Raw genomic sequence first — 57,671 nt, forward strand, 5'->3', positions numbered from 1 at the left:
TATCGTAAATAGCAGAAGAGTGATAATCTTCATTCTGGAAATTTATTTCATATTAGCCATAAATTTGTTCTTCCTTTTTATTTTGCCTTAGATTCCTGAAAAGCATATACAATGACTTTGTCACACAGCGAAAAGGGACAATGAATTGAGGACAAACGCTTAAAAAAGAACTTCCGCCTGCGCCTTGCTATGGCGAACGGAGAAACTCGCCGTCGGAATCATTCTCCGGATTCCAGTTTAGGGCCCCTTAACCCCAAACTGGAATGGAGAAACCGTAGCGGTAGTCTCCAAAGTTATACTTTCGGCCCGGCCCCGCCAAATAGACGGGATTTCGCGGCATTGATTGCTGTTGCTATGGCGCTCAACATTTCATAACCAAAGGGGTAATAATCAGTAGCTGCCATGAATACGGGGTCGAAGTACTCTGCTTCATCATCGGCATCCGTGTCTTTGTAGTATTTGCGGTCATTGAGCACGGCCATGACATTGCCCACTCGCCTTCGCAGAGGCTATGGCGAGCGGAGAGTGGTTGGATATCTCGTACCGTTTCCAGCCTATGCAGAGCTTTTCCTGGTCGCTGAAGTAGGGCGTGTCGTTGAGGTCGTTGCCGTTATGCCAAGTCACATCGGGCTCTACTGACCCCAGGCGGCTACTGCCGTATAGATACTGCTCCGACCAGGTCACCGTATCGCTGTCTTGGTGGTATACTGCCAGTGCTCTGTCAAGTATGAAAAGCGGAGTAAGGTGTCAGCAGGCTTTTGTCCAGATCAAGAAACGCCCGGAGCCTGGTAGCCTTAGCTACCAAGGCGAGGACGTGACGCAGAACTGGGCAAAAAGATGCCACAGATTACCCGTCGTTTGATACTTGACAGAGCACTAGAACATTGCCCTGTGCATCTCTTACGTACCAAGTATTTCTTGTTATAGAGTTGTCCCGGTCATGAAACTGTTTCCACACCCGGTTTTGGTCAGGCCCGTAACCAAATGTGTATCTTATTTTTTTAGTTGGATAATTAACAGTCTTAACCTTTCCGTAAGCATTCCACCCGATCCTTGCTACCGCTAACGAGTCATCAGCAATATTCCCTGCTCCGTCGTACGCATACTTTGATGTTGACCCAGTGTCAAAGTCCCCTGTGAACGCCCCACTGCTTACGTTATCGGTAACCTCAAAAATCAAGTTATTATTTGGCAGGTAATCGTACTCTATGTCATCCATCAAAGCGCTGGAGGAGGATTTTCTATACAGCCTCAATATGTTCCCGTTCGCATCATAGTTTATAGTATCTACTCTGTAGGTACTCATGGGGCTCGTCCCACTTTGCCATGCATAGGTTCCTAAGGTAATATTATCCCAGCTTTCCATCCTCTTGAGCCGGTGTAACTGGTCATAACGGTAGGCTTGCCCCCACGGTTCTCCCAATTGGCGGAAGGACACGCCTTTGAAGCCCCCTGGCTGGAAGTACAACTGAAAAGATAGCACAGGACAATTGCTGTTTTGCTTTTTTGTACCTTCCACCCTGACACAACAAAACAGCGAATCCTATGAAAATAATAGCGCTTGACGGTAGAACGCTTAACCCCGGAGACCTGAGTTGGGAAGGGCTAAGCAACTTCGGCGAGTACGAAATCCACGACTTTACGCCCAAAGAACAGGTGGTGGAACGGGGACGGCCGGCGGATATCCTCCTCGTCAATAAAGTGGTGTTGGGGAAAAACGAGCTGGCGCAACTCCCCAATTTGAAGTGTATTTGCGTCACCGCTACCGGTTACAATAACGTCGATTTACAAGCCGCCCGGGAACGCGGTATTCCGGTATGCAATGCGGTGGGGTACAGTACGGATTCCGTTGCGCAGCACGTTTTTGCGCTCCTGCTGGCGCTAACGAATAAGGTGTACCAACACCACATCAGCGTGCAGGCCGGCGAATGGCAGCGCAGCGATGATTTTGCCTATACCTTGCACACCTTACCTGAACTGGCTGGAAAAATCTTTGGCATTTACGGCTTCGGGCGCATCGGGCAACGGGTGGCAGACCTGGCGCAGGCTTTCGGTATGAAAATCCTGGCGACCCACAAACACCCCGAGCGGGATGCCCGCCCCGGCGTGGAGTTTGTCAGCCTGGAGGAATTGTTCGAACGAAGTGATGTCATCTCTCTGCATGCCCCTCTTTCTGAGGCCAATCGTGAGATTGTGAATGCCCAACTGATGCAGCGCATGAAATCCACGGCCTACCTCATCAATACCGGCCGGGGCGGACTGTTACAGGAAGCAGACCTGAAGCTTGCCCTCCAGGAGGGGCAACTGGCAGGAGCTGCACTGGATGTGCTCAGTACGGAACCTCCAAAGGAAGGCAATGTGCTCATCAGCGCCCCGAACTGCATCCTCACGCCCCACCTGGCCTGGGCCTCGCTGGAAGCCCGGCAGCGCCTCATGGACATCACCCTGAACAACATCAGGGGCTTTCAGGCAGGGGCTCCGCAAAATGTGGTCAACTAATCGTCCCAATACAAAGCGCCGGCCACATGGCGGTAGGCAAGTGCGCGGATTTGCCTTAAATTTGCCCTATGAACCTTCGTAAGCCACCCATTTCCTGGGGTATTGCCATCCTGATCGCGATCGGGCTGGGCTTGCTGTGGAGCCTTAGAGACTACCTATTTCTGCTTTACCTGCGGGAAAATTATCAGTTTGAGTGGCCCCGGCTGTGGCTGCATGTCGCCAACTACTCTACCTGGGGCATCCTTTTTCCGCTCGTGCACCACTGGATCAGGCGCACTCAGGAGCATCAGGATCGCTACCGCCTGATTGGCAGCATTCTGCTGATCGGGTTCGGGCTTTCTGTCCTGCACGAACTGGTATCCAACATTCTGTTCTTTGGGATGCTGCATTTTACCGGCAAGGAGCTGATTTCGGCGGATACATTCCGGCATATTTTCCGTGCCCTTCCTGCTGCCCTGATTTCACGTATGGTGGAGTTTGGCATCATTTACACCATTTACTCGGCGATCAACTTTCAGCGGAAGCTGCGCGATCAGCGGATTGCCATGGCAGAAATACAGTCGCAGCTCTCGGGCGCACAACTCAATGCCCTCCGCCTGCAACTACAGCCCCACTTTCTGTTCAATACCCTGAATACCATTTCCGCCCTCATGGAATTTGATAAAAAGGAAGCCCAGCGGATCGTCTCCCGCCTGGGCAGCCTCCTGAGAGTCGTCCTTGACCAGGAAAAAAGCAACCTCATCTCCTTGCGGGAAGAGCTGGAGTTCATTCAAAACTACCTCAAAATAGAGCAGACCCGCTTTCAGGACCGGCTGGAAGTTGAATTCGATATAGAAGAGCAGGCACAACAGGTACAGGTACCGAGCTTGATTCTGCAACCGCTCGTCGAAAACGCCATCAAACATGGGTTTGCCAGTCAAAGCGGAGATGGGAAAATCACTATTGCCGGTCGGATCGCCGATGGACAGCAGCTCCTTTTGGAGGTTCGTGACAATGGAAAAGGCAGTACCGCCGAACAGTCAGCCTTGCTCAAAAAAGGCATTGGGCTTCAGAATGTCCGGGAGCGCCTGTCCCTGCTCTACGGGGAGCGGGCCGGCTTCGGGTTGCAATCTGCTCCCGTCGAAGGCTTTGTGGTCACCCTGGCCATTCCCACACAAAAACCAACGCTATGAAAGTCATCCGTGCACTTGTCGTAGACGATGAGCCCCTGGCCCGGGCGCGGATTGTCAAACTGCTGGAGCGGGCCGAAGGCGTACTCTGCATTGGAGAATGCAAAAATGGCCGGGAAGCACTGAGGCAAATCCGGGATTACCAACCGGACCTCGTTTTTCTCGATATAGAAATGCCTGACCTGAATGGGTTTGACGTCCTGAAGCAGGAAGCGCTCAAGCCCCTGCCTTTCATCATTTTTGTCACAGCCTATGATCAGTATGCACTCAAGGCTTTTGATGTGCACGCGGTGGATTATCTGCTCAAGCCCTACGATGATGACCGCTTCGAACAGGCCCTTGCACACGCCCGGGAGCAGATACAGACCAGAGAAAATGCTGAGCTGCACCAGAAGATGGTATATCTGCTAAAACAGCACGAAGCACAACAAATACCCGGGCTGCAGTTTCTGGAAGTCAAGGATAAAGGCCGGACACTGGAGATCAATGTGCTGGACGTACAGTATTTTGAAGCCGATGGCAACTACCTGATTGCGCATACCGCCCCCCGCAGGCACCTCATCCGGCAGACCTTACAATCCGTAGCGGATGCCCTGCCTGTAGGTCAATTCCTCCGTATACACCGTTCCCTCCTGGTCAATACCAATGCTATTGAGCGGGTGCAGTACGAGGGTAACAATCAGTACACGCTGCACCTGCGCAACGGTGAGGCACTGGCATCCAGCCGGGGTTATAAGACCGAAATCCATCAGTATTTGGAAGCCCGGGGCGAAGACGCTTAACCATTCACCACAATTCCCACCACTGATCACAAATCCCTTGCAGACAGCAGATTAGCCCCCTATCTTTGAAACATCAAAGAAGTTACCCGATTTTAAAAATTATGATGATGTGGCAATGGCGGCCCAGTCTTTTATGGCTGGGCCGCTTTTTTTCATCTTTGTCAGTATCCCCCTGCATCCCTCCCGAAATCTCCCTACCTTTGCAGCATGCTTACACAAGGGGAAACCATCCGGGTAAAAACCTGGAACGAACTGCAAGACATACTTTACCATGACTCCTGGAATGACCAGTTGCAGCGCTTCCGCTCGGGCTATGTGTACCGGGGCATGGAGGATATCAATTTCGAGCTGACTTCCACCCTCAACCGGTTGGGAGAATCGCACCTGGAAAAGCACCTGTTGCGCAATTTCCGGAAGTACTCTCACAAGCAAATCCGCTCAGAGTATACCTCCGTCTGGAACTGGCTGGCGCTGGCTCAGCACCACGGCCTGCCCACCCGCCTGCTCGACTGGACTTACTCGCCCTATGTTGCCTTGCATTTCACTACCAATGACTTTAACCGCTACGACCGGGACGGCGTCATCTGGGCGGTCAACTATGTAGATTCGAAGTTACATCTGCCCGATCAGCTCGCGCTCATCATAGAAGAGGAAGGGTCTCATATCTTTACCGCTGAGATGCTGGAGCGTGCCGTGGACAGCCTGTCCAAGCTCGGAAATCTGAAAAATGACGATTTCGCCGTTTTCTTCGAGCCTCCATCAATCGATGACCGGATTGTGAATCAATATGCCGTCTTTTCCATGATGTCGGACCCCAACACCTTGCTCAGTGACTGGCTGATCGGACGCAAGGTGCGCTACTTTAAGATCATTATCCCGGCAGAGCTCAAGTGGGAAATCCGGGATAAGCTCGACCAGTCCAACATCAACGAACGGGTGCTGTTCCCTGGTCTTGACGGGCTGGCCACCTGGCTCAAGCGCCACTATCGGGATGTAAGGCTGGAACCTTCGCCCAGGAAGATTTCGGAACCTCAGGATGAACGGCCATCTGAAGGGTCTTAGAACCGGTCGGCCCGGGCCATTTTCCAATCCATCTGCCAGTCTGCAGGGATCATATGCTCATCCCGCAGGCAGCCTTCGGGTATTTCCGGGTATAAATCACTGTACCGCCTTACCTCATGCATGCTGATCCGGCGATAAATATGATGGCGGGTAATCTGATCCGGGTGTTCCAGCCCGGCAGCGCCCAGCAGTTCCACAAAGTTTTTGATGGTTTCCTGCTGAAAGTTAGCCACACGTACTTTTTTATCGCTTACCACCAGACCTTGTACCAATTCCGGGCGTTGGGTAGCCACGCCCGTTGGGCAGTTGTTTTTATTGCACTCCAAGGCCTGAATGCAGCCCAGCGCCAGCATCATAGCACGGGCGCTGTAGCAGGCGTCGGCACCCAGCGCAAAGGCGCGGAACATGTGGAAACCGGTAAGAATCTTTCCGGAGGCAAAAAGCTTAATGTGCTGCTTAATGCCAAATCCATGCAAGATGTCATAGGCAGTGGCCAGGCCTTCCCGAAAGGGCATGCCTACTGAATTGGAAAACTCGGGCGGGGCAGCCCCGGTACCGCCTTCTCCCCCATCCACAGCGATAAAGTCCGGGTAGATATCGGCCTCAATCATGGCTTTGCAGATGGCCATGAACTCCGAACGACTGCCCATGCAAAGCTTGAAGCCCACCGGCTTGCCTTTCGAAAGCTCCCTAAGCTGCCCGATGAACGCCACCAGGCCCTGAGGGGTGGAAAAAGCCTTGTGCCCGGGAGGCGAGAGTACCGAAGTCCCCACTTTCACCCCTCTGATTTTGGCAATTTCTGGTGTGTTCTTCGCTGCCGGCAGAATGCCGCCGTGGCCAGGCTTGGCGCCCTGTGACAATTTCACTTCTATCATTTTCACCTGTGGAGAAGCCGCGCGCTCGGCGAAGGCCTCGGGGGAAAACTGCCCGTCTGGCGTGCGGCAGCCAAAGTATCCGGTACCAAACTGATAGATCAGGTCGCCGTTGTGCTTCTCGTGGTAAGGGCTGATCCCGCCCTCTCCTGTGTTGTGGGCAAAACCACCCATTTCAGCACCACCATTGAGCGCCATGATGGCATTTTTGCTCAGGGAGCCAAAGCTCATGGCAGATACATTCAGAAGGCTGGCGGAATAGGGCTGACGGCAGGCTGCATTCCCAACCGTCACCCTTGGGTCCTTTACGAGGTCGTGGGCATCTTTGGCGGCGATGGAGTGGTTGAGCCATTCGTACCCTTCCCGGTAAAGATCGAGCTGTGTGCCAAAGGGCGTAGTATCGCGTACTTTTTTCGCCCGCTGATAGACCACTGAGCGGTAAATCCGGTTGATGGGGCGCCCGTTGGTGTCAGATTCAATGAAATACTGGTAAAGCTTGGGGCGAAGTTCCTCCAGCACATACCGCCCCCGGCCAAAAACCGGAAAATTGCGCATCACCGTGTGGCGGGTCTGCACCATATCATAAAAGCCGAGCCCAAGGACAGGAGCCAGCAAAATCAACCCCCAAATAAGTGGCGGCCAAAAGAAATAGGCACCCAAAAGCAGCGTACCGAGGGATAAAAATGCAAAGACTAAGAATTCGTTTCTCATGGTTTTTCCAGGTCATTTGTCCAATTCCAAATCAGGCTTCACAGGTGTGGAAGCAGGCTGTAAAAAGGTATAGGCGTGCGCTACAGCACATCAAACCACTTTAAGCGTACTTTCTCCAGTCGGGCGAGCAGGCTAGCCATCCATAGCCCGATAAGGGTCCATCCGATGATAGCCGGATAAAAGACCAGGCGCATGGTGTTGTCCAGATCCTCACCGCCCAGTGCCGGGTTGCCTCCTGCGCCCGGGTGCAGGCTGTCGGTCAGGCGGGGGACCACGTAGATGAGCGGAATGAGGGCGGCAAAGGCGAAAATGTTGTACACCGCTGAAATACGCGCCCGCTTGTCCGGGTCATCAAATACGGCACGAAGGATAAAGTAGGCCAGGTAGATCAAAAGCGCAATGACCGTCATGTTTTGCTTGACATCACCGCTCCAGTAGGCACCCCAGGTGTGTTTGGCCCAGATGGCACCGGTTGCCAGCCCCAGTATGCCAAAGAGGATGCCCACCTTGGTAAATGCCTGCGCATTGCAGTCCTGCCGCAGGTCACTTTGGCGAAGGTAGCGGATGCTAAAGGTCAGGGCACCGATGAAGATAAAGATCATCGCAAACCACAACGCAACGTGGAAGTATGTATTACGGATCGTTTCATACAGGATATTCCGGAAGGGAAAGGTAAAGGTCCAGCGTTCGTTCAGCCCTTCTATGGGTGTATTGGGAAAGGCAGCAGCACCGAGCTCAGGCGCTACACTATCCTGGGTGACAAACACCGCACTGGGCAGGACGGAGGTACCATCCTTTTCATGATCCACCACCAGCGTAAAGTCCTGGACTTTCCGGTCCACCGGAAGGTAGGATGGAATGGCAAAAGTGGCTTCCAACCTGCGATCGTCCAATACCTTAACGGCTTGTGCCCCAAGGGCACGCTCATCATCCATCTTCAGCCAGGCCCGCACCTCCGGGCTTTGGGTGTACATGGAATTGTAGCCTGTGATTTCCAAAACGGCTTCCTGCCCCGTGCGCAAACTGCCCGGAGACACACCGGAAATGCCCGGATTAAGCGGTACAATCATCCCGGCTATGAATACATAACACAAGATGAAGACGCCCAGAATTTTCCACCAGTAGGTTTTCATAATCTCATTTTCGCTTCAGGGCTTGAAATAACTATATTTTGAGGGAATAGGCAACTCTATGTGTCAGGAACAGGTCAGATCAGGGGCGGAATAAGCAGACCAAACCGGCATACCGAAAAAATGGGACGGAATCCATACCCAAACCAAACAGAATAGCAGGGAAAAAATTGAAACCGAATTTTTTACTTAGTGTATAATTTACACTACCTTTAGCCGAGTTAAAAGGACAGTCATGATAGTAGTAGTAGATAGTGGCTCGACCAAAGCCGACTGGAAAATGATCAGCGGCTCGGGGGTACAGAGTATTACCACAATGGGGTTTAACCCTGTTTTTCATTCTGAGGAGGTCATTTTTGATGAACTTCAGAAATCTTTAGTTCCGGAAGTTGCAACGGAGAAAGCCGAAAAGGTTTTTTACTACGGAGCGGGCTGCTGGGACGCCCGGCTGAAAGGCACCGTACAGAAAGCGCTGGACCGGGTCTTTGAGCATGCAGATATTGAAGTGCACCACGACCTCCTGGGCGCAGCCCGTGCGACCTGCGGCCATGATCCGGGCATTTCCTGCATCATCGGCACGGGTTCCAACAGCTGCCTGTACGATGGTAAGGATGTAATTGACAACGTGACCAATCTGGGCTATCTGCTAGGGGACGAGGGTTCTGGCACCCACCTGGGCAAGCGCCTCATCCGGGCCTTTTTTTACCGGGAGATGCCTAAGAAGCTGCACGATGAGCTGGAAGAAAGCCTGAAAGGAGGCAAACAATCCATTCTGGATAACGTGTATAGCGGTGAGCCGCCCAATGTGTACCTTGCTTCGTTTACCAAGTTCATGGGCGATCATCAGGACCACCCTTTCATTCAGCGGATCTTGTTTGATTCCTTTGAGCAGTTTATCGACCGGCATGTACGCAAATATAAAAACCACATGAGCCTGCCTGTGCACTTTATCGGTTCGGTGGCCTACTATTTCAAACAAACACTAAGTGTCATCCTTGATGCACGGGATATGCAGATGGGGAACTTTATTCAGAAGCCGATTGATGAGCTGGTGCGCTTCCACACCGAAGAATAAATGCCTACTTTTGCGGCTTGGTTAATGGTCAAAGCCAGATGGCCTGATATGCAGGGCTCAGCCCTACAGAGCACGGACTGGTATAGAGCAAGAATAAAAATGGAGTCGCATTTGACACAAGGATAAAACTAAACGAATGAGCAAGGAGATCAAACGCATTGCTGTTTTTACTTCCGGTGGCGATGCCCCGGGCATGAATGCTGCCATCAGGGCCGTTGTGCGTAACGCTTCTTTTCACGATATGCACGTCTACGGTATCCGCAGAGGGTATGAAGGGTTGATTGATGGCGACCTGGAGCGACTGGAGCGCCGGGACGTAGGCAATATCCTTCACCGGGGCGGCACAGTGCTTAAAACTGCCCGCAGCCAACGGTTCATGACACCGGAAGGGCGGCGCTCTGCCTATGAGACCCTGCTCGCGCACGATATTGAAGCCTGCATAGCCATCGGAGGCAATGGTACCTTTACGGGGGCTTCTGTCTTTACCGAAGAGTATGATATTCCCTTCATTGGCGTGCCAGGTACGATTGACAACGACCTTTACGGTACGGACATGACCATCGGCTTTGATACCGCCGTGAATACCGCCATCGAAGCGGTGGATAAAATCCGGGATACAGCCGATTCTCACAACCGGTTGTTTTTTGTGGAGGTGATGGGGCGGCACGCCGGCTTCATTGCCCTGAATACCGCTATTGGCAGCGGTGCAGCCAGTGCTCTAATCCCGGAAACGGATACTTCGATTGAGGAACTTGTGGAATTCCTGAAGATGGGCGCCCGCCGCAAGAAGCTCTTTAGTGTAGTCATCGTTGCAGAAGGCAACAAAAACGGAAACGCGAGTGAGATCGCTGCCCAGGTCAAGGAAAAGTTTGATTTTTACGATACCAAAGTGACCATTATTGGCCACCTGCAGCGCGGCGGATCGCCTACTGCGCTTGACCGGGTGCTCTCCAGCCGACTTGGCTTTCATGCTGTGGAAGGGCTGGTGAAAGGGCATAAGAATGTGATGACCGGGCTGGTTAATGGCAAGATCAAGTACACGCCCTTCGCAGAGGCGATCACTAAGTCCAAAAACCTGGACAACGACCTGGTCCGGATGGCGGAGATCCTAGCGCTTTAGTACCAACTCAAACTGCTGTCTGATTTGGGGCAGCCGTTTGAATCCACCCGATAGTCCAAGGGCAAGTGTCGGCACCAAAAAGTGCGGGAAACGCATAACCGCTTCGTGCACCCATTGCAACAGCACAGTATCCCAGGTTGCCACATAGGCATAAGCCCAGGGTCGGGCGATGGTGGTGGACAGCCCCCAAAACACGGCATAAGCCAGTGCGATGCGGGCGACGCGCCCCGGCAGGAAAATCAAGACACTTAAAATGAAATCCAGGGCTGCTGCGACCATCAAAAACTGAGCAGCTTCAACTTCATCCACTCCCAGTATACTCATCACCATAAAGACGAAGTAGCCCGGCCGTGGATAATACCCTGCGGCATACAGCCCGTGGCAGGTAAAGGTCAGCGCAATACAAACTTTAAGGAATAGCAGCAAAGACCGGTTGAACCGCCGCTCCGGCGCAACGGCGACCCAGGCCAGTACGGCCGGTGCCGTAAACTGAAGAGCGTATTCCAGAAACTGCCCCAGGAAGAAAAATTTCTCTTTGCAGTACAGCCCCGCAAGGATCAACAGGCTAAAGCTGCTCATCCACAACACCACCCGACCGGCCCTGCCCCAACGTTGGACGGTAATCGCTACCAACCCAGTCAGCACATAAAATACGCCGGTGCCGAAGACCAGCTGCTGAATCCACCAATCGGTATTAGGGTTGGTGACATAGGCTTGCCAGTCCATACCCAGAACGGTTTGTACGGTACTTTCCATCCAGGCCTGGTCCCAAAGCAGGGTGCGAAAGGGCGCATCCCAGTACAAATGCTGCCAGCCGCGGGCGAAGAGTACACTCGCAGCACTCCATTGTAAAATGCGGAACCAGAGGGTGGAAGACTTTTGCTGCATCCTTTTTTAGCTCTTTAACGTGAAATGGGGCTAAAGGTATTGCTTTTGGGGGTGAAAAATGGGGTAATGAGCAATTGGCTTAATTAGGATTGGCAGAAGCAAGGGCACCGGACCTGGTTCTCGCCCGGCGCACTCTCCGCCCGACGTAGTTTAGAACGTAGTCGGGCCTTTCGCCGGGCGGGCTGAACATAGACACTCGAAAAGCACACCGGGTGAATACCCCTCCAACGGCTTAGCTTAGTGCACCCGGTGAGGCTGTTTCGCCCGGCGCACTCTCCGCCCGACGTAGCCTAAAACGTAGTCGGGCCTTTCGCCGGGCGTGCTGACCAGGAGCAAACCAAAAGCACACCGGGTGAATGCCCCGGCAGCGGCTGGGCATAGTCCACCCGGTGAGGCATAGCCCAAGCCTACTCTCCCCCCTCCACCGAGTCATTCATCAGATAGGCTTTGAGGAAGCCATCGAGGTCGCCGTCCAGGACAGCGTCTGTTTGGCTGGTTTGGTGGCCGGTACGGTGGTCTTTTACCCGGCGGTCATCCAAAACATAGGAGCGGATTTGGGAGCCCCACTCGTTTTTCATCTTCTGGGCTTCCACTTTATCTTTCTCAGCCAGTTGCTTTTGAAGCTCAAGCTCGTAGAGGCGGCTTTTGAGCATCTGCATCGCCTTCTCGCGGTTCATATGCTGGGAGCGCTCCTGCTGGCATTCCGCCACTACACCTGACGGCAGGTGACGTACCCGCACGGCAGATTCCGTCTTGTTGACGTGCTGCCCGCCCGCACCGGAAGCACGGAAGGTGTCCCATTCCAAGTCTGCCGGGTTGATTTCCACCTCAATGCGGTCGTCAATCATGGGGTGCACGAAAACCGACGCAAAGGAGGTCATCCGCTTGCCTTGCGCATTGAAGGGGCTGATACGCACCAGGCGGTGGACGCCATTCTCCCCTTTAAGCCAGCCGTAGGCGAAGTCGCCCTGTATTTCAAGAGAGACGGACTTGATACCAGCTACATCGCCCTCCTGCTTTTTAAGTTCGGAGAGCTTGTAGCCGCTGCGCTCTGCCCACATGACATAAATACGCATCAGCATTTCGGCCCAGTCGTTGGCTTCGGTACCACCCGCACCGGCATTGATTTCCAGGATGGCGTTCAGTTCGTCTTCCTCCTTGTTGAGGGTGGAACGGAACTCGGCATCCTCCAATGCAGCCAATGCTTCATCGTAGCGTTTATCGACCTCTTCTTCAGTGCCCTCTCCTTCCTTGTAGAATTCGTAGAGGACTTCGAGGTCTTCAATTTTGCCCTCCAGCTCATCGTGGAGGCTCAGCCAGTTTTTATGGCTTTTCAGTTCTTTAAGAATCGTTTCGGCCCGCTTTGGATCATCCCAGAAACTGGGGTCCATGGACTGCTGTTCTTTATCTTTGATTTGCATGCGCCGGTTACCGACGTCAAAGATACCTCCCTAAAGCAGCCAGGCGATCCTGCAAGTTTTTCAACTGATCTGCAGTCATACCTTCTGTCGTGGTTTGGAGCAATGTCTGGCACTGCCCACAGTTATAAAAAAGAGACGGCAGCACCCTGTCTTTCCGACACGGTGCCGCCGCGTTGAATTCAATTATTATAGCTATTGTACTTCGCCCAGCTCAACGTAGAACATAAGCTCTGCTCCACCCGGAATCGCAGGGGGAGAACCTGCCTCACCGTAGCCCAGCTCTGCCGGGATGAAAAGCGTGGCCTTCGTTCCGCCTTTAAAAAGGGCAATACCTTCTTCCCAGCCCGGAATGACCCGGCCCTGACCAAGTGGCAAGTCCAGTGCCCGCCCGCGGCTGAAGGAATCATCAAATTTTTGTCCGTTTTCAACCAAGGCACCGTAGTAGTGAACCCCTACCATTTTTCCAGGGGCAGCCTGTGCGCCATCCCCCTCTTCGTGGATGACATACTTCAGCCCAGACCCTGTTTCCTGCAACTGATCACCCAAAGTGCCATTCTTATACCCATCAAGCGTGGATTGCACCAGTGCCTCTATCTCAGGAAGACGCTTCTGCATCTCTTCTGCCTTTTGGCGAGCTTCTTCCATCTTTGCATTCTGCTCAGCAGCATAATCCTCGGCGGACTTAATTTCTGCAATGACCAAATCGTAGTACATCACATCTGTATTCTCAAAGCCTTTGGGCTTCTGTGGCAAAGTATCCAGCGCAATAAGCACAGTAGCGCTGTCACCATCGCCCATCAACTGCAGCACTTCCTCAATAGGATTGGGTGGGCGGTTGGCCGGAGCCTCTTTAGGAATTTGAAGGAAGGGTGGCTTCGGTTGATCACGGCTGCTGTAGACAATGGAGTCGCCATTGCGCATGTAAGCGTGAAAAGTCACATAATCACCGGCAACCGGCTTTTCGCCACCATTATCGGTATGCAGCATGTATTCAAAGCCGCTCGGTGTGGTTTGCACCGTGGGTTCCTGCTGGCAGGATGCCACCGAAAGCCCAACGAGCAAAATAAAAAGCAATTGGATTCGCATAAAATCTTGGTCTGTTGATATAAATGAGTGAATTATTCTAAATAACAGCAGCTGCCAGCTTATCCTTGTACTGTGGCAGCACGCCTTTGAAACGCTTCAAAGTTGTTTCCAGTGGCTGAAAAGAAAACCCGCCGGAAGCGTTTTTGTGCCCGCCGCCCTTGAAATGTTTTTGGGCAATCTCCTGAACGGAAAAATCACCTTTAGACCGCAGGGAGATTTTGACAATCTTTGGCTGCTCCATAATGAAAGCCGCCATCTTCACATTTTTGATCTTGAGCAGGTAGTTCACGATCCCCTCTGTATCGCCTCTTTGAATATCAAAGTCTTCGTAGTCTTGTTTCGTGAGGTAAAAAATCCCGGTGTTGTATTCTGCCAGGATTTCCATCCGGTTGTTCAGGCAATGACCGAGTAGGCGCAAGTGCTTTTCCTTCATACTATTGTTGATAAGGTCCTGCAGCTTGTAATCGTCCACGCCCAGCTCCACCAGCTCCCCAACGATGCGGTAAAGCTTAGCCGATGTGCTGTAACGGAAAGAGCCCGTATCCGTAATAATGCCGGTAAAAAGACACTCCCCGATTTTTACATCCAGATCGGATTCCATCCCCAGAAGATGGATGAAGTCCACAATAAGTTCACAAGTAGAGCTTGCGGTAGTATCCGAAAGCAGGAAATCCGCAAACCCTTCCGGGTAAAGGTGATGGTCAATCATTACCTTGTGGCACTTGGTGGGCTCGATTAGATCGCCCAGCTTGTCAATACGGTCGAGCGCATTGAAGTCGAGGCAAAAAATAATATCCGCTTTCTCCACCAGCTCCTGGGAGTACTCCGGGTCAATATCATAAACCACCATCTTCTCCACTTCCGGCATCCAGGAAAAGTTTTCCGGATATTCAGAAGGCGTGATCATACGGACCGTATGCCCCCCTTTGTTGAGGAAGTGGTAAAGCCCAAGACTAGACCCTATGGCATCTCCGTCAGGATTGCGGTGGGTGGTGATGACTATATTTTTAGGCACATCGAGCAGTGCCTTTAATGCGTTGATGTTCTCCATTATCTTACAGCGTCAGACCGCGAAGTTGGGAAAATTAATGAATTTAACCAAGAATAAAGGAAGGCGGTTGTAAAAGGGGTTGAAAATGAAAGGATTAATCCTGCCAGGGCTCAAAAAATGTTCTGCCACTGCCGAAAAGGCGCGGTCTTGGACCAATGACCAGGCAATGGAGAAAGTTCTGCGCTTTATCCCCCTCAGACTACCCAGCTTTGGGGAGGTTTGCTTACTTTTGCAGCGAATTTCAAAACTGCAAAAAATCTAAACACAATATGGCTGGTAACAAGACCTTCACCATGATCAAGCCCGACGCCGTCAAAGACGGGCACATCGGCGCCATCCTCGCCAAAATCAACGAAGCAGGATTCCGCATTGTAGCAATGAAGCTGACCAAGCTTTCCACTGAGAAAGCCGGCGAATTTTACGAAGTACACAAGGAGCGCCCTTTCTACGGCGAGCTTGTTGAATTCATGTCTTCTGGCCCAATCGTGGCAGCGGTACTGGAAAAGGACAATGCCGTAGAAGACTTCCGCACGCTGATCGGCGCTACCAACCCGGCAGAAGCAGCACCCGGCACCATCCGTGCGCTGTTTGCCAAAAGCATTGGTGAAAACGCCGTACACGGTGCGGACTCCGATGAGAACGCAGCCCGGGAAGCCAGCTTCCACTTTGCGGCTACGGAGATGTTCTAAGGACCGTTTACCGCACATCCTGGCTTTTTGGCCAGACCGGAAAGCCCGCTTTTCTTTGAGAAAGGTGGGCTTTCTAAGATTTACTCTTTTCTTTCTCCAGGCTTTTCCCTACCCTGCGGGAAGAGCTAAGGACAATGCTTAATGCCGGATAAGCCTTCAGGAGCGCGCGAGAGTTGGCGGTACAGTACGGATTGAACCGGGCATAGCCGTCCCGGTCTTCCTCATCCGGCTTCCAGGCAGGGAAGGGATTGATGAGGACACCGTTCAAATCTAAAAATATCACCTTGTCCATCAGGCTTAAAATCAGTCGTTGGCGTCACCCTTTCCGCCCTGAATGTCATGAATGACTTCCTCTATGTTAATCTCAAGGCCGTCAATGATCTTAATGTTTTTAGACCAATCTACTAATGCCCACTCCTTCTTTTGAGTGGCAATGAGGGCCTTCTTTGAATCCGTAAAAATCCAAATGACCTTTTCTACTCCGAAATCCAGTAATTGCTCCGTTTTTTCGTTGTAGTAGGAAAAAGTATCGCTGATCTCAGCAACTTCAGCCTTGGTATCGATTTCAATCACCACCTTTGGAGAGACGCTAATGTATTTATTGCTGGCCTGTGAAACATCAATCTGACCAGGTTCAAACAGGGCAATATCTGCTGCTCTCCAGGTTCCCTTTGACAATTGAATCCCTACCTCATTAGTAAGCACAATATACCTGCCCCCAAGATGCTTATTTATAAACAGGACGAGGTTCGATATAATCAGTGATTGAAGGAAGCTACTACCCGTGGGCCCTGTTTTTTGACCCTTCGGATTTAGAAATTGTTTATACCCTTTATAGTAAATCGGTTGGTCTTCGACCATTTCATAAATCAATGAGGCTGGTATAGTTCCAACTGCTTCTTTCATATATTTCACTCGTTTACGGGATAGCCTTAAAAGCTAAGCTTTTAACAGCGCAGCCAAGGCACCCATTCAAACATAAGGAATTCTCCGGTTAAAGTCCAGCGCCCGTGTGCATAACCAGTTGCACTTTTTGAATAGCCCGGCAGCATTTGCGGTTTGCCTAGTGCCTCGCCCAAAAAGCCTGGATAAGCTGGAGCAGAGCGGGAAGCTCTACCCCAGCTGCTATAGCGCTTAAATGCAGAGGGTTGCTGCGGAAAAATAATGCCGGCAGTTCTGACTCTTTCCAAACTTCGCCCTGTACTTACCGTTCTATCTACAGACCCTTTTCAAGTACAAAAGCCTCCGTCTTTGAACACACCGTATCCGTTGCTCAAAAAACTGCTCAAATGGTTGGGCTATGCCTTGCTTGCCCTGCTGCTGCTTGTAGTCTTGCTATGGGCAGCCCTGCAGTTTCCTGCCGTACAGCAAAAGATAGCGGACAAGGCAACGGATTACCTGGAAGAGCGCATACAAACGCCCTTTGATATTGACAGGATTTACATTGATTTTTTCAATCAGTTGGTTTTGGAAGGGGTATATTTGGAAGACCAGCAGCAGGACACCTTATTATACGCCGGGCGGATTGATGCGCAGCTCAGCATTTTTGCCCCGTTCCAATCCGAAATACAGTTGAGCCAGTTTACGCTGCAGGACGCTGTTGCCCACCTGGAGCGTCGCCCAGACAGCACCTTTAACTTCACCTACCTGCTTGACGCCTTTGGGAGCACCACACCCGACACCACCACCTCCGAGCCTTCTGCCTGGACGTTCGACCTCAAAGCACTCGACCTGGAGAATGTCCGTTTTTCCTGGACCGACAGCCTGAGCCAAATGGCGGTTTACACCCGGATCGGCACACTGGAAAGCGCCCTCAGTCAGCTCGACCTCAACCAGCAGAAGGTTGGTATTGATCAATTCCAGCTGCAAAGCTCCTTCGCCTCAGTGGCTATGTGGGGGAGTCCGGGAGAAGCGGCACCTGATGCTCCCCGGGATACCGCTGATAACGCCATCGCCTTCCCCTTTCCTAGCTGGACAATTGATGTAAAAAAAATGGGACTTGACGCTGTGGATATCGCTTACGATGACTTCACGCAGCCTGCCGGGCCGGGCGGGCGCTTCGACCCTGCCCATCTGCACTTTCAAAACCTGGCGCTTGAGGCGACTGAGTTGCGCTGGGATAGCCTGGCGCTGTCCGGTCAAATGAAAAATCTTGCCTTTAAAGAGTGGAATGGGTTTGAATTGCAATCGCTCACTACCAGTTTATTGCTATCAGACAGCAGTGCCGCTCTGACTCAATTGTCTTTTCAGACCCCAAAGAGCGACCTTGCCCCTTCCACCCTGAAATTACAGTACGATCAATTTGGTGACCTTGCCAATTTCACGGAGTCCGTGCACCTGTCCGTCAACCTAGGTACCGGAAAAATAGACCAGGAAGACCTGTATTACTGGAGTGGCCCCCTACCCTTCCTTGCTCCGCGCCCATTGCCGCCCCTGGAACTATCCGGTCAGGTGGATGGCTATGTTTCTGACCTCCGGATCGGGCAGTTACGGCTGAAATGGGGACAGGCGCTGAATGCCCGGCTGAGCGGTGCCATTACTAATGCTACCCTGCCCGACGAATTGGCACTACAGGTTGTGCTACAGTCCATCAATCTTTCTCCTGCGCGGCTCAACCAATATTTGAAAGGGCAGCCCCTGCCAGCCGAAGGCCTTGCGCCACTCGGGCAGCTAAGGCTTACGGGTTTCATCAAAGGCAACACCCGCCAACTAAAGGTCAACCAGTTGGCATTGCGCAGCCAAAGCTTTACCGCAATGTTTGGCCAGCTACAGGCCCGTGAAGTCACCGCTCCGGAGAGTCTGCAATTTACCTTTACCATAGACTCCCTGCGTACCCAGCCCGCCGATTTGCGGGGTTTCCTGAATGACACCATACCCGATCCGCTTGAAGCATTTGGCCACAGCTACTATAACGGGATCATAGCCGGGACACTGACCGACTTTAAGCTGGATGGCACACTGAGGACTGAAGCCGGCACGGCCAACCACGATATCCAACTCCGGTTTACGGAAAACTATGCGAATGCCAGCTACAAGGGGCAACTAAAACTGGACACATTCACAATGGGAAAGATACTCGACAACCCTGAATTGGGCAACCTTTCCCTCGAACTGCGGGGGGAAGGCAGCGGGCTCTCTCCCGACAGCATCAACGCCAATCTTAATGGCAATATCACCCAGCTCGAAGCTTTCGGTTATGCCTACCAGGGGCTGAGCCTCGACGGCCGGATCAATGCCCGGGAATTTGAAGGGCGGCTGGATATCAATGATCCCAATTTAAAATTCCACTTTGAAGGACTCGCGAACCTGACCGACAGCCTGCCTACCTTCCGCTTCAATGCCAGCCTGGATACGCTTAATTTGAAAAAGCTCAACCTCTACCCTACCACACTGCGCATAACCGCCAGCATGAGCACCGAATTGACAGGGAGTCAACTGCATAATTTGGAAGGAACAGCCAGTATCAAAAATTTACGCCTGAGCGACGGGCAGCAGGCCTATACTGCCGAACAGCTTGAACTTACGGCTACGGGCACAGCACAGGAGCAAAGGGCGGTCCGCGTTCGCAGCCCCTTCCTCAATGCAGACATGGAGGGGGACTTCCGCTTATCGGCTCTGATGCCTGCCCTGGCTGAATTTACCGATGGCTACTTCCCGGTTAAAAAATGGGTCAGCCCGGCGGAGCCTTCCGACAGTACACAAGTCGCTCCCGAACTACCGAAGCAGGACTTTGTCTTCACCCTGGAGCTGGACAATCCTGTGCCTCTGACCCGTTTTTTTGTGCCCGACCTGGAACAGCTGGATACAGCCTGGATCCGGTTTGAATTCAGCACCCCGGAGAAGCGCCTTGACCTAAAAGGCGGTATACCTAGCCTGTCCTACGCCGGCATCATCATCGACAGCCTGGCACTGGATGGCCAATCTGCCGATGCGCTCTGGCAATCCCTAAGTATTCAGGCTGTCAGACAGGACACGCAGCTCCTTGTGGGGCGTACTCAACTAAGCACCCGGCTGTACCGCGACAGTATGGACCTCAACCTGCTCATCAAAGGCGGGGACCAGAAAACCCGCCTCCGCCTCAACGCCCTCCTGGAACCCGACTCCAACGCCTACCGTGTGCAAGTGTTGCCAGACTTTATGCTGAACAGCCGGCCCTGGGAGGTGTCTTCCGGCAACTCCGTCGTATTCTCTCCAGAGGCCTTGCAGTCTGCTGACCTCCGTATATCCCGCAATCAGCAAGGCATTGCATTGCAGACCCTTTCGCCGGAAGCTGACCGCGCCCTGCCTCCGCTTCAGGTACGCTTTGAGCAGTTCCGATTAAAGGAAATCAGCAAGTTGGTCGGGCAGGACACCACCCTGCTGAGCGGCCGGCTGAACGCGCAGGCAAAGCTACAGCCCCTGGACACCCTGTTGCAATATGTGGTGGACGCTCAGGTGAGCGACCTGCAACTGAATGGAGCTGCACTCGGACAGATGGAGCTAAGCCTTCAGCCTGATGCCGACCCCAAGCGCCTCAACCTCAGCCTTTTGCTAAAAGACCCCAAAGAACGTTTGAATCTGAAGGGAGCCTACGACCTTGAACAAGGTGCATTTCAGGCAGACCTTAGCGCCGATCAACTCCCCGTTGCGCCATTCGAGTTTTTCACACAGGGTGCCGTCAAAGAACTTCAGGGCGCCATCAGTGCCCGGTTAGAGCTCCGCGGCACCGCCGATGCCCCCCTTGGCACCGGCACGATTACTGCAGATAGCCTCTCCGCCTTTGTCAACTACCTTCAAACCCGGTTCACTGTGCCGAACCATCAGATTGAACTCACGGAGAATAGCATACAACTCGGCAACATGGCGCTTGTGGATGGCAACAATCAATCGGCGCGGCTCAGCGGAGTGATCCGGCATGAACATTTCGATAATATTGAAACGGATTTGAGATTCATCACCTCCCGGTTTCAGGTGCTAAATACCAATGCCGGAGACAATGACCTTTTCTACGGTAAGGTCTTTGTAAGCGCTGATGCGCAGGTCCGGGGCCCCATTGATGACCTCAATGTAGATGTGGAAACGACTACCCTGCCCGGTACAGCCCTCACCGCCCTGCCGCTGAGCGAAGAGAAAGCCATTGTCAGTGAAGACTACATTATTTTTCAGTCACCGGAAGCATTCGCAGCCGATACGGCGGCCCAGTCTGAAAAAGTCTATGAAACCGGCTCTTCCGGCTACAATCTCAATTTGCAGCTCAACCTGACCCCAGATGCCCAGATTACAGCCATCATTGACCCTTCTACCGGCGATCAGCTGCAAGCCCGCGGGCGCGCCAATCTTTTCGTGGAGCTCAATGCTAATGGGCAAATGTCCACCACTGGCAATATCGAAGTGACTTCCGGGAGCTACCAGATGAACTACGAAGGGTTGGTCAAACGCAACTTTTCAATTGTAGAGGGCAGCAGCATTTACCTGCCGGGCGACCCGCTGCAAGCCCGCTTCGAAATTCGTGCGGCCTATCAAACAGAGACGCCGGTCCTTGGCCTTATACAACAGGAAACGGAGCTTACGCCTGAACAGGAACGCGCCGCCCGCCGCCGACAGCAAGTTAAAGTGCTGCTGGACCTGGAAGGCGATTTGCAACAGCCCGAATTGCTGTTTGACATCCAGCTCGGCGAACAGGTTTCTGCCAATCTGGAATCCATACTCAGTCAGAAAATGGCGCAGCTTCGTGGGAATCAGTCTGAGCTGAATAAGCAGGTCTTTGGCCTGTTGCTCTTTAATGCCTTCCTGGGCTCAGGGGGCAGTAACCTGGCGACTACAGGTGAGAATATTGCCCTGTCCAGCGTCAGTACCTTGCTCACCAATCAGCTTAACCGGCTGGCAGAGAACTACGTGGAAGGCGTGGATCTCAGTATTGGTGTGGACTCCTACACGACCGATGCCGCTGCCGCATCTGGGGAGACCGTCACGGAAGTCAACCTTGGCTTGTCCAAACAGCTCTTCAATGACCGGCTTTCGGTCCAAGTGGGCGGTAATCTGGGCATGAGCGACAGTGAAGCTGCCGGACAGAACACCGTCCTTGCCGGAGACTTCCGCCTGGAGTATCAGCTCACTGAAGACGGCCGCTACAAAGTGCGGGTATTCCGGCGCCCGGACTACGACATTTTCTCCAACGGTATACGCACCGGTGCCAGCCTCATCTATCAGCGCTCCTTCGGAGACCTGCGCCGGGACACGACCCAAAAGAATAATACCAATGACTAAAATACTGCTGCACATCTCTGGCTTGTCCGTTTTACTGCTCCTGGCCAGCAGTTGCCAGCCTACCCGAACGTTGCAGGAAGGGCAGTACCTTTACACCGGAGCTGAACTGGAATACACCGGCTCCAAACCCGAAATAAGCGCTACTGCACTGGAAAGCGCTATTGGCCAGCAGCCCAATCAGTCCTTTCTGGGCATGCCTATCCGGCTGGGCATCTACAACGCCACGAGTGGGAAAGACAGCAAATTCAACCGATGGGTCCAACGCAAACTCGGAGAACCACCGGCTGTTTTTGATTTTCAGGAAGCGGAAACCAGCCAGCTGCGGCTCGAAAAACAATTGCTGGACCAGGGATACCTGCAGGCACAGGTCCAAATGGATACCATCCGGAAAAAGCAAACGGTCTCCGCACTCTATCGGTTATCACCGGGTACCCGCTATGAGCTGACGGGTATGGACTGGCCTGCAGACACCAATGACATCGGCCGCTTTATTCAGAAAGCCCATTCGGACTCCTCTGCCTGGCAAAATCAGCCTTATCAGACGCAGCGTCTGTCTGAGGAGCGGTCAAGGTTGGCTAATTCCGGCAATGAGAATGGATTCTACGGACTGAGCCCCCGGCATTTTTACTACTTCCTGGACACTACAGCTCAGGAGCATCAGGTGAAAGCTTTTTTGCGCCTTGCCGAATCGCCCAATGGCAACCCCTATCAGCGGCACTACATTGGTCAAACAAAGGTCTATCCCGTTTACTACCTGGAAGAGCCCGAATGGAATTATAAGGATACCGTGCAGGAAGAAGGCATTTTGTACCTCCAAAACCGGGACTTTGTCAAGCCACAGGTCCTCAGCCGCACCATTCTTCAGGACAAGGGCGACCTGTTCGTGCAGTCCCTGCAACAAAAGTCTACCAACCGGCTGATGGGGCTGGGTGCCTACAAATTTGTCAACCTAAAGGTGGAGGTCCGCGAAGAGGGCGACAGCTTATTTTTGGACCGTGCCTTTTACCTGACACCCAACCTGACGCAGAACTTCTCTACCGAGCTGGAAGTCAGCTCTCTAAGCACAGCAAGCAGTTCCCTGAACGGCGGTGTGAACCTCAACTACGCCCACCGCAATTTGTTTGGAGGTGCCGAACGGCTCAACCTTGAACTTTCCACGAATATTGCCACGCAGATCGGCGGAGAGGTTGACTTTATCAACAGTTACAATATCGGGCTGGAGGCCAGCCTTCGGCTACCGGGGATGGTTGCGCCATATAACTGGCTGAAAGGAGAGCAGGCCTGGCAATCCAGTACCACGGCACAGCTTCGGGGTGATTTTCAGCGGCGGAACAACAATTTTTCGCTGTTTTCCCTGTCTGGTTCTTACGGCTTTGACTGGCAGCCTGGCCGGTTGCACCGCTACACCTGGAAGCCGGTACAGCTGACCCGCACCCAACTGCTGAGCAGCACCGATCAGTTTGAAGACCGGCTCGCCGGAAATCCCAGGCTTAGGGCCTCTTTCGATGACAACCTCATACTGAGTACCATCTTTGAATACAACTACAGTGAAAGGCGCCCCGGCAAGCGGGAGGACTATCTGACGATGTTTGCCTCTGTTGAGCCTGCGGGCAATATCAGTTACGGCATAGCAAACCTCATTGACCCAGACCATACAGACGCTTATCAGCTTTTGGGCCTGCCCTTTGCGCAATTCATCCGGGTAGATGCAGGTATTCAATACCACTGGTACCAAAGACAAACCGACTGGCTGGCCCGGTTAAATATTGGAGTGGCTCAACCCTATGGCAATGCACGTTCCATTCCGTACATCCGGCAGTTTTTCGTGGGCGGCAGCAACAGCATACGCGCCTGGCAGATCCGGACCCTGGGCCCGGGTGCCACACCGGTGGAAGCACTGGATGCCGAAACCTTTCAGGATCAGACGGGCGACCTAAAACTGGAAGCTAATGTAGAATACCGGTTTCCCATCATTAGCTACCTCAAGGGCGCCGCGTTTGTAGACGCCGGCAATATCTGGCTGGTAAAGCAAGGCCCGGCAGATAGCGGTACCGAATCCGGTGTTTTCCATTGGGATGAGTTCTATCGTCAGATAGCCATTGGTGGCGGGCTGGGGCTTCGATTGGACATTTCCTACTTTGTGCTCCGCCTGGATGTAGCCTTCCCCTTCCGAAAGCCCTATAACGACCCTGGTAACCGCTGGGTTTTTGACGAGGTTGCACTTGGGTCTCCGAACTGGCGGGCAGAAAATATTGTTTACAACCTTGCGATTGGATATCCGTTTTGATTTAAAGGATTCTAAACATATCCATCCGCTATACTCAGGCAAAATCACCATTTTTTAGTATCATTGCCGGAATTTATCTTGGAGCAGCCCTGCTGTTTTCAAAAACAGGGAAGAAAAGCCCGTTGATTCCGTTTTACCCGAAAAAGCATAAGATAATATGAGGACCAAGCTGTCTCAATTTGATTTTACACTACCACCCGAACTTATCGCCAAATACCCAGCGGACAATCGCCACGATTCCAGATTGATGGTCATTCACCGGGAGTCAGGTAAAATCGAACACCGGACGTTCAAAGATATCCTCGAGTACTTCGACGAGGGCGATGCCATGATTTTTAACAATACCAAGGTATTCCCCGCCCGTTTGTACGGCAAGAAGGAAAAAACCGGCGCCGACATTGAGGTTTTCCTCCTGCGTGAGCTCAACAGCGAATCCCGCCTCTGGGATGTTCTGGTGGACCCTGCCCGTAAAATCCGGGTTGGTAACAAGCTCTACTTCAGTGACGAGCATGACAACGATGTACTGGTAGCTGAGGTGGTTGACAATACGACTTCTCGCGGCCGGACCATCCGGTTCATTTATGACGATAGTGATGAGAATTTTCAAAAAGACCTGCACCGGCTTGGCACTACGCCCCTGCCTAAGGAAATAGGCCGTAAAGCTGAAGCCTTGGACCGGGACCGCTATCAGACGCTTTTTGCGAAGGAGATGGGTGCCGTTGCAGCGCCTACGGCAGGATTGCACTATAGCGACGAGCTGCTTAAGCGGCTGGAAATCAAGGGCGTGGAATTTGCAGAGCTCACGCTTCACATCGGTCTGGGCACCTTCCGAAGTATAGACGTGGAAGACCTGTCGAAGCACAAAATGGATGCAGAGTACTTCAAAATCAGCGACGATGCTGTGGAGACGGTCAACAAGGCCAAAGCCGAAGAACACCGGGTGTGCGCGGTAGGCACCACAAGCATGAGGGCAATAGAATCGGCTGTTTCTGCTGAGAACATGCTCAAGGAAGCCGAGGGTTGGACGAACCTGTTTATTTATCCGCCATATGAGTTTAGCATTCCGGATGCGATGGTCACCAACTTTCACCTGCCAAAATCCAGCCTGATGATTATGGTATGTGCCTTTGGCGGCTACGATCTGATTATGGAAGCTTACAAGCAAGCCATCAAGGAAAAGTACCGTTTCTTTGCCTACGGTGACGCTATGCTCATTATCTAGCACAATCATCAGAAATATTGTGTACATTACTCACATAACAAAGCGTATCTGAAGGCCATTTAGATACGCTTTTTACTTTTTATTCCGTACTTTTTGCGGGAAGTAGGGTTCTTAAGGCTCCTACTCCTGGTTTAAACAGCTAAAACGCGGCCTTTTCAATGATTGCTGCGGTAACAGATCATATATACACCATGCCCCGGATTTTACTCCTTTCATTGTTATTGACTCTGGGAAATGCTTTACCGGCTTCCAACTGCGAGGAGATCACCATTCCCTTTTTTACGGAGCAGGTACCCATACAGTATCAAACAGATTTGCTGCAGATTCCACGCCCGGAAATGACAGAGTTGGGCTTAAGGGCTTACTTCCGTCAAATGAGCATGACGGAATACGATGTGCTGATCAGAAGCCTGCAGCAGGCCCGGCGTGCTTTCCGGCTCAATGACTGGCTGTATTACAAACTCGTCAGGCAGGTACTGATGCAAATATACGGGCAACATGAACCTGTAGACCGTACGCTAAGTGCCTGGTTCATCCTATCTCAAAGTGGGTATGACACCCGGCTGACTTACTTTGAAGACGAGGCTTACTTGTATGTTTTCACTATGGACGAAGTGTTCGAAGCCCCGATCATTCAGGACCGGGGCCGGTCCTTTATCAACCTCACCGAGGTACGGGCGGGCAGCGCTCAACAGCGGGCTCTCTATATGCTCGGTTTCGTCCCTAATCCGGACGGCCATGCCTTTACCTTTACCTTTAAGGATTTGCCCCGGCTGCGCCCCATGCTCAAGCGGCAGAAGGTTAGCTTTTTCTATCATAATGAGTGGCATGCACTGGAGGTCGAAGTGGACGAAAATATCGCCGCGTATATGGAAGACTACCCCATAGTAGCAGAAACACAATACCTGGAGGTGCCTTTGTCGCCTCAGCTATTTCAAAGCCTCATCCCTCCACTGCGTGATATGCTCAAAGGAAAAAATGAGTGGCAGACAGCGGAGCTCCTGGCGGCGTTCACCCGTTCTGCATTTGAATACCGGGAAGACAAAGCCTACTTTGGCTACAGCAAGCCTATGGTAGCTGAAGAGGTTTTCATTCACCCTTTTTCGGATTGCGAAGACCGGACCGCGCTGTTTTTCCAACTGGCAAAAACCTTACTCCCACTCCCCACCCTGGTCGTTGCCTACCCTGACCACCTTACCCTTGCTATGGCGTTGCCCCCGGCCCCCGGCAGCACCATACCTTACGAGGGGCACAATTACTACTTCACAGACCCTACTGGCCCGGTTCGGGATCACAAGGTAGGGCAGGTCCCCAAAGGATATGAGCAAAAACCATTTACTGTCCTTAAACACTATCCCATGTCCGGCGTTAAGCAAAAGAAATAAGGACTTTTCCTGCCGCATTTAAAAAGCGTAATAAATATTTGGATAATACGTTAGGTTTTTTACTTTTGCCGAAAGTAGGCGGGTAAACGGAAGACAGTGACTGCGTAAGAAAAAACTGCCCGTTGAACCTAAATTTTTCGCTTACAATTTGCTTAGTTGCGGCTTTTTACCTTTTATAAAATTCCTATCGGTTTGTTTTTTTGATTTTTACTGGCCCCAAGGTTAATCAGGAGCCTAAAAAAACAGCCGGCTAACAACAAACTTTGCCAACCTATGTATTGGACACTTGAACTTGCTCACCATCTGGAAGACGCACCATGGCCAGCTACTCGCGATGAGCTGATCGACTACGCGATTCGCTCCGGAGCGCCTTTGGAAGTGATCGAAAACCTTCAGCAAATGGAGGACGAAGGTGAAGTGTACGAAGGAATGGAAGAAATCTGGCCGGACTATCCCCGTAAGGATGACTTTCTCTTCAATGAAGACGAATATTAAGCTGAATGCTTTGCTTTTCTGAGCACTCATTGCTCAAAAAAGTTAGTCACGATTTTAATAAAAGGTTTTGAGTAGCTTGCCAATACTCAAAACCTTTTTTATTTTAGTCCCCCAACGCGTAGCAGACCTGTTTACCCCCTCCCGAATAGTGCAATTTGAACCTGTAATAATTGGCATTCGTCAAAAAAATGCCCTATTTTGAATGTCACAAATTATGCACACTGGCCTCACCACTAATGGCCTTAACCAATCTAGTAGATGAAAAACTTACTCGAAATAGCTCGTGTCGTTACGAAGCGAAAAGTACGAAAGATCGAGATTTTTGATGACCATTCCCTGCGCAACAACAAGAGCAAGTTCAACCAATTCTATGAAGCGTTGCGCGACAATAAGTTCAAAAACGACCGGGAAGCCGCCAGCAACCTCTATAAATGCAGCCCCACCGACCCGAAGTACCGGCAGCTTAAGTCCCGCTTCAGAAAGCGCCTGCTCAATACGTTGTTCTTCCTGGACATCAATATGCCTAAGGCGGCCAACTATGACCGGGCCTACTACTCCTGCCATAAGGATTGGACCCTTGTCAAAACGCTGATTTGGTACAATGCTCCTAACTCAGCAGCACAGCTCGCCCGGCAAATCCTGACCACTTCCCTGAAATTCAAATTTGCCGACCTCATTATTAACAGTTCCCGCATTTTGAGGGACTATGCAGCTCAGAACGGCAATGAGCGGGAATATGAGGAATACGACAACTACATCAAGGAGTATAATGATATCCTGAGTGCCGAAATCCGCTCCGAAGAACTCCTGCAGCGAGTCGTCATGAACTACTACAAGCCCTTGTCAAAAACTCAGGAGCTTACCGAAAACATTGAGGATTATTGCGAAGCCCTCGTGAGCTTATCCGAGCAGTACGACTCGCCCGTCATCTTCTACAATATGTACCTGGTTTGGATCTTTGCCTACGAGATGCAACAGGATTTTGAGTCCATGCTTGAGGTCTGTGAGCAGGGAGAGCAGTTTGTCCAGAAAAATGCGGTCTATAAACAGCATAAAAAAACCGTAACCTTTCAGACAAAGAAGATGTCGGCTTACCTCCACCTACGCAACTATCGGGATGGACGGGCAACTGCCGAACAATGCCTAAAGGAGCTCAAAGCCGGAAGTGAAGACTGGTTCAACTTCATGGACTACTACTTTCTATTGACCATGCATGTCAATAACTCCCTACAGAGCGTAGCTATTTTCAAATTGGTGTACAACAACTCCAAGCTCCGCAAACAGGACAACGAGACGGTTGAAAAATGGGACATATACGAAGGTTATATTGAATACCTGATTCTGGTGGAGGGGAAAGAGAACCCGGTTCTCCAAAAACAGCAAAACAAACAATTTCGCCCCTCTAAATTTATCGGAAAATCCGCGCTTTACAACAAGGAGCAGCGGATCTTTACGGTCCACGTGCTCATTCTCCAGATACTTTTCCTCTTAGAGGAACGCAAATTCAATGAAGTAATGGAGCGGATCGACCGGCTGAAAAAGTATGCCAACCGGCAACTGCGGCGGGAAGAGTACCACCGGCCGGTACAGTTCATCCGGCTGCTGCAGCAATACGCCAAATCTGACTTCCAACCAAGTGAGACCACCGGGACGGAACGGTACCTGAACCAGCTGAAAAGTGTCCCCTTTTTCTACAGAGGGGTCAATGCGGAGTTGGAAATTATACCCTACGAAATGCTTTGGGAGCGCATTCAGCAGTATGTCCGGTAGCAGCGTAGCTTTAGACAAATGATTCTACTCAGGAAGCCTCACCAATTTCAATCCAGTTATCTACAGGGTTTTCAGGGGCAATGCCGTTTCTAAAATCAGCGGCAGGAAGTCCGTACCAGAGGTGGTTTTGAAAAAGTCGGCAGCAGTTCGTTATCTTTACCGTCCGGAAAAACCAAGCCTACGTGAAAAAAATCATTATAGCCATTGATGGCTACTCTTCCTGCGGAAAAAGCACACTTGCCAAATCCCTCGCCAGCCACCTCGGCTATACCTATATCGACTCAGGGGCGATGTACCGGGCTGTCACTCTGTTTTTACTGGAGCACGGCATCAAAGTAGAAGATCACGATCGGGTGCAGGCAGCCTTGCAGGACATCAATATCCGCTTTGCAGAAAACAACCATACCCTGCTCAATGGCAGGGATGTAGAAAGGGAAATCCGGCAGATGTCCGTTTCCAATTACGTTAGCGAGGTGGCAGCTGTTCCGGAAGTTCGCCGGGCTATGGTCAGTCAGCAGCAGCAAATGGGAGAAGAACGGGGCATCGTTATGGACGGTAGGGATATCGGAACAGTGGTCTTCCCAAAGGCGGAGCTTAAAATTTTTCTCACCGCAGACCCGGAAATCAGGGCGCGCAGAAGGTACGATGAACTTGCTCAAAAGGGGCAGGAAGCTACCCTAGAAGCCGTCAAGGCAAACCTGACGCACCGAGATCATATTGATTCCACCCGTGAAGACAGCCCGTTGCGGCAGGCAGCAGATGCTGTGATTATTGACAATACTTTGCTGAACCGGGAGGAGCAACTGGAGCGGGCAATTTTTCTGGCCCGTCAGGCCGGTGCCTAAAACAGAAAAGCGTGGGCTGCCCCAAAGGGGCGGACCCACGCTTTTTTCTGGTAGGGACTTTTTTTAGAGGTCCTTCACAGAGTTACGGTCTACCAGAATATCTTTTAGTTCTTTCAGAAATTCATATTGATGAGGCATTACTTTTTTCACAGCCTCTTTAAGGGCAAAGTAAGTGCCTTTTTCCATGCTCTTTATCTTATCCTTGAGGTACTGCGCATCCTCTGAGAGCATCGACTTCAGGGATGGAATTTCATGCCAATCGCCCTCTACCGCTACGGCATTTTCCAAATCACCACTGTCCTGCGCCACCGGGTCTAGCTCGATGAGCCGGTCCTCTTCGATGAAAGTGCGGGACTTATCGTCGTCCATTGCACCCTGTGGGAGATCCCATTTGGTGCCTTTTTCATCCGCATTGACCAAAAAAATCTCGAGCCCCTGCTCCCGGAACCGGTATATGATAAGGTTAGCTTTCTTCCGTAACTTCATAGTACATTAAGTTGACCTGTAGGATTCAGTTCCCAAACAGGTGTGCATATAAATGGTTCATCAAAGCTAGACGAATGGATGGGAAACCAGAAATGATTTTCCGGTTTTTTTACGATTTCAACGTACGATGCACCAATTCCAAGGTAGCCAAAGCGAGAAATACATCTTTTTCTTCTTCGCCCAGATCATTCGGCACAAATTGGAAGGCGCGTTGCCCAAGGGCATCATCTGTTGCCTCCGGAGGGTCTACCAGGCTGCCCAACTCCCGGTCAGCGGTACGCACAGGCAACAGGCGGTTCGCAGGCTGCCCAAGCTTGGCTACCGGCTTACTGCCTTTAGGGCTGTAGAGGGTACCGTCTTCTTTCAGTGTCCCGAGCTGTCGCTGCCCGGCAGCAATGCGCACCCCTTTTTTGTCTTTGATGTAAGAATAGGATTTTTCGCCAGTTTCTGCATAAAGAATCGCCTTCTGCCCCGGCCCGGAGTACTCCTTGTAAGTATAAGCCAATACCGGCTCATGGTAAATGGTCGTGAACACGCCTTTTGCCGTTTTCCCAAATCGCTTACGTACAGAACGTTGCACCTGATTAAAGGAAAACGCATCGAGTTCCTCAGAAGAAACCGGGACCAGCTCGGGCTTCCACCCCTGCATGTCTTCTTTTAATTGTTGCATGTCCTGAAACAAACGTTTGTCGCCCGGCATGAAGTTTTTGAGCCCCCGCGCCAGCAGGACCGCTCCGGTCAATGCAACCAATAGTGTGATTAATGCAAATAAACCCATTTGATTGTGGTTGGTAAGCGTCTAAATTAATGCCCTGCCCTGAAATTGAAACGGCGTTCTTGTACAGCCGCAGTATCACGCAGCGCTTGCAGGCTTTGATGCAAAGCTAAGGTATCTGCAGGCGTTAACACAGTAAATGTAGTATCAAGTATGGATTTCAACTCCTGCTGCACTTTTTCCTTTGCCTCCCAGTATAGAACAGTTGGCCCGGTCATATCGTTGATAATGAGTGCTTTGAGTTGGTCGATTTCCGGCCCAGCTAAGTCCCGGTGCTGTTGGGTTTGGTCTAATCGGCTCAAAAAAGAAGTGTGCACGCCTTTGCCAAGCAGGCTGAATACGCTTCTGTTGTCTACTTCCAACTTCCAGGCCGGGTACAAATAGCCGATGCTGTCTACCGGGAATGCGGCGTAGTAAAGCTCCAGCAGCGCATCATCAGCAGGGTTTTCAGAATGGTGAGCCGCAGCCTCAAAGGCTTTGTAATCGACATAAAACTGCCAGCTACCGGCTGATGCAACCCAGGATACCGAAAGTGCAGGGAGGAGACGGGCAACTTCCGATGCCATTCCGGGCGGCTGCAGCTGCATCATTAAGGTGAGTTGCTCACACAATTGATGCGCCTGCCGTATGGTTTGCACCACTGAAGCCCCCCCTTCCATCTCATGGAATGCCTCAGCATACCTTACGGCTTCCTGAGCAAGCTCCTTTCCGAGCAACGCTTTCAGCCGTAGCCCTTCCGGAACCTCTCCGGTGACAACAGCTGCATGTACCCACCCTTCGGTTCCTGCTTCCGTACGCACCAAAAGCCAGGGCTGATAAAAAGTCTTTTCTCCAATTGTAAGCCGGGTGGTCTGTTCGCTAACCGGCCCCAGCAATTCAAGCAGCTCACCTTTTTGAATATCGCTCAGCCCCCGGCTCCCGACATCCGGAGCTTCGCGGACTTGAAAAAGCGGCACCCCCAATTCAACAACCGGATACGCAGGGCCACTTTTCCGGGAATTTTCGACAGCTGCGGCTCCGTCTTCTTCGTCAGGTGCTTCCGAAACCGTAGCTTCACCACAACTCAGGATCAGCAGACTGCAAAGAGCAGCTAATAAAAAAAGCCCATTTTTCATAAATCCCAATTGAAAAAACGCCCACTCCAGACTCTTGCCTGAAATGGGCGCTAACTTTTTATATCACGCAAATGCACTACCCCAGATAAGACTTCAGCGCATTTCGGTTATAAGATTTACGCAGGCGGCGGATGGCCCGCTCCTTGATTTGCCGCACCCGCTCCCGGGTCAGGCCATAAAGGTCACCGATTTCCTCCAGGGTCAGCGACTTTTGGCCGTTGAGCCCATAGTAAGAGGACAGCACCTCCACCTCGCGGGGCGAAAGTATAGACAAGCCCTGCTGCACTTCGTCTTTAAGCGACTGATCCATTAAAGAGCCATCGGGGCTTGCACCTTCTTCGTCAATAGAAATAACATCCAGCATAGTGCTGTCGCCATCTTCTCCACTCATTGGGGCATCTACGGAAACATGCCGGCCGTTGCCTTTCAGCATATTGGAAATTTCCTTAGGTGTCATGCCCAGCAAATCAGCCAGTTCTTCATGCGTAGGCTCTCGTTCGAACTCCTGCACAAAAGCCAGGAATGCCTCGTTGACTTTATTATAGGAGCCGACCTTATTGAGCGGCAGCCTAACAATCCGTGAGTACTCCACGATGGCTTGCAGGATAGACTGCCGAATCCACCAGACCGCATAAGAGATGAACTTAAAGCCTTTAGTTTCATCAAAACGGCGGGCCGCTTTCATTAGGCCGACATTCCCTTCATTGATCAAATCACTAAGGGACAGCCCCTGATTCTGATACTGTTTGGCTACGGATACGACAAAACGGAGATTGGAGCGGGTTAGCTTATCGAGTGCTTCCTGATCGCCCTGTCGGATGCGCCGGGCTAGTTCGGCTTCTTCCTCCGGAGCAAGCATTGGAATTTTACCAATGTCATTCAAATACTTGTCGAGGGCAAGGCTCTCCCTGGCCGTGATTTTATTTGTAATTTTCAACTGACGCATAAGCAAGGTAATTTTAGGGTTAGCTATTCCACACTGTAAATTTACGCTAAACAGGCAGAAAAGTTGCCCCTTTTATGGAAACTTGACTTTTTAGAAAAAAGGCATTAAATGCACCTTTTCCATTTAAAATACAACTATTATTTCAAAATAGTTCCGTAGTTGAGGTTCGTTGCCGCACACTATATGGTAGTTTTCTCAGATTTTCTCAGCTTTTGAAGCCGTTGAGCCCCTGTTTTAAGGTCTTTTTCTCTTTTCCATTTTGTCACTGCCCCAACAAAAAAGCCGGGCTCCACAATATTGCAGAAGCCCGGCTAATCTGTTAATTCACTAATATCGTATTAGTCGCGGTTGCGGCGGTTGCCACCTCCACGGTTATCGTCGCGTCCGTTATCACGGTCTCCGCCACCTTCCGGCCTTGGCAGGAGTGCTTTGCGGGATAAACGCAGCTTACCGGTCTTTTTATCTACGCCAATAAGCTTCACCCGTACCTCATCACCTTCCTGGAAGAAGTCCTCCACACGCTCAACGCGGGCGTGGTCAATCTCCGAAACGTGCAGCAGACCGCTCTTGCCCATAAAGTCTACAAAGACCCCGTAAGGCATAACGGTTTTCACAACAGCATCGTAGGTGTCGCCCACAGATGGCGTGAACGTGATGCGGCGGATGCGCGCCAGGGCAGCGTCAATTGACTCTTTGTTTTCACTGGCAATGCTGACCACACCTTCATCCCCAACCTCTTCAATGTTGATGTTGGTGCCGGTCTCTGCCTGAATCTCCTGTATCACTTTACCACCCGGGCCAATTACGGCGCCAATAAAGCTCTTATCAATAATGATCTCAACGATGCGTGGTGCATGCGGCTTGAGGTCTTCGCGTGGTGCTTCGAGGGCTTTTTTCATCTCATTGAGGATGTGAAGCCGTCCTTCACGCGCCTGATTCAGTGCTTTCTCCAGCTCTTCGTATGGCAAGCCGTCAATTTTAATGTCCATCTGGCAAGCCGTGATACCATTTTCGGTACCCGTCACTTTGAAGTCCATATCGCCCAGTGCATCCTCGTCGCCCAGGATGTCAGACAAGATAGCCGTTCTTTTGCCATCAGAAATCATACCCATTGCGATACCGGAAACCGGTGCCTTGATTTGGATACCGCCGTCCATCAGGGCCAGCGCGCCTGCACAAACCGTTGCCATGGAAGAGGAGCCATTGGACTCCAGGATATCGGAAACAATACGGATGGTATAGGGCATTTCTTCCGGCATCACTTTTTTCAGGGAGCGGGCGGCCAGGTTGGCGTGCCCCACCTCACGGCGGCCAGGGCCACGCATTGGCTTGATTTCCCCTACGGAAAATGCCGGGAAGTTGTAGTGGAGGATGAAATTGGAAAAGCTGTGGTCCATTGCAGTATCCACCATCAGCTCGTCCTGCTTGGTACCCAGGGTCAGGGAGGTCAGGGACTGGGTTTCGCCGCGGGTGAATACAGCTGAACCATGAGCGGAAGGCAGGTAGTCTACCTCGCACCAAATGTCACGGATTTCATCAAACTTACGGCCATCGAGGCGACGGCTGTCTGTCAGCACCATCTCGCGGATGACTTCTTTCTTGAATTTGTCGTAGTAGCCCTTTATCTCATCGCCGTACTCCTCCATGAACTCCTCGCTCTTCTCTTCCTTCAGCTTTTCCATCAGCTCCTCGATGATGGCTTTGAAGCCCTCCTTACGCGCCACTTTATCCAGCGCGCCGGCAGCTACTTCATGAATTTTATCACGAGTGTTGCTTTCCACAATCTCTTTAACCTCGTCCTCCACTACCGGTGGAACAAATTCGCGCTTCACTGTTGCTTTTTCGCCGACCTTCTCCGCCAGGTCCAACTGCGCCTGACACTGCACCTTAATCGCTTCATGCCCAATCTTAATAGCTTCGATCAGGGCGCTTTCAGGCACCTCATTGGCTTCACCTTCCACCATCATTACATTGTCCATTGTAGCGGCAACGATGATATCCAGGTCTGCATTTTCAAGATCAGAGCGGAAAGGGTTAACAATATAACGGCCGTTGATACGCGCCACACGCACCTCAGAGATCGGACCCGCGAAAGGGATATCGGATACCGCCAGGGCTGAAGAAGCAGCCAGGGCCGCAAATGCATCAGGCAGCACTTCCTGTTCACCGGAAATGAGATTGATAATGACCTGTGTATCGTTCATATAGCCATCCGGGAAGAGCGGGCGGATTGCCCGGTCTACCAAGCGCGAAATCAGTACTTCGTAATCAGATAACTTAGCTTCCCGGCGGAAGAAGTTGCCGGGGATACGGCCTGCTGAGGCGTACTTTTCCTGATAATCGACGGAGAGGGGGAAGAAAGGCTGTCCTTCCCGGGCTTCTTTGGCAGAAACCACGGAACAAAAGAGCATCGTGTCTCCGACACGGATCACAACCGAACCATCAGCCTGAGTCGCCAACTTACCGGTTTCAATAGTTACGGTCCGTCCATCAGGTAGGTCAAAGGACGTGGTAATAGGAGTTTGTAATCCCATCTTTAATTTGATTGGTTTAACTTCTAATAATCATTTTGCGTAAGCATCACAACGAAATGCAAGGGGACCGGTCTGAGGTAAAAACACCCCGTGAGAAACCGTCTTCAGCAATTGAGGGAGGAATAAGGGTTGTGAGATGGTATCGTGACCTTCATTTTCCTTCGTTAGCCGGGTTTTTTGCTAGTGGATTGATTCAAAAGTGCTTGAATGCTCCCGGACAGGTAACTTTCTTACCCTTGGATTCCGGAACAGTCACCGGTTAAACCGGACTCGTCGCACTAGTGGTCTTGCTCCCGTTAGTTTGTCTTAGCTTCTTTTATCGGAGGCGAATATACGTAATTTTGTTACGATTTTCTGCGCAGTCATACAAATTATTGGACAGAAAGATGCAGAACTAAGACAGGGGCGCCCCTTTGTAAGGAACGCCCCTGCCATATACACCGACTAAAAGCCGGATTATTTACGGATATTCAGCTTCTCGATGAGTGCCCGGTATCCATCCAGGTTTTTCTTCGCCAGATAGCCCAGCAGACGCTTACGCTTACCTACCAGCGTCAGTAGCGCACGGCGGGAAGAGTGGTCTTTTGGGTTGTCATTCAGGTGCTTGGAAAGCTCCTTGATCCGGTAAGTGAACAATGCCACCTGTGCTTCTGTGGAGCCGGTGTTTTTCTCAGAACCGCCGAATTCATTGAAGATTTCGGCTTTCTTTTCTTTCGTTAAGTATTCTGCCATGATAATTTTTTAACCGTTAGTGATTGTATAAATCAGTTACAGCGGCGCAAAGATACGCGAATTGCCGGAATTTGCAAGGCAATGACTTAATTCTCTGCTTTGAACTTCTTCATGGCTTCGTTTAGCCGGGGCACCACGTCGAACAGATCCCCGACCACTCCGTAGTCGGCAGCCTTAAAAAATGGCGCTTCCGGGTCTTTGTTGATCACTACAATGGTCTTGGAGCTGTTTACCCCTGCCAGGTGCTGAATCGCGCCGGAAATGCCGATAGCGAAGTAGAGATTAGGCCGGATCGCAACGCCAGTTTGCCCCACATGCTCGTGGTGAGGGCGCCAGTCTGCATCCGCTACCGGACGGGAACAAGCCGTTGTTGCGCCCATCGTTTCTGCCAGTTCTTCAATAATCCCCCAGTTTTCCGGCCCCTTCATACCGCGGCCGGCAGATACCACCAACTCTGCCTCGGGCAGTGGCGTACGGCCTTCCATACGCTTTACTTCCTTCACCGTGACCTGAGCAGCCGGCACTTCAACGTCCAGAGCTTCCACACTCGCCGTTTCCCCTACTTCCTGAGGCTGTAGGGAGTTGCCCATGAGGGAAAGGACTTTGTTCTCTGACTTCACTTCGTAATCCGCAAAAGCCTTGCCAGAGAATACCGGTTTGCGTACCTTGAAGGTGCCGCCTTCTACAGTGGGGACCGCATTGACTGCGGGCACAGAACCGGCGTCCATACGCACAGCCAGGCGCCCGAGCAACGACTTACCGGTAGAAGTATGCCCCACGATGACCACATTCGCACCTGCCTTTTCCGCAGCGGCAGCGATTACTTTGGTGTAAACCTGACTGTCAAAGGTATCCAGAGCGGTATCACCCACATGATATACTTTTGAGGCTCCGTACTTACCTAACTCTTCTGCACCTTCCGCTGTGCCCAGCACCAGGGCTGCACATTCCGTGCCTAGTGCCTGAGCCGTTTGGTAGCCATAGTAGGTCAGCTCGTAAGCGGCTTTTTTGAATTTTCCTTTTTGGGTTTCTGCTAATACTAAAACCATAATATATATTGACTTTGAGAGGGTTCTGAAATGGAGCGTTTAAATCGCTTTGGCTTCTTCGTGCAGGAGGCGGACCAGTTCGTCCATGTTCTCCGGGTCGACCAGCTTGACGTCGCCTTTTTCCGGTGGCAGCTCGTAGTGCACGGCTACGGAAAGGTCTTCGGCATCTACCGCCGGTTCGACTTTCAGAGGCTTGCGCTTTGCCATCATAATACCCCGCATATTAGGGATGCGCTGCTCAGCCAAACCTTTTGCTGCGGAAACGACGAAGGGCGCTTTGACCTCTACGACTTCGTTGCCGCCCTCAATATCACGTGTGACCGTTGCCGTATCACCGTCCATCTCCATATGAGAAGCATAGGAAATGAAAGGCACATCGAGCAATTCTGCCACCATTGCACCAACTTCAGAACCATTATAGTCAATTGTCTCCTTGCCCAGGAAGACCACATCGAAGGCTTCCTTTTTAGCGTAAGCCGCGATCTGTTTGGCCACGAAAAGCGCACTGGACGGCTCTGCATCCACCCGTACCGCCTCGTCAGCCCCAATTGCCAGGCCTTTACGGATTACCGTATCGTTCGCAGCCGGGCCAACATTAATGAGCGTAACGCTACCGCCGTTGGCTTCCTTCAGTTCGAGTGCACGAACCAACGCATACCACTCATCATAGGGGTTCATGATGAACTGTACGCCAGAAGTATCAAATTGAGTGTTGCCCTCCGTAAAAGCAATCTTGGCTGTGGTTTCCGGAGTCTTACTGACACAAACCAATAATTTCATGAATGGGTATTTTTGTGGTTTCTTTGGCTAGGGTTAGGCTTTTTAGCCTAAAAGCCGCTTGATTCGCTAAAATTTCTGATTCACGCAAATATACTTACTTTTATCAACTCCCGAAAGCAACTTAGCGAATTTTCGCTAGGGTTTGACATTTCGCTGAAACAAGGTTATAAACCAATAACAATCAACTCATTAAACATAAAGACATGGATAATACCAGACTCAGGCAACTTCAGTCGCTACTCGAGGAAGACCCCGGCAGCTCGTTTATTCAGTTTGCTATTGCCAAAGAATACGAGAAGTATGCGCAGTGGCCGGAAGCAAGAATGGCTTACGAGGCCCTCGTCCAAAGCGCCCCCGATTACGTGGGCACGTACTACCACCTGGGCAAGCTCTACGAAAAACTAGACCGGCCCGCCGACGCCTTTCAGACCTATAAAACAGGTATGGAAGCCGCCAAGCGGGCCGGTGACCAACATGCCCTGAGCGAACTGGCAGGCGCCAAACTCGCCCTGGGCGATGAGGAAGACTTTGATTAGTTACGCTGGATAATCAGTTTTTGGATGCTTAGCATAGCGCCGTCTCTGCTCCGCCATCCCACGGTGTACAGACCGGCTGGGTACTGCCCCAAAGACAAGCTGATCTCCCGATCGCCCGATTGAACCGGAACCGTTCTCAACAATTGGCCGGTAGCACTGAACAATTCAACTTGCCCCTCTGCCTGTCCCCCTGCAGGAAAGGCTACGGTGGCCATCTCCTGAGCCGGGTTGGGGAAGACCTTCAGCACGGAGGCCGTCTCTGCTTCTGTTGTATTCGTCATGATGGGCACCCCGTAACAAATCTCAACAGACCACCGCGCCAGCGAGCCATTCTGCCCGGTTTTGAACATCACCAGGCGCCAGGCCCCGGCAGAAGAGGCTCCATTATACACCGACAAAGGCTCTGCCGGACGATAAGGGCCGCCTATGGGTGGGCAGGGCACTTCACTGTTGGCTGCATCATCGATTGAGAAATTGAACAGGAAGCCACCTGAGCAGTCATTATCGACAAATACATCCTGCAAATCACCGTTCGGTCCGCGCAGGCGAAAGTCAATACGGTCGAGCGGGCTGTAATTTCCTGCTATCTCAACAATATTGACATCCCGGACCGGCGCATCCGCTTCCACCTCAATCAGCGAGGTCACAAAAGGCCCCGGAGCACTCAGGTCGATCGGGACATCCGTAGCTTCAAAGATTTCACAACGGAGCCCTTCCGTTTCAAAAGACTGAATGGTAAAGCTACCTGCTCCACAGGCTGAGTTCCGCCCCCTGACGCGCCAGAATAAGGTAGTGCTGTCCGGTAAAGGGTTGGTCACCGTTAAGAAGGTGTCTTCAATACTTTCAGCGGTAAGCAGAATATCTGCAAAGCCAGCATCAGCAGCTACCTCAATATCATAGACATAGGCATCAGGATTCGATGCCCAGGACAAGGTAGGCGTGACCGGGGTATTATTGTTCCCCTCCTGCGGAACCAACAGCGTTATGTCACCGGGAGCCTGAGCAGCGTAGGCGATTTCCAACTCCAGCGTGTCCGTTGCTGACCCGCTAATCCCAATCAACTGAAAAGGATAAGTGCCAGTAGTTAAGCCAGTGCCTGTCGTGACTTCCACACTCACCTCAGCTGGCAGGGTGACCGGATCAATGACCGCAACGGAAAACGATGCCGGCAGGCCTTCCACCGTCCATTCCACCTCAGTTGCCAGCCCTAAAATTGGTTGCGCCTGTACCGTGTAGACTGCGGTTTCGCCAGCACAGACTTCAGCTTCGGCATTCTCCGTGCCTAAGGCCAGCCCGGGCGCAGTGACCGCTTCAATTGTAATATTCGCATTGTTAATATCAAAAAAGACGTTATTCGCGGCTTTGATTTTATACCGGAAAGCAGTTCCGGAAAGCGTATCTGGCACGGTAATAAGTGCCGCACCATCATTGGGCACGCTTGCTGCCAGCTGATAGGGATAGGTGAATCCACCGTCTGCAGAAAGAAAGATATCTACACCGGTGGCGGCTACGGGGGGCATATTGGTATTGGCTACGTCCCATTCCACGGCCTGTAGGCTGCCTGCTCTCCAGGTCTCGGGTGTGTTGTGTGTGAGTACCCGGAACGGCCCCGCCTGTTCCGTCACATTGAAAGTACGGTCATCAAAACTGATCCCGGTACCAAAGCCATGATTGTCCCGCACTGTAAGCCGGAAACGGAGCCCCCGGTTGTAGTCCGGCAGGTATTCCCCAATCGTGGTGGTATTGGCCACCAGGTCCTGCAGGCGTGGGAACACACGCGTGGAATCTGTAGTGGGCTCGAAGGAGCGGAAAATTGGCGAGTTGCCCTCCGGGCTATTGGGTGGAGCGGAGGGCCCCAGGTCAAATTGCTCCCAGCAGTAGGTCAGGGAGTCGCCCTCCAGGTCTGTTGCGGCACCTGTGAGCTCAAAGGGCGTGGAAACGGGCAGAAACAGTCCGTTCTCTCCAGCTTCCACTACCGGCGGAGTATTACCGGTGGGAATAATTGTTGCGCAGGTGTTACCCCCTCCGAAAATCGTATGCTCAATCATCTCCTCCTGGCTGATAGCATGGAAGTAGGGGTCGCTGTTGTTTTGCAAATCCGGCGGGCAAATCCCTGCATACCCCATGATGGTAGAGGCACTGCCGGGCTCCATGGCAGCTGAAGACACCCGGTTGCAGTTGTTGTTTTGGGTATGGTTGCCGCCAAATTGGTGCCCCATCTCATGGGCTACATAGTCAATATCGAAGGGGTCGCCTACTGGTACCGATTGTGAGGTAAAGCCACGTGCCTTATCCTCATCATCACAAACGGAGCGCAGGGAGGCTACTCCTCCCCCACCGGCCCGATGGAAAACATGGCCTACGTCATAGTTCGCATTCCCGATTACTGTATCTAAATTGGTCTGATTCTGTCCCAGGTGGGCACCGCTGCCGCCTGAATAAGGGTCACTGCCACTGTTGGTATAAACAATGAGATGGTTGCTGTCAATCAGGATCATCCGGGAGGAAATGTCTGTTTCGTATACACCATTGACCCGGTTCATGGTGGTGACAATCGCCGCCATGGCATCGGCCACCGTACCACCGTGAAACTGAGTGTATTCTCCTGTTGCAGCTACTGCCAAACGGTAGGTCCGCAGTTCCTCTCCTACGAAAGCGCTGCTCCCGCCAGTATGGCCGGCAAGGGGTTCCGCATGATCCACCTCGCAGGTAAAAGCCTCCCCTGGTGTAAAATCCCGGCGAAAATATACCTGATGGGCGCTATGCTCGTAGTTATGGTAAAGCGGGTCTACATAATAAGTTGCGCTGCCCTTTAGCACCATTGCGTGAAAGCCCTTTTGGGTATAATCAATGCGGGCGAGCGCATGCCCGTCGTCCAGGCTTTTGCCCAGGAAGGTCTGCATACCGGGGAACTGCCGGGCCAGGCCGGGCGCCATGATGGGCGAGTTGACCAGCCGGAACTGCTCCGTGCCCCCATCTGGCGTGGGCAGAGTAAAAATAAAATCCGACTGAGCAGCAGTAACGCTGCCTTCCAATGGGGCGGCTTCAAGCAGCTCCTCCAAGGTGGCTTTATCGATGTCGACAATCCGGGCAGCCTCCGGTTCAATCAGGCGCTGTGCCCAGCCAATCGCAGGTGTTGCGGTATCTTTCCAGTAATTGCGTTGCTGCGCCAGACCGGCGGTAAGCCCGCTCAGCCACAGCACCATCAACAGGGTCGTCCTCTTCATACTAATTCAGTTGTTTTTTTGCGAATGTAAAGGATAGACCCCGTCAAAAGGTTTAGAGATCACCGGAATGTCTGTCGCGCTACAGAATCAAAACCACTTCAGCGTTAAGTCGATCAGGCGCTGCTTAAAATCGGTGTAAGGCGGCATAAGCACCTCCAGTGCACCGGGCAGGTGTTGCCGGTAAATGGCACGGGCATTGGAGAAGGCTTCAAACCCGTACCAGCCATGGCTTTTGCCAATACCACTGTTGTTGGAGCCGCCGAAAGGCAAATTGGGCTGCATGAAATGTACATCGTTGTTGTTGATACAAGTGCCCCCTGCACGTGTTTCCTGAATAATACGCTTAATGTTTCGCTCGTCCTTGCTGTAAATGTAGAGGGCCAGAGGCTTTTCCTTTTCGTTGATGACCTGCAGTGGCTCAGATAAATCCCGGAAAGTGCGAATGGGCAGCACCGGGCCAAAGATTTCCTCCTGCATCAAATCGGCATCATCGGGCACGCTGCTGACCAGGGTGGGCTCGATAAAGTCTGTTTCCGGGTCTCGGCGACCGCCGATTTCCATGACTGCACCCCGCTCCTCTGCGTCCTTCAGGTAGCCTGCCACGCGCTCAAAGTGTTTCCCGTTGACCATGCGATTATAGGCACCGGATTGAGCGGCATCTTCTCCATACAAGGCTTTCAGCTGGGCGGCCATCAAACGGACGAACTCGGCTTTCCGGCTTTCGTGCACAAACAGGTAATCCGGGGCAATGCAAATCTGTCCGCTGTTCAGGAACTTGCCCCAGGCGATGCGGCGCACGGCGGCTTTGAGGTCGGCAGTCTCGTCAACGATGGTCGGTGACTTCCCGCCCAGCTCCAGGGTGACCGATGCCAGGTGTTCTGCCGCTGCCCGCATCACGATTTTGCCAATCGCCGGGGCGCCGGTGAAGAAAATATGATTGAAGGGCAGCTTCAACAGCTCCGTGGCGGTCTCTACGGCTCCCTCCACTACAGCGACTTCCTCCGGCTCGAAAACCGCTTCCACGATTTCCCGCACCACAGCCGAAGTATGTGGTGTGTGCTCGGAAGGCTTCACAATAGCCGTGTTCCCGGCCGCAATAGCCGAAACCAGTGGACCAATAGCCAGCTGTAGCGGGAAATTCCAGGGCGCAATGATCAGGCAAACGCCTTTGGGCTCGTACTGCACCCAGGAGGAACTGCCGAGAAATGGCAGGGGCGTGCCCACGGAGTGCCGGCTCATCCATTTCTTTAGATGTCGGGCTGTATGTTTGATTTCGGTAGTAATGGCGTAGATCTCGGTCAGGTCAGCCTCGGCGGCAGGCTTCTTGAAATCGGCGTAGACGGCATCGCGGATGGCCTGCCTGCGCTCAAGAATTGCCGACTTGAGCTCTTGGAGCTTTTGGATGCGCTCGCGGGCATTAGTGCGTGCCACCACAAACTGATGTGCTCGCTGCTTCTCAAATAAGGACTTGATTTCCTGCCGGTTGGGGGCGGTAGTGATTTGGGTGGTCATTTTCTGATGGTTAGGTCAAGAACAACAATAATAGGTAATTTTTTCATAGACTTGCAAGCTCAAAATTTCTGCATACAAACTAACCAGATAATGAATTTACGACTAATATTGTTGCTGCTCCTGGTCACCAGCAACCTAATCGCACAGGAGGAAGAGAAGGAATGGGACGTCAATAACCCCTCCGGAGCGCACCACGAAAAGGAGCTCACCTTTACCGAAGGGACCTGGATGAACCTCGATGTAAGCCCGGATGGACAAACCATCGCTTTCGATCTCCTGGGAGACATTTACACCATGCCCATTTCAGGTGGCGAGGCGCAACTCCTGCGCGGTGGCCTGGCCTGGGAAGTACAGCCCCGGTTCAGCCCGGACGGGAGCCAAATCCTGTTCACTTCTGATGCCGGTGGGGGCGATAATATCTGGGTAATGAATGCCGATGGCAGTGCCGCCAAACAGCTGACAAAAGAAGACTTCCGCCTGCTGAATAATCCGGTTTGGATGCCCGACGGGCAGTATTTCGTTGCCCGCAAGCACTTCACCTCTTCGCGTTCACTGGGTGCCGGAGAGATGTGGATGTACCACAAAACAGGCGGCAGCGGCTTTCAGCTGACCGAGCGCAAGAACGATCAGCAGGATGTCAATGAGCCTGCCGTTTCGCCCGATGGCCGCTACGTTTACTACAGCGAGGACATGTACCCGGGCGGCTATTTCCAATACAACAAAGACCCGAACAGCCAGATTTATGTCATCAAGCGCTACGACCGGGAAAAGGGAGAGGAAAAGACCCTCATCTCGGGACCGGGCGGAGCCTGCCGCCCACAGGTCTCCCACGATGGCAAAAAGCTCGCCTTCGTGCGCCGGATCCGTACCGAGTCTGTACTGTTTATCCACGACCTGGCTACCGGGCAGAACTTCCCCCTCTTCAAGGGACTGAGCAAGGATCAGCAGGAGGCCTGGGCTATTTTTGGGGTGTATACCGGCTATGACTGGACACCAGACGACAAGCATATTGTGATTTGGGGACAGGGCAAAATCTGGAAGGTGGAAGTCGCTACCGGCGAGGCCACTGAAATCCCTTTCAAAGCCACTGCTAAACACCGCTTCCAGGAAACCGTCCGCTTTCAGAACAACGCCTTCGATGAGCAATTTACCGCCAAGGTCATCCGGCATGCCGTGACTGCCCCGGATGAGCAGTCGCTGGTATTCTCCGCTGTTGGCCACCTCTGGAAGAAAGCACTGCCTGATGGCACCCCCGAGCGCCTGACAGACGACTCAGACTTTGAGTTTGAGCCCGCCTTTTCACCAGATGGCCAAACACTCGCCTACGTTACCTGGAACGACCAGGAAATGGGCAGCATTCAATTGCTTGACCTGGCAACAGGAAAGCAGACGCAGCTGACCACCGAAAAAGGCATTTACCGCACACCACAGTTCTCCCCCGATGGCCAAACCATTGTCTACCGTAAAGATGGCGGGAACTCGCATCAGGGGTATGCTTTTTGTAAAGAACCCGGCATTTATACCCTGCCCATCAAAGGAGGCGAGCCCACGCTGGTCAACCCTCAGGGCGAATACCCGGTCTTCAGTGCCGATGGCAGCCGAATCTTTTATCAGACCGGCGGCTATCTTTTTGGCAGCATCACCAAGGCGTACCACAGCATCAAGCCCGATGGCAGCGACGACAAAAAACACTTCGACGGCAAATACGCACAGCGCTTCGTGCCCAGCCCCGACAATCAATGGGTGGCCTGGTCAGAGCTGCACAAAGTGTATGTAGCCCCTATGCCGCATACCGGGCAGTCGGTTGGCTTGAGCGCCAAGACCAAAGCCGTGCCCGTAGCCCAGGTCGCACGCGATGCCGGCATCAACATCCACTGGTCTAAGGACAGCAAGCGCCTGTACTGGACCCTGGGTGAAGAGCTGTTTAGCGACGACCTCACCGAACGCTTCAGTTTTCTGGAAGGCAGCCTCGACAGCCTGCCTCCTATGGATACCGTTGGGCTGCGCATCGGGCTGGAGCTGGAAGCCGACCGGCCGGAAGGCACCGTGGCCTTTACCAATGCCCGAATTATCACCATGAAAGGCGATGAGGTTATTGAAAAAGGGACGGTCCTCGTGGAGGGGAATCTCATCAAAGCCGTAGGCACAAAGGTACGGGTGCCAAAATCAGCCACAGTCATCGATTGCAAGGGCAAAACTATTATGCCCGGGCTGGTGGACGTGCACGGGCACCTCGGTGATTTCCGCTACGGGCTTAGCCCACAGCAAAACTGGTATTACTATGCCAATCTTGCGTATGGCGTCACCACAGCGCATGACCCCTCCTCCAACTCAGAGATGATTTTCTCCCACAGCGAGATGATCAAAGCTGGAGAAACGGTTGGCCCGCGATTATTCTCTACCGGTACCATATTATATGGTGCAGATGGAGACTTTAAGGCGGTCATCAATAATCTGGATGATGCCCGATCAGCCATCCGCCGGACCAAGGCCTTCGGTGCCTTCTCCGTCAAGAGCTACAATCAGCCCCGTCGGGAGCAGCGGCAACAAGTTATGCAAGCCGCCCGGGAACTCGATATTCTGGTGGTGCCGGAGGGAGGTTCCTTCTTCTATCACAACATGAGCATGGTGGCCGATGGGCATACCGGTGTGGAGCACAATATCCCGGTTGCACCGCTTTACGATGATGTGGTACAGTTTTGGTCCCAAACCGAGACCCACAACACCCCTACCCTAATCGTCAACTATGGCGGTGTGAACGGAGAATACTACTGGTACCAAAAGACCAATGTCTGGGAAAAGGACCGCCTGCTCACCTTCACCCCCAGAGCAGTGGTAGATGCCCGGGCCCGCCACCGGACGATGATCCCCGATGAGGAGTACGAAAACGGGTATATCCTGACTTCCAAATCCCTGAAAAAGCTGCAGGACAACGGTGTCAATATCAACCTCGGTGCCCATGGGCAACTGCAGGGGCTCGGTGCCCACTGGGAACTCTGGATGCTGGAACAGGGTGGCATGAGCAATCATCAGGCCCTGCGGTGCGCCACTATGAACGGTGCCAAATACCTGGGGATGGACCATCAGATTGGATCACTGGAAGCCGGGAAACTGGCCGACCTGATTGTCTTGGATGAAAATCCGCTGGAAAACATCCGGAATTCTGAGTCTGTCCGCTACACTATGGTAAACGGCAGGCTTTACGATGCGGCGACTATGAACGAGACCGGCAATTACGAACGGAAGCGCAAACCATTCTACTTTGAGCTGGAAGGCAGCGGCAATGCCTGGCCTACCATGACGGACATCAATTCGCTCATGCCCACTCAATGTGCTTGTCAGCGGTAAAGTGAAACAAAGAAGCTACGAGCCCTAATCCGGAAAACCGGCAAAGGCTCGTGGCATCATTTGGGAATTGACTCGGGTATTTGCCCGGATTCAGCCTTTTACAGCAGGCTGATGAGAAAGGATAAGTCAAAGGCAGTACCGGGACTAGCTTGCTCCCCTACTGACCCCGGGATTAACAACCGTTAATTACTGAGGTCATAACGCCTGTCAGCTTAACTTTTCGACCACAAGATTTCATTAGCGCCTCAAAACGCGTATATTTGCGCAGTTTTTCTTTAAAGGACACTTAGAAAGTCCTATTTATCAGCGACTTAGGTGTTTGGACAAGAAAGACAGATGCTCATTTTTTAACATTTTCTAAAAGTCACTTCGAGTTATGCAAGGAAAAGGAGTAGTGAAGTTCTTCCTTGTGGTCATGACGATCGTAACGCTCGTACAGTACTTTTTCATCCTGCCTACGCAGAAAGTTGAGAAAGCCGCTGAAGAGTACGCACGCGCGTCGACCTCAAACCTATCGGAAGACCTTCAGAAGACCGCCTTCAAGATGAAGCGCGCGGAGTTTTTGGACTCCATGTCTTCGGAAGAGGTATTTAAAATCCCTCTGCTGAAGAGCTACACGTATCAGGAATTAAAGTCACAGCAACTGGCCCTCGGCCTCGACCTCAAGGGAGGTATGAGCGTCGTGCTGCAAGTTGATCTGCGGCAATTTATCAGAGCGTTAGCCAATGACAGCAAGGACCCGACTTTTGAGGAAGCGTTAAACCGAGCATCTCAAGCGCAGAAAACCGAACAGGCCGACTTTGTTTCTCTATTCTTCGACGCATGGAACGAAGTAAAGGGCGATAAGAAACTCGCTCCGATCTTCACCCGCAACGAAGCCCTTCGTGATGAGATCAACTACGAAACCGGTGATGGTGAAGTGGTTCGTGTGATTCGCGCCAAGGCAGACGAAACCGTAGACCTGACCTTTAAGCTCCTCAAGGAGCGTATTGATAAGCTGGGCGTTACCCAGCCTAATGTTTCTCTGGATGCCAGCCGCGACCTTATCATCGTGGAGCTGCCGGGTATCGACAACCCGGAGCGTGCCCGTACTTTCCTGGAGGCGGCGGCCAAGCTTGAGTTCTACAACGTATTCCGCATTAATGATCCCGGCGTTCAGCAAGCCTTTATCGAGGCGAATCAGCGCCTGGCTCAGACTATGAGCGGCAGTTCGGTAGAGCGGGAAATCCTGCGTATCGACACCACTTTTGCAACGGATTCTCTGGGCAATGAAATTGCCGGCGAGATTACAAGCATTGATACCATCTATGGCAGTGCTTCTCAGTCTGGCCCGCTTTTCGAAGCGTTGACCCTCAACACCACTGGTGCTCAGGGACTGGCTGTTCTTGGTTTTGCCAAGAAAAACCAGCGCCGCTACATCGATAGCCTGCTGGCGAAGCCGGATGTAAAGTCGCTTTTCCCACGGGATATGGTGCTGCGTTGGGGCAAAGACCCCATGAAGGACTTCGAGACCAATGAAGTCACGGACAACTACGAACTGTATGCCCTGAAGCCATCCCGTGACGGCAAAGCGGCTATGACCGGTGATCACGTAGTAGATGCAAGTGCCAACCCTGACCCTCAGACCAATGAGGTAGCCGTATCCCTGAAAATGGACAATACTGGTGCCAAAATCTGGGGACAACTGACAACAGAAGCTGCACAGGACAACAACCGCGAGGTGGCTATCGTACTTGACGATGAGGTGGTTTCCGCCCCTTCAGTGCGTACGCCTATCCTGACCGGTGACTCTCAGATCACAGGTAGCTTCAGCATTCAGGAAGGCAAAGACCTTGCTAATATCCTGCAAATCGGTAAGCTCCCTACGGATACAGAAATCATTCAGGAGTCCCTGGTTGGGCCTTCCCTGGGTGAGGAGAACATCCGCAACAGTACGATTGCCCTGACGGTTGGCTTTATCCTCGTACTGCTCTTCATGATCGCCTACTACGGCGGTGGTGGTATCGTTTCCATCCTGGCACTGATCCTGAACATCTTCTTCATCTTCGGTGCACTGGCTTCCTACGGTACAGTCCTCACCCTGCCTGGTATCGCCGGTATCGTACTGACGATCGGTATGGCGGTGGATGCCAACGTGATCATTTACGAGCGTATCCGGGAAGAACTGCGGGAAGGCAAGTCATTGCTGATGGCGGTAAGTGATGGTTTCCAGAATTCTTATTCTGCCATCATTGACGCCAACGTAACGACCCTGCTGACGGCATTCGTTCTGGCCTACTTCGGCCTCGGCCCAATCAAAGGTTTTGCAGTTGTATTGATCATTGGTGTACTCTCCTCGCTGTTCACAGCGGTACTGGTAGGCCGCCTCATGATCGATCAGTGGCTGAAGAACAAGGACCGTTCCATGTCTTTCTCCACTGGCTTATCCAAGAATGCCTTCGCCGACCTGTCAATCGACTGGCTGGGCAAGCGTAAGATGGCTTACATCATTTCCGGAGCAATCATCCTGGCAGGCCTGGTCTCTATGGCGACCCGTGGCTTTGAGCTGGGTGTGGACTTCAAAGGTGGCTATTCTTACAATGTGACGATCGAGGGCGCTGAAGTGGAAGCTTCTGCACTGCGTTCTGCACTGACGGAAGCTTTCGAAGGCAACGAGCCAATTGTGAAGTCTGTGGATACGGAAAACACCTATAACGTCGTGACCGACTACCTGGTGGAATCCACTGATGATGATGCCGACGAAAAAGTGATGATGGCGCTGTATAATGGCGTAAACGGCATCACTGGCGGTAATATTGATCTGGAGCAGTTCAAAGCACCGGACGGAAACGGCACGCACGTAGAGAGCTCAAGCAAAGTAGGACCGACGATTGCGGATGACATCAAGTCTAGCGCATTCTACGCGGCAACTTTCGCCCTGCTGCTTATCTTCCTGTACATCTTCATCCGATTCAGCAAGTGGCAGTACAGCCTTGGTGCAGTAGCCGCCCTGTTCCACGATACGCTTGTGGTTATGGGTATCTTCTCCATCTTCCACGGCATCCTGCCCTTCTCACTTGAGATTGATCAGGCCTTTATTGCAGCCATTCTGACTGTGATCGGTTATTCCATCAACGATACCGTGGTTGTATTCGACCGTATCCGGGAATTCCTGAACAACTATACGAAGAGTTCTAAGGAGGAAGTGATCAACAGCGCCGTCAACAGCACGGTTAGCCGTACGATCATCACCTCGCTGACGACCCTGTTTGTGGTCGCCATCCTGTTCTTCTTCGGTGGTGCGAGTATCCGTGGTTTTGCGTTTGCATTGCTCATCGGTATCCTCGTTGGTACCTACTCTTCGATCTTTGTGGCCACGCCAATCATGTCAGACCTGACAGGCGAGCTTCGGGCGAAGGATACCAAATCCGACAAAAAAGGGTTCTCCAAGGCCGCGGAAGCAGCCCGCTAAGACCCTGTAATCATAGTAATTACAGCCTAAAAATAAGAGCTGGCTCCGTTTGGGGTCAGCTCTATTTTTTTTGTTGGTGAAATCGTCCTATCTTTAAGACGGAATAGCAGTCTCTATCTCAATCTCACCCAAAAACCAGGAAGTGCCCCATCGGCACCTTGCCTGTATTTAGAGTTTCTAAGCCAAAAAACCGAGATGAGAAGATTTACACTATTCCTCCTGCTCCTGCTTTTGGAGCTTCCCTCCATTTTTGCAGCCACCGATTCTTTAGTTATCGATGTAGAGGCGGACCGCTTTCGGCAACGGCTCAAAACAGCCGCTTTCGGGCCTTTCTCTTTAGTCTTGCGACAGCTTAAGCCCGGAGAAGACTACCAGCTTTGGCTGAGCCCGCAGGCACAGCAGGGCGGTACGGTAAGGTTCCTGACTGAGGGTGAACCACCAACCGTCACTTACCGCTTCAGGGCGTCTCTGTCTTATGCGTCTATTCCGGTTGCTCAGTTGACACCGAACGTTGAAAGCACCCGCTTTGTCCTGTCTGTCAGCTGTTCATCTTGCAGCAGGTCGACCGGTGCCCGTTCCAATGGCCTGTCGGTAACCTCAGGCATTGCCGCGTCCAATTTGATAAGAGATGTTTTTATTGGTGGCGACTGTTTTGATGTAGACAGTGTCAGCCTGATCGGCAGTACAGAAAGTGTAGGGCAGTTTGAGCTGGGCAGCTCCTCGATCGGCATCGAATCGGGTGTGATCATTTCCAGTGGCGATGCCTCGGACGCGATGGGGCCCAATTTTACCGGGAATATCGGAGATGAAATGGATGGTGGCGGCCACCCGGATCTGGCAGTATTGGCCGGATCGAATACACTTTATGACGCCACAGGGATATCCTTCCAGTTTACGCCGACCGTTGACAGCATCGCTTTCCGGTACACTTTTGCTTCTGAGGAATACTGCGAATTTGTGGACGCCGGGTATAATGATGTTTTTGGTTTTTTTATCAGCGGCCCGGGGTTGAATGGTGGGTTTACAGGGAATGGGGAAAACATTGCCGTTTTACCCGGTTCCAACATTGGGGTGACCATCGACAACATCAACGACGACGACAATTCAGCCTTTTTTGTCCCCAACTCATTCAGCTGCGGCACGGCATCCATCAACCATGACATACAGTTTGATGGCTTCACTACGGTGCTTACTGCGGTTGCCGAGGTTCAGGCCTGTGAAACTTATACCATCAACCTGCTCGTCGGAGATGTTGGCGACGGGCTTTACGATTCTGCTGTTTTTCTCGAAGCCAATAGTTTTTCTGCGGGAGGCACGGTCACCGGGTCCGCCCTGTCGCCTATTACCAATGAAAACATAACCTACGAAACTTGCTCCGACGGCTACTTCAGCCTGGACGTTGGCGGGGACTTAACCACTACTCGTATCGTCAATCTTGCCTTTTCACCAAACAGTACCGCTACTCCGGGTGTGGATTTTGACAGTATTCCGCTGATTGTACAAGCATTACCAGGCCAATCTACAATCGAGATCCCTGTAAACGTATTTCCCGACACCCTCACAGAAGGGCAGGAATCCATTATTCTGGAAATTGAAAATGCCTGCTCCTGCACCAATGGGACAGTGGAGCTATGGATTCAGGACAGCGCCCCGCTAGAAGCCTCCACCCTGCCAGCAGAAATATGCCCGGGCGACACCGTAATGCTACAATCCACAGTACAAGGGGGCATTCCGGAATACAGCTATGAATGGAGCAACAGTGCCGTCAGCCCTGACATTACAGTGCAGCCCACTGGCACCGAAACGTATACCCTGACTGTGACCGATCAATGCGGCAACACGGTAGTAACCACTGCTGCCATACAGGTAAATGAGCCTCCGGAGGTCTATTTTGATTTGCCGCCCAGGCTCACTTGTCTGGCAGACACCGTTGTATTGAGTGCCGTCAACAGCACCTATGGAGCAGGATTCTCCCTGCAATGGGGTACTCAGGGCGGACAGTTCGCCACTGAGCCAGAAGGGCTTACAGCTTCAGTCAATGCCACAGGGATGTACACCCTGGCCATAGCAGACCTGGAAACCGGATGTACAAATTCGGGGGAAGTCTACGTGGAAGCAGATACGATCCCGCCCACCGCAGATGCCGGGGATGACTTTGTCATTAATTGTGGAGCAACCCTGGTAAGCCTGAATGGCTCCGGCTCGGACCGCGGGCCTCATATCTCGTATCAGTGGTCGACCGCGGGCGGGCATTTCGCATCCGAACCCACTTCGATCTCGCCAGACATAGATGCTGCCGGTGTTTACAACCTGTTGGTTACCAATACAGAAAACGGCTGTGCGGCTCAGGATGAAGTGGTTGTCACTCAACTAGCTCCTGAGGCCAGCTTTGAGCTCCGGCAACCGCTCTGCTACGGAGACGTGGGAAGTATTCAGTTTCAGCAAGTCACCGGCGGCACGCCTCCCTACGAATATTCAGTAGATGGCGGCGCAAGCTATCAGCCCAATCAGGTTTTCGCTGCCCTACCATCCGGCAATTATACCCTCTTGGTGAAAGACGATAACGGCTGCATGTTTGAAACCAGTGCCTCCATCACCCAACCGGATTCCACTATTGCCGTTATTCAACCCGCTGAAGCCACTATCGTATTTGGAGAAAGCTATACTATCCATGCGCAGACCAACCTCCCCGATGAAGACATCGCTCAGGTTTTCTGGTCTAACGCCCATACCCTGGATTGCGAGGACTGTTTACGCCCGGTTGCCAGTCCACAGCGCACGACCGACTACCTGATGACCATCATCAGCCAAAATGGCTGTACGGATCAGGCTCCTTTCCGTTTGTTTGTAGACCGTTCTCAGGCCGTTTACGTGCCCAATGCCTTTTCTCCAAACGGAGATGGCAGCAACGACCGGTTCTACATCGCTGCACGGGCGGGGACTGTGGAGAATATCCGCACCTTCCAAATCTACGACCGCTGGGGAGCGCTCGTCTTTAATGGCGAAAATCTTCTGCCTAATAACCCGCATCACGGATGGGACGGCAACTTCCGGGGAGAAATGGTCAGGAACAGTGTGCTGGCCTGGTTTGCGGAAATCGAATTCACCGATGGTAGTGTAGAAATCCTCAAAGGGGACTTACAATTGTTCCGCTAGCGCACAAATTGCGACATAATTCGTATAAATAGGGTTGAACCAGTCAAGGATCGGCCCTATTTTTTTTGCCCTACGGAAATAACCGTATATTTATTGTGCAGTAGTAGCTATTTTACCCTAAGATGAGGAAACTACAATTAAGTACAGTATAAACGGTGTGCCATCACCCAAAACTCGGAATATGAGAAAACATTTACTAATTCCTTTCTTTTTGCTCTTCCTTACCTCACTATTGCAAGCCACAACCGACCCTATTGTGGTAGAGCTGGAAGGCACAAGGTCAAGGCACCGCCTGTCCACAAAGGCAGAAGGCCCCTTTGCGCTGACCCTTTGCCAGTTGCAGCCCGGAGAGCAATATCAACTCTGGCTGAGCCCACAGGCACAGGAAGGAGGCGAAGTTCGTTTTCTTTCGGAAGCAGGTACACCGGAAATCACCTACAGCTTCACGGCTGCATCAGCCTGCCAAAGCATTCCGGTTACGCAGTTGGCCCCGGGAGCACTAAAGGCCCGTTTTATCCTGTCCGTTAGTTGTGAATCTTGTGAGCGCCCTCCCGGTGAAAACCGTATGGCTGGCCTGACCATAAGCCCGGGCGTGGATGCATTGACGCTCATCCAGGATGTTTTCATCGGCGGCAACTGCTTCGATGTGTCTAACGTTACCCTGATTGGCAGCCCTTCAAGCGCTGGGCAATTTGGTATGGGCGCCACCTCAGTAGGTGTAAATTCCGGCGTCATCATCTCCAGTGGTAATGTCAGTGATGCCACCGGGCCCAACAATTCCGGTAGTACCGGTAGCAATATGGGCGGAGGCAGCCACCCTGATCTTGCAGACCTGGCAGGTTCCAATACTGTATTTGACGCAACGGGTATTGAGTTCCAGTTTACTCCCACTGTTGATAATATCACCTTCAACTACGTTTTCGCTTCGGAAGAGTATTGCGAATTTGTAGATGCGGGTTACAATGACGTTTTTGGTTTTTTCATTAGCGGTCCCGGCATCAATGGCGGCTTCACCGGCAATGGTGAAAATATCGCCGTACTGCCCGGTTCAAACATTGGGGTAACTATTGACAACATCAATGATCAGGACAACACCGTATTCTTCGTGCCCAATTCCGGGAGTTGTGGAGCAGGGGTCATTAACAATGACATCGAGTTCGATGGCTTTACCAGAGTGCTCACAGCGATCGCTAATGTTCAAGAATGCGAAACCTACACCATCCGGCTTTTGGTAGGTGATGTGGGCGATGGCATCTATGACTCTGCCGTATTCCTTGAAGCCAACAGTTTCGCAGCCGGTGGTACGGCTACCGGGGAAGCCTTCTCCCCCACCACCAACAGCAATATTACCTACGAGGCCTGCTCGGATGGCTATTTCTCGCTTGATGTGGGGGGAGACCTGTCCACCACCCGTATCGTTGACCTGATCGTTTCCCCGAACAGCACAGCGACACCGGGTGTGGATTATGCCAATTTCCCATTATCTGTGACTGCTTTTCCCGGGCAATCCACCATACAGATCCCGATTGATGTTTTTGCAGACAATATCGTAGAGGGCCAGGAAACCATCATCCTTGAAATTCAGAACTCTTGCTCCTGCATTAACGGCACCATTGAACTCATCATTCAGGACAGCCCGCCCCTTGATGTGACGGTCCCTCCTGTTGAAGTCTGCCCCGGAGAGCCCGCATCGCTGGCTGCGGCAGTCAGTGGAGGCATCCCGGGTTTTAGTTACACCTGGAGCAATGCAGCCTCCAGTTCTGCGATCACCGTGACGCCCAACGAAACGACCACCTATACCGTCACCGTCACCGATCAGTGCGGCCTTACGGCAACAACAGATGCAACAGTAACCGTCAGTGGTGCATCAGAAGCTACCCTTACCGGGCAGGGGCAGTTTTGTGAAGCTCCTTTCACTGCGGAACTCCAGGTGACTTTTCAGGGGAGTGGTCCCTGGCTATTTGCCTATTCCCTGAACGGTGTCCCTCAACCAGATATCGTCGCCACGGAAAATCCACTTATCATAGAAGTCAATTCACCTGGATTTTATCAGGCAGAATATGTTGCGCCTCAGGCCTATCCTACCTGCGTGGGGCAGGCGCAGGGTTCGGCTTTTATTGAGCTGCTCGACCTCAATCCTCAGGTAGATGCGGAGCCTGTTTCCTGTACTGGTGCCACTGATGGGGAAGTCTCGATAAATGTGAGCGGTGGTGCGCCTCCATTTTATTTCAGCTGGTACGATGTAACAAATGACCAGCCACTGCCGGATGAGAGCAACACTTTAACTGATCTTGCCCCCGGCACCTACGAAGCCTACATTGTCGATGGCTTTGGGTGTGCGGATACCGTTCAGGTGGAAGTGGAAGAACCCATGCCGGTATCAGCAAGCATAGCTTCCACAGAAGGCGTGAACTGCCTGAATCCAAATGGTGGCAGTATCGATCTGGAGGTAAGCGGAGGCTCGCCAGGCTATGATTTTAACTGGAGCAACGGCGCCAGCAGTGAGGACCCCGCCAACCTTCAGGCCGGCGAATACTTTGTGACCATCACGGATGATGAAGGCTGCACCACCACAGCTTCGGCAGTGGTTGAAGAAAACTTTGACTTGCCAACAGTAGATTCCAATGTCCCGGATACCGTCACCTGCTTCCAGCCTGCCGTCACACTGAATGGCACGGGTTCGTCCACAGGCCCTGAATTTACGGCTTCCTGGTCGGGCCCCGGATTGCCTCCAACGGATGGGCTGAACGCCTTTGCACAGCAGAGTGGCGACTTCATTCTCACGATCACCAACACCGCAAATGGCTGTATTGCCTACGATACGGTGACCGTTGCAGCCGATAATGCAGCGCCCGACGTAGTGCTGTCTCCGGGTACTATCACCTGCGATGCGCCCGAAATTCAGATCAATACTAACGGCAGCAGCAGCGGCCCCGCCTTTTCCTATTCCTGGTCGGGCCCTGCAGTGGTGAACGGTGCCAACAGCCTCTCCCCCACTGTGGATGGGCCGGGCACCTACAATTTATCCATTACAAATAACGACAACGGTTGCAGTAGCAGCAGCACTGTGGAAATCACAGAGAACACCACCCTCCCTGCCATTGATGCAGGCCCGGGTACTGAACTCACCTGCGAGGAGCCGGAAGTGTCCTTATCCGCAACCGCCACAGGCAATACCGGCGATTATGTCTACACCTGGACCTCTGCCGATGGAAATATTGTCAGCGGGGGCAACACCCTATCCCCTATGGTGAACGCAGGCGGGCTCTACCAACTCCAGGTAACCGATACCCTCAATGGCTGCACAGCTACAGATACGGTTTCCATCGTGAAGGATGACAATCTGCCCGTAGCCATCATCACCGGTCCTGAAGTACTGAATTGTGACAACCCTACCCTGCAGTTCAATGCCGAGAATTCCAATCTTGGCCCGGATGGTATTTATGACTGGTCGACTCCCGATGGGAACATCCTCAGTGGAGCCACTACCCTTACACCAACCATTGATGCACCGGGCGAATACCAATTGATTATTTCAGCGCCAAGTATTGCCTGTTATGACACCGCCACTTTTTTGGTCGCCATTGATACCCTCTCGCCACAGGTCGACCTACCATCGCCAGGTATTCTGAACTGCTATAACGATAGCCTGCTGCTGCTTGGTAGCGCGGCCACCAATAGCGGCGAGAACATTCTGACCTGGAATGGCCCTGCCGGGCAAATTCCAACCGACAGCATTCCTTTGGAGCAAAACATCACCGAACCCGGGCTTTACGCCTTACAGGTTACCGACCCGGTCAATGGCTGTACCACCACAGCTGAAGTCATGGTGCAGGAGGATATCGCTATCCCACAAGCTGCTATTGCTGCACCCGAGGTGCTCGACTGCGGAACGGCCAGCATTATGCTTGACGGGTCTTCCTCCAGCAGTGGGGCTAATTTCAGCTACGCCTGGACCGCCCCTGACTCCTCCTCCGTTGGCTCCAATATCAATCAGCTGACGGGTATTGATCAGCCCGGAACCTATCAGCTACAGGTACTGAATACGGAGAACGGTTGCAGCAACACCATAACAGCGCTAGTGGAAATCGACACCATACTACCGGAAGTAGCCATTGCGCCACCGGCAACGCTGACCTGTGCAGATACAGTCATCGCCCTCTCCGGCAATGCGACAGCTAACAGCAACACCCTGATTTATGAATGGAGCACCGCCAAC

39 protein-coding genes and 1 pseudogene (1 of these 40 running past the window's edge) are annotated in these 57,671 nt (G+C 52.2%); 19 read left to right on the forward strand and 21 right to left on the reverse strand.

Going from position 1 to position 57,671, the window contains the following annotated elements; translation table 11 throughout:
* Nucleotides 1-293 precede the first annotated feature (293 nt).
* The 3 genes from MRY86_RS00990 to MRY86_RS01000 all read right to left on the reverse strand — a co-directional run bounded on the left by MRY86_RS00990 (nt 294) and on the right by MRY86_RS01000 (nt 1,306).
* The gene (locus MRY86_RS00990) at nt 294-482 is read right to left on the reverse strand and encodes a hypothetical protein (RefSeq protein ID WP_293563201.1); all 189 of its coding nucleotides are present in this window, start codon (nt 480-482) and stop codon (nt 294-296) included.
* Nucleotides 466-684, reverse strand: coding sequence for a hypothetical protein (locus tag MRY86_RS00995; RefSeq protein ID WP_293563200.1), 219 nt, complete (start codon nt 682-684; stop codon nt 466-468). The genes MRY86_RS00990 and MRY86_RS00995 overlap by 17 nt, the downstream gene beginning before the upstream one ends.
* A 163-nt stretch (nt 685-847) precedes the next feature.
* Nucleotides 848-1,306 (reverse strand): hypothetical protein, encoded by a 459-nt coding sequence (locus MRY86_RS01000; protein WP_293563199.1) that lies wholly within the window; start codon nt 1,304-1,306, stop codon nt 848-850.
* Nucleotides 1,307-1,545: 239 nt separating this feature from the next.
* Here MRY86_RS01000 and MRY86_RS01005 point away from each other — a divergent pair, with 239 nt between their 5' ends.
* The 4 genes from MRY86_RS01005 (at nt 1,546) to MRY86_RS01020 (ending at nt 5,512) form a co-directional block, all read left to right on the forward strand.
* Nucleotides 1,546-2,499, forward strand: a complete 954-nt coding sequence (locus tag MRY86_RS01005; protein ID WP_293563198.1) for a D-2-hydroxyacid dehydrogenase — start codon at nt 1,546-1,548, stop codon at nt 2,497-2,499.
* A gap of 68 nt (nt 2,500-2,567) precedes the next feature.
* Nucleotides 2,568-3,671: a histidine kinase gene (locus MRY86_RS01010; protein ID WP_293563197.1), complete on the forward strand. Its 1,104-nt coding sequence runs from the start codon at nt 2,568-2,570 to the stop codon at nt 3,669-3,671.
* Nucleotides 3,668-4,450: a LytTR family DNA-binding domain-containing protein gene (locus tag MRY86_RS01015; protein WP_293563196.1), complete on the forward strand. Its 783-nt coding sequence runs from the start codon at nt 3,668-3,670 to the stop codon at nt 4,448-4,450. Before MRY86_RS01010 ends, MRY86_RS01015 begins: the two co-directional genes overlap by 4 nt.
* A 207-nt stretch (nt 4,451-4,657) precedes the next feature.
* Entirely contained in the window at nt 4,658-5,512 is an 855-nt protein-coding gene (locus tag MRY86_RS01020) for an FRG domain-containing protein (RefSeq protein WP_293563195.1), read from the forward strand.
* Here MRY86_RS01020 and MRY86_RS01025 read toward each other — a convergent pair.
* Entirely contained in the window at nt 5,509-7,095 is a 1,587-nt protein-coding gene (locus MRY86_RS01025) for an FMN-binding glutamate synthase family protein (RefSeq protein ID WP_293563194.1), read from the reverse strand. The two genes, MRY86_RS01020 and MRY86_RS01025, sit on opposite strands and share 4 nt — an antisense overlap.
* An 80-nt stretch (nt 7,096-7,175) precedes the next feature.
* Nucleotides 7,176-8,228, reverse strand: a complete 1,053-nt coding sequence (gene ccsA / locus MRY86_RS01030; RefSeq protein ID WP_293563193.1) for a cytochrome c biogenesis protein CcsA — start codon at nt 8,226-8,228, stop codon at nt 7,176-7,178.
* 232 nt (nt 8,229-8,460) lie between these two features.
* Here ccsA and MRY86_RS01035 point away from each other — a divergent pair, with 232 nt between their 5' ends.
* Nucleotides 8,461-9,300, forward strand: coding sequence for a hypothetical protein (locus MRY86_RS01035; protein WP_293563192.1), 840 nt, complete (start codon nt 8,461-8,463; stop codon nt 9,298-9,300).
* A gap of 148 nt (nt 9,301-9,448) precedes the next feature.
* The gene (gene pfkA / locus MRY86_RS01040; protein WP_363325362.1) at nt 9,449-10,420 is read left to right on the forward strand and encodes a 6-phosphofructokinase; all 972 of its coding nucleotides are present in this window, start codon (nt 9,449-9,451) and stop codon (nt 10,418-10,420) included.
* Here pfkA and MRY86_RS01045 read toward each other — a convergent pair.
* The 4 genes and pseudogenes from MRY86_RS01045 to MRY86_RS01060 form a co-directional block, all read right to left on the reverse strand.
* Nucleotides 10,409-11,308, reverse strand: coding sequence for a hypothetical protein (locus MRY86_RS01045; RefSeq protein ID WP_293563190.1), 900 nt, complete (start codon nt 11,306-11,308; stop codon nt 10,409-10,411). The genes pfkA and MRY86_RS01045 overlap by 12 nt on opposite strands.
* A gap of 431 nt (nt 11,309-11,739) precedes the next feature.
* A pseudogene (prfB, locus tag MRY86_RS01050) lies at nt 11,740-12,808 on the reverse strand (peptide chain release factor 2); the annotation flags it as partial.
* A 113-nt stretch (nt 12,809-12,921) separates the two neighbouring features.
* Entirely contained in the window at nt 12,922-13,815 is an 894-nt protein-coding gene (locus MRY86_RS01055; RefSeq protein WP_293565757.1) for an FKBP-type peptidyl-prolyl cis-trans isomerase, read from the reverse strand.
* 37 nt (nt 13,816-13,852) lie between these two features.
* Nucleotides 13,853-14,866 (reverse strand): bifunctional oligoribonuclease/PAP phosphatase NrnA, encoded by a 1,014-nt coding sequence (locus tag MRY86_RS01060; RefSeq protein ID WP_293565759.1) that lies wholly within the window; start codon nt 14,864-14,866, stop codon nt 13,853-13,855.
* A gap of 269 nt (nt 14,867-15,135) precedes the next feature.
* Between MRY86_RS01060 and MRY86_RS01065 the strand changes: the two genes are divergently transcribed.
* The gene (locus MRY86_RS01065; RefSeq protein ID WP_293565761.1) at nt 15,136-15,555 is read left to right on the forward strand and encodes a nucleoside-diphosphate kinase; all 420 of its coding nucleotides are present in this window, start codon (nt 15,136-15,138) and stop codon (nt 15,553-15,555) included.
* Between the two features lie 73 nt (nt 15,556-15,628).
* Here the strand turns inward: MRY86_RS01065 and MRY86_RS01070 are convergent, their stop codons facing one another.
* Nucleotides 15,629-15,847 carry an HAD domain-containing protein gene (locus tag MRY86_RS01070; protein ID WP_293565763.1) on the reverse strand — a complete coding sequence of 73 codons (219 nt, stop codon included), beginning with the start codon at nt 15,845-15,847 and terminating at the stop codon, nt 15,629-15,631.
* A gap of 11 nt (nt 15,848-15,858) precedes the next feature.
* Nucleotides 15,859-16,461, reverse strand: coding sequence for a hypothetical protein (locus MRY86_RS01075; protein ID WP_293565765.1), 603 nt, complete (start codon nt 16,459-16,461; stop codon nt 15,859-15,861).
* A gap of 345 nt (nt 16,462-16,806) precedes the next feature.
* On the opposite strand from MRY86_RS01075, the gene MRY86_RS01080 reads away from it, so the two are divergent.
* From MRY86_RS01080 to cmk, 7 genes are all read left to right on the forward strand, one after another.
* Nucleotides 16,807-21,801 (forward strand): translocation/assembly module TamB domain-containing protein, encoded by a 4,995-nt coding sequence (locus MRY86_RS01080; protein ID WP_293570948.1) that lies wholly within the window; start codon nt 16,807-16,809, stop codon nt 21,799-21,801.
* Nucleotides 21,794-24,088 (forward strand): BamA/TamA family outer membrane protein, encoded by a 2,295-nt coding sequence (locus MRY86_RS01085; protein WP_293563488.1) that lies wholly within the window; start codon nt 21,794-21,796, stop codon nt 24,086-24,088. The genes MRY86_RS01080 and MRY86_RS01085 overlap by 8 nt, the downstream gene beginning before the upstream one ends.
* Nucleotides 24,089-24,245: 157 nt before the next feature.
* Complete coding sequence (gene queA / locus MRY86_RS01090; RefSeq protein ID WP_293570950.1) at nt 24,246-25,310, forward strand: tRNA preQ1(34) S-adenosylmethionine ribosyltransferase-isomerase QueA; 1,065 nt, start codon at nt 24,246-24,248, stop codon at nt 25,308-25,310.
* Between the two features lie 191 nt (nt 25,311-25,501).
* Nucleotides 25,502-26,695 carry a hypothetical protein gene (locus MRY86_RS01095; RefSeq protein WP_293564098.1) on the forward strand — a complete coding sequence of 398 codons (1,194 nt, stop codon included), beginning with the start codon at nt 25,502-25,504 and terminating at the stop codon, nt 26,693-26,695.
* Nucleotides 26,696-26,968: 273 nt separating this feature from the next.
* Nucleotides 26,969-27,190, forward strand: coding sequence for a DUF2795 domain-containing protein (locus MRY86_RS01100; protein WP_044146732.1), 222 nt, complete (start codon nt 26,969-26,971; stop codon nt 27,188-27,190).
* A gap of 258 nt (nt 27,191-27,448) precedes the next feature.
* Complete coding sequence (locus tag MRY86_RS01105) at nt 27,449-28,960, forward strand: hypothetical protein (RefSeq protein WP_293564099.1); 1,512 nt, start codon at nt 27,449-27,451, stop codon at nt 28,958-28,960.
* Between the two features lie 182 nt (nt 28,961-29,142).
* Nucleotides 29,143-29,805 (forward strand): (d)CMP kinase, encoded by a 663-nt coding sequence (gene cmk / locus MRY86_RS01110; protein WP_293569575.1) that lies wholly within the window; start codon nt 29,143-29,145, stop codon nt 29,803-29,805.
* A gap of 63 nt (nt 29,806-29,868) precedes the next feature.
* Here cmk and MRY86_RS01115 read toward each other — a convergent pair whose 3' ends face one another.
* From MRY86_RS01115 to MRY86_RS01150, 8 genes are all read right to left on the reverse strand, one after another.
* Entirely contained in the window at nt 29,869-30,291 is a 423-nt protein-coding gene (locus MRY86_RS01115; protein ID WP_293569568.1) for a hypothetical protein, read from the reverse strand.
* A gap of 109 nt (nt 30,292-30,400) precedes the next feature.
* Nucleotides 30,401-31,069, reverse strand: coding sequence for a hypothetical protein (locus MRY86_RS01120; RefSeq protein ID WP_293569569.1), 669 nt, complete (start codon nt 31,067-31,069; stop codon nt 30,401-30,403).
* A gap of 26 nt (nt 31,070-31,095) precedes the next feature.
* The gene (locus MRY86_RS01125) at nt 31,096-32,181 is read right to left on the reverse strand and encodes an SH3 domain-containing protein (RefSeq protein ID WP_293569570.1); all 1,086 of its coding nucleotides are present in this window, start codon (nt 32,179-32,181) and stop codon (nt 31,096-31,098) included.
* Nucleotides 32,182-32,257: 76 nt separating this feature from the next.
* Nucleotides 32,258-33,127, reverse strand: a complete 870-nt coding sequence (locus tag MRY86_RS01130; RefSeq protein ID WP_293569571.1) for an RNA polymerase sigma factor RpoD/SigA — start codon at nt 33,125-33,127, stop codon at nt 32,258-32,260.
* Nucleotides 33,128-33,465: 338 nt separating this feature from the next.
* Nucleotides 33,466-35,661 carry a polyribonucleotide nucleotidyltransferase gene (gene pnp, locus MRY86_RS01135; RefSeq protein WP_293569572.1) on the reverse strand — a complete coding sequence of 732 codons (2,196 nt, stop codon included), beginning with the start codon at nt 35,659-35,661 and terminating at the stop codon, nt 33,466-33,468.
* Nucleotides 35,662-36,117: 456 nt separating this feature from the next.
* Entirely contained in the window at nt 36,118-36,393 is a 276-nt protein-coding gene (rpsO, locus tag MRY86_RS01140; protein ID WP_044229196.1) for a 30S ribosomal protein S15, read from the reverse strand.
* 86 nt (nt 36,394-36,479) lie between these two features.
* Nucleotides 36,480-37,442, reverse strand: a complete 963-nt coding sequence (locus tag MRY86_RS01145) for an electron transfer flavoprotein subunit alpha/FixB family protein (RefSeq protein WP_293569573.1) — start codon at nt 37,440-37,442, stop codon at nt 36,480-36,482.
* 39 nt (nt 37,443-37,481) lie between these two features.
* A complete protein-coding gene (locus MRY86_RS01150; protein ID WP_293570952.1) occupies nt 37,482-38,222 on the reverse strand; it encodes an electron transfer flavoprotein subunit beta/FixA family protein in 741 nt (246 codons plus the stop codon).
* A 203-nt stretch (nt 38,223-38,425) separates the two neighbouring features.
* On the opposite strand from MRY86_RS01150, the gene MRY86_RS01155 reads away from it, so the two are divergent.
* Nucleotides 38,426-38,758, forward strand: a complete 333-nt coding sequence (locus tag MRY86_RS01155; protein WP_293567250.1) for a tetratricopeptide repeat protein — start codon at nt 38,426-38,428, stop codon at nt 38,756-38,758.
* Here MRY86_RS01155 and MRY86_RS01160 read toward each other — a convergent pair.
* Together MRY86_RS01160 and MRY86_RS01165 are read right to left on the reverse strand one after the other, a co-directional pair.
* Nucleotides 38,755-41,985, reverse strand: a complete 3,231-nt coding sequence (locus MRY86_RS01160; RefSeq protein ID WP_293567251.1) for a reprolysin-like metallopeptidase — start codon at nt 41,983-41,985, stop codon at nt 38,755-38,757. The two genes, MRY86_RS01155 and MRY86_RS01160, sit on opposite strands and share 4 nt — an antisense overlap.
* 87 nt (nt 41,986-42,072) lie before the next feature.
* The gene (locus MRY86_RS01165) at nt 42,073-43,497 is read right to left on the reverse strand and encodes an aldehyde dehydrogenase family protein (RefSeq protein ID WP_293567252.1); all 1,425 of its coding nucleotides are present in this window, start codon (nt 43,495-43,497) and stop codon (nt 42,073-42,075) included.
* A 90-nt stretch (nt 43,498-43,587) separates the two neighbouring features.
* On the opposite strand from MRY86_RS01165, the gene MRY86_RS01170 reads away from it, so the two are divergent.
* From MRY86_RS01170 to MRY86_RS01185, 4 genes are all read left to right on the forward strand, one after another.
* Nucleotides 43,588-46,845: an amidohydrolase family protein gene (locus MRY86_RS01170; protein WP_293567253.1), complete on the forward strand. Its 3,258-nt coding sequence runs from the start codon at nt 43,588-43,590 to the stop codon at nt 46,843-46,845.
* 376 nt (nt 46,846-47,221) lie between these two features.
* Nucleotides 47,222-50,296, forward strand: coding sequence for a protein translocase subunit SecDF (gene secDF, locus MRY86_RS01175; RefSeq protein ID WP_293570954.1), 3,075 nt, complete (start codon nt 47,222-47,224; stop codon nt 50,294-50,296).
* Nucleotides 50,297-50,491: 195 nt separating this feature from the next.
* Nucleotides 50,492-53,452, forward strand: a complete 2,961-nt coding sequence (locus MRY86_RS01180) for a choice-of-anchor L domain-containing protein (protein ID WP_293567046.1) — start codon at nt 50,492-50,494, stop codon at nt 53,450-53,452.
* A 181-nt stretch (nt 53,453-53,633) separates the two neighbouring features.
* Nucleotides 53,634-57,671, forward strand: partial view of a choice-of-anchor L domain-containing protein gene (locus MRY86_RS01185; RefSeq protein ID WP_293570956.1) — the beginning only. The gene runs 4,152 nt beyond the window's last position; only the first 4,038 of its 8,190 coding nucleotides appear in the window; its start codon is at nt 53,634-53,636; its stop codon lies beyond the right edge, outside the window.

The organism is Phaeodactylibacter sp., from assembly GCF_022763345.1.
Taxonomy (GTDB): domain Bacteria; phylum Bacteroidota; class Bacteroidia; order Chitinophagales; family Saprospiraceae; genus Phaeodactylibacter.

Bases quoted from the DNA above. Each gene is read 5' to 3' on its own strand.
- MRY86_RS01010 (WP_293563197.1), top strand. From the start codon at position 2,568: ATGAACCTTCGTAAGCCACCCATTTCCTGGGGTATTGCCATCCTGATC.
- MRY86_RS01005 (WP_293563198.1), top strand. From the start codon at position 1,546: ATGAAAATAATAGCGCTTGACGGTAGAACGCTTAACCCCGGAGACCTG.
- MRY86_RS01035 (WP_293563192.1), top strand. From the start codon at position 8,461: ATGATAGTAGTAGTAGATAGTGGCTCGACCAAAGCCGACTGGAAAATG.
- MRY86_RS01180 (WP_293567046.1), top strand. From the start codon at position 50,492: ATGAGAAGATTTACACTATTCCTCCTGCTCCTGCTTTTGGAGCTTCCC.
- MRY86_RS01160 (WP_293567251.1), bottom strand. From the start codon at position 41,985: ATGAAGAGGACGACCCTGTTGATGGTGCTGTGGCTGAGCGGGCTTACC.
- MRY86_RS01120 (WP_293569569.1), bottom strand. From the start codon at position 31,069: ATGGGTTTATTTGCATTAATCACACTATTGGTTGCATTGACCGGAGCG.
- MRY86_RS01150 (WP_293570952.1), bottom strand. From the start codon at position 38,222: ATGAAATTATTGGTTTGTGTCAGTAAGACTCCGGAAACCACAGCCAAG.
- MRY86_RS01065 (WP_293565761.1), top strand. From the start codon at position 15,136: ATGGCTGGTAACAAGACCTTCACCATGATCAAGCCCGACGCCGTCAAA.
- MRY86_RS01075 (WP_293565765.1), bottom strand. From the start codon at position 16,461: ATGAAAGAAGCAGTTGGAACTATACCAGCCTCATTGATTTATGAAATG.
- pnp (WP_293569572.1), bottom strand. From the start codon at position 35,661: ATGGGATTACAAACTCCTATTACCACGTCCTTTGACCTACCTGATGGA.
- secDF (WP_293570954.1), top strand. From the start codon at position 47,222: ATGCAAGGAAAAGGAGTAGTGAAGTTCTTCCTTGTGGTCATGACGATC.
- MRY86_RS01145 (WP_293569573.1), bottom strand. From the start codon at position 37,442: ATGGTTTTAGTATTAGCAGAAACCCAAAAAGGAAAATTCAAAAAAGCC.
- MRY86_RS01025 (WP_293563194.1), bottom strand. From the start codon at position 7,095: ATGAGAAACGAATTCTTAGTCTTTGCATTTTTATCCCTCGGTACGCTG.
- MRY86_RS01165 (WP_293567252.1), bottom strand. From the start codon at position 43,497: ATGACCACCCAAATCACTACCGCCCCCAACCGGCAGGAAATCAAGTCC.
- MRY86_RS00990 (WP_293563201.1), bottom strand. From the start codon at position 482: ATGGCCGTGCTCAATGACCGCAAATACTACAAAGACACGGATGCCGAT.
- MRY86_RS01130 (WP_293569571.1), bottom strand. From the start codon at position 33,127: ATGCGTCAGTTGAAAATTACAAATAAAATCACGGCCAGGGAGAGCCTT.
- ccsA (WP_293563193.1), bottom strand. From the start codon at position 8,228: ATGAAAACCTACTGGTGGAAAATTCTGGGCGTCTTCATCTTGTGTTAT.
- MRY86_RS01020 (WP_293563195.1), top strand. From the start codon at position 4,658: ATGCTTACACAAGGGGAAACCATCCGGGTAAAAACCTGGAACGAACTG.
- MRY86_RS01085 (WP_293563488.1), top strand. From the start codon at position 21,794: ATGACTAAAATACTGCTGCACATCTCTGGCTTGTCCGTTTTACTGCTC.
- MRY86_RS01000 (WP_293563199.1), bottom strand. From the start codon at position 1,306: ATGAGTACCTACAGAGTAGATACTATAAACTATGATGCGAACGGGAAC.
- MRY86_RS01125 (WP_293569570.1), bottom strand. From the start codon at position 32,181: ATGAAAAATGGGCTTTTTTTATTAGCTGCTCTTTGCAGTCTGCTGATC.
- MRY86_RS01060 (WP_293565759.1), bottom strand. From the start codon at position 14,866: ATGGAGAACATCAACGCATTAAAGGCACTGCTCGATGTGCCTAAAAAT.
- MRY86_RS01015 (WP_293563196.1), top strand. From the start codon at position 3,668: ATGAAAGTCATCCGTGCACTTGTCGTAGACGATGAGCCCCTGGCCCGG.
- MRY86_RS01170 (WP_293567253.1), top strand. From the start codon at position 43,588: ATGAATTTACGACTAATATTGTTGCTGCTCCTGGTCACCAGCAACCTA.
- MRY86_RS01105 (WP_293564099.1), top strand. From the start codon at position 27,449: ATGAAAAACTTACTCGAAATAGCTCGTGTCGTTACGAAGCGAAAAGTA.
- queA (WP_293570950.1), top strand. From the start codon at position 24,246: ATGAGGACCAAGCTGTCTCAATTTGATTTTACACTACCACCCGAACTT.
- MRY86_RS01095 (WP_293564098.1), top strand. From the start codon at position 25,502: ATGCCCCGGATTTTACTCCTTTCATTGTTATTGACTCTGGGAAATGCT.
- MRY86_RS01055 (WP_293565757.1), bottom strand. From the start codon at position 13,815: ATGCGAATCCAATTGCTTTTTATTTTGCTCGTTGGGCTTTCGGTGGCA.
- MRY86_RS01115 (WP_293569568.1), bottom strand. From the start codon at position 30,291: ATGAAGTTACGGAAGAAAGCTAACCTTATCATATACCGGTTCCGGGAG.
- MRY86_RS01100 (WP_044146732.1), top strand. From the start codon at position 26,969: ATGTATTGGACACTTGAACTTGCTCACCATCTGGAAGACGCACCATGG.
- MRY86_RS01155 (WP_293567250.1), top strand. From the start codon at position 38,426: ATGGATAATACCAGACTCAGGCAACTTCAGTCGCTACTCGAGGAAGAC.
- MRY86_RS01070 (WP_293565763.1), bottom strand. From the start codon at position 15,847: ATGGACAAGGTGATATTTTTAGATTTGAACGGTGTCCTCATCAATCCC.
- rpsO (WP_044229196.1), bottom strand. From the start codon at position 36,393: ATGGCAGAATACTTAACGAAAGAAAAGAAAGCCGAAATCTTCAATGAA.
- MRY86_RS01045 (WP_293563190.1), bottom strand. From the start codon at position 11,308: ATGCAGCAAAAGTCTTCCACCCTCTGGTTCCGCATTTTACAATGGAGT.